This is a genomic window from Teichococcus wenyumeiae (assembly GCF_003696345.1).
GTDB lineage: Bacteria > Pseudomonadota > Alphaproteobacteria > Acetobacterales > Acetobacteraceae > Pseudoroseomonas > Pseudoroseomonas wenyumeiae.
Map to the genome: position 1 here is coordinate 1 of NZ_RFLX01000009.1, position 53649 is coordinate 53649.

Annotated in this window: 59 protein-coding genes (1 of these 59 only partly in view); 29 read left to right on the top strand and 30 right to left on the bottom strand. The window is 70.8% G+C overall.

Features of this window, described 5'->3' with window-relative positions:
• The 3 genes from EBE87_RS29385 to EBE87_RS13330 all read left to right on the top strand — a co-directional run.
• On the top strand, window positions 1–338 hold a 338-nt coding region (locus tag EBE87_RS29385), incomplete at its 5' end, for a hypothetical protein (protein WP_199726499.1).
• Between the two features lie 52 nt (window positions 339–390).
• Window positions 391–1260, top strand: a complete 870-nt coding sequence (locus EBE87_RS13325; RefSeq protein ID WP_122140031.1) for a DUF4214 domain-containing protein — start codon at window positions 391–393, stop codon at window positions 1258–1260.
• A gap of 97 nt (window positions 1261–1357) precedes the next feature.
• Window positions 1358–1795, top strand: a complete 438-nt coding sequence (locus EBE87_RS13330) for a hypothetical protein (protein ID WP_120640106.1) — start codon at window positions 1358–1360, stop codon at window positions 1793–1795.
• A gap of 39 nt (window positions 1796–1834) precedes the next feature.
• Here EBE87_RS13330 and EBE87_RS13335 read toward each other — a convergent pair whose 3' ends face one another.
• Genes EBE87_RS13335 through hemC form a run of 4 tightly spaced genes read right to left on the bottom strand, consistent with a single transcriptional unit; the run spans window position 1835 to window position 6354 of the window.
• On the bottom strand, window positions 1835–3106 hold the full coding sequence (locus EBE87_RS13335) for a heme biosynthesis HemY N-terminal domain-containing protein (protein ID WP_122140032.1): 1272 nt from the start codon (window positions 3104–3106) through the stop codon (window positions 1835–1837).
• Window positions 3106–4509, bottom strand: coding sequence for a hypothetical protein (locus EBE87_RS13340; RefSeq protein ID WP_122140033.1), 1404 nt, complete (start codon window positions 4507–4509; stop codon window positions 3106–3108). Before EBE87_RS13340 ends, EBE87_RS13335 begins: the two co-directional genes overlap by 1 nt.
• A gap of 20 nt (window positions 4510–4529) precedes the next feature.
• The gene (locus tag EBE87_RS13345; RefSeq protein ID WP_158611649.1) at window positions 4530–5276 is read right to left on the bottom strand and encodes a uroporphyrinogen-III synthase; all 747 of its coding nucleotides are present in this window, start codon (window positions 5274–5276) and stop codon (window positions 4530–4532) included.
• A 4-nt stretch (window positions 5277–5280) separates the two neighbouring features.
• Entirely contained in the window at window positions 5281–6354 is a 1074-nt protein-coding gene (gene hemC / locus EBE87_RS13350) for a hydroxymethylbilane synthase (RefSeq protein ID WP_120638466.1), read from the bottom strand.
• Between the two features lie 57 nt (window positions 6355–6411).
• On the opposite strand from hemC, the gene tsaD reads away from it, so the two are divergent.
• The 3 genes from tsaD to EBE87_RS13365 are packed head-to-tail and all read left to right on the top strand — an operon-like array spanning window position 6412 to window position 9262.
• Window positions 6412–7443 (top strand): tRNA (adenosine(37)-N6)-threonylcarbamoyltransferase complex transferase subunit TsaD, encoded by a 1032-nt coding sequence (tsaD, locus tag EBE87_RS13355; RefSeq protein ID WP_233553216.1) that lies wholly within the window; start codon window positions 6412–6414, stop codon window positions 7441–7443.
• A complete protein-coding gene (locus EBE87_RS13360) occupies window positions 7440–8267 on the top strand; it encodes a 23S rRNA (adenine(2030)-N(6))-methyltransferase RlmJ (RefSeq protein ID WP_120638446.1) in 828 nt (275 codons plus the stop codon). Before tsaD ends, EBE87_RS13360 begins: the two co-directional genes overlap by 4 nt.
• Window positions 8264–9262 carry an NAD(P)H-dependent glycerol-3-phosphate dehydrogenase gene (locus tag EBE87_RS13365; RefSeq protein ID WP_120638447.1) on the top strand — a complete coding sequence of 333 codons (999 nt, stop codon included), beginning with the start codon at window positions 8264–8266 and terminating at the stop codon, window positions 9260–9262. Before EBE87_RS13360 ends, EBE87_RS13365 begins: the two co-directional genes overlap by 4 nt.
• Window positions 9263–9267: 5 nt before the next feature.
• Here EBE87_RS13365 and ccmB read toward each other — a convergent pair whose 3' ends face one another.
• Together ccmB and ccmA are read right to left on the bottom strand one after the other, a co-directional pair.
• Window positions 9268–9918, bottom strand: coding sequence for a heme exporter protein CcmB (gene ccmB / locus EBE87_RS13370; RefSeq protein ID WP_120638448.1), 651 nt, complete (start codon window positions 9916–9918; stop codon window positions 9268–9270).
• Window positions 9915–10511 carry a heme ABC exporter ATP-binding protein CcmA gene (gene ccmA, locus EBE87_RS13375; protein WP_408887714.1) on the bottom strand — a complete coding sequence of 199 codons (597 nt, stop codon included), beginning with the start codon at window positions 10509–10511 and terminating at the stop codon, window positions 9915–9917. Before ccmA ends, ccmB begins: the two co-directional genes overlap by 4 nt.
• A gap of 109 nt (window positions 10512–10620) precedes the next feature.
• On the opposite strand from ccmA, the gene acnA reads away from it, so the two are divergent.
• Complete coding sequence (acnA, locus tag EBE87_RS13380; RefSeq protein ID WP_120638450.1) at window positions 10621–13326, top strand: aconitate hydratase AcnA; 2706 nt, start codon at window positions 10621–10623, stop codon at window positions 13324–13326.
• A 96-nt stretch (window positions 13327–13422) separates the two neighbouring features.
• Here the strand turns inward: acnA and EBE87_RS30315 are convergent, their stop codons facing one another.
• Complete coding sequence (locus EBE87_RS30315; protein ID WP_267898254.1) at window positions 13423–13545, bottom strand: hypothetical protein; 123 nt, start codon at window positions 13543–13545, stop codon at window positions 13423–13425.
• A 243-nt stretch (window positions 13546–13788) separates the two neighbouring features.
• Here EBE87_RS30315 and EBE87_RS13385 point away from each other — a divergent pair, with 243 nt between their 5' ends.
• Both EBE87_RS13385 and EBE87_RS13390 read left to right on the top strand, forming a co-directional pair.
• Window positions 13789–14730 carry a diacylglycerol/lipid kinase family protein gene (locus EBE87_RS13385; protein WP_120638451.1) on the top strand — a complete coding sequence of 314 codons (942 nt, stop codon included), beginning with the start codon at window positions 13789–13791 and terminating at the stop codon, window positions 14728–14730.
• A complete protein-coding gene (locus EBE87_RS13390; RefSeq protein WP_120638452.1) occupies window positions 14721–15587 on the top strand; it encodes a metallophosphoesterase family protein in 867 nt (288 codons plus the stop codon). Before EBE87_RS13385 ends, EBE87_RS13390 begins: the two co-directional genes overlap by 10 nt.
• Here EBE87_RS13390 and EBE87_RS13395 read toward each other — a convergent pair.
• Complete coding sequence (locus tag EBE87_RS13395) at window positions 15575–17200, bottom strand: Na+/H+ antiporter (protein WP_120638453.1); 1626 nt, start codon at window positions 17198–17200, stop codon at window positions 15575–15577. The two genes, EBE87_RS13390 and EBE87_RS13395, sit on opposite strands and share 13 nt — an antisense overlap.
• A 205-nt stretch (window positions 17201–17405) precedes the next feature.
• Here EBE87_RS13395 and EBE87_RS13400 point away from each other — a divergent pair, with 205 nt between their 5' ends.
• The 4 genes from EBE87_RS13400 to EBE87_RS13415 all read left to right on the top strand — a co-directional run bounded on the left by EBE87_RS13400 (window position 17406) and on the right by EBE87_RS13415 (window position 21398).
• Window positions 17406–18293 (top strand): DMT family transporter, encoded by an 888-nt coding sequence (locus tag EBE87_RS13400; RefSeq protein WP_233553217.1) that lies wholly within the window; start codon window positions 17406–17408, stop codon window positions 18291–18293.
• Window positions 18294–18647: 354 nt separating this feature from the next.
• Complete coding sequence (locus EBE87_RS13405; protein ID WP_120638454.1) at window positions 18648–19358, top strand: EthD family reductase; 711 nt, start codon at window positions 18648–18650, stop codon at window positions 19356–19358.
• 124 nt (window positions 19359–19482) lie between these two features.
• Window positions 19483–20409, top strand: coding sequence for a Bug family tripartite tricarboxylate transporter substrate binding protein (locus EBE87_RS13410; RefSeq protein WP_158600882.1), 927 nt, complete (start codon window positions 19483–19485; stop codon window positions 20407–20409).
• Window positions 20410–20435: 26 nt separating this feature from the next.
• Window positions 20436–21398: a tripartite tricarboxylate transporter substrate binding protein gene (locus EBE87_RS13415; RefSeq protein ID WP_158600883.1), complete on the top strand. Its 963-nt coding sequence runs from the start codon at window positions 20436–20438 to the stop codon at window positions 21396–21398.
• Window positions 21399–21431: 33 nt separating this feature from the next.
• On the opposite strand, the gene EBE87_RS13420 is transcribed toward EBE87_RS13415, so the two are convergent.
• The gene (locus EBE87_RS13420) at window positions 21432–23030 is read right to left on the bottom strand and encodes a peptide chain release factor 3 (RefSeq protein WP_120638468.1); all 1599 of its coding nucleotides are present in this window, start codon (window positions 23028–23030) and stop codon (window positions 21432–21434) included.
• A gap of 240 nt (window positions 23031–23270) precedes the next feature.
• Between EBE87_RS13420 and EBE87_RS28995 the strand changes: the two genes are divergently transcribed.
• Window positions 23271–23675 carry a PRC-barrel domain-containing protein gene (locus tag EBE87_RS28995; RefSeq protein WP_158600884.1) on the top strand — a complete coding sequence of 135 codons (405 nt, stop codon included), beginning with the start codon at window positions 23271–23273 and terminating at the stop codon, window positions 23673–23675.
• Between the two features lie 13 nt (window positions 23676–23688).
• Here the strand turns inward: EBE87_RS28995 and EBE87_RS13430 are convergent, their stop codons facing one another.
• Window positions 23689–24270 (bottom strand): deoxycytidylate deaminase, encoded by a 582-nt coding sequence (locus EBE87_RS13430; RefSeq protein ID WP_120638457.1) that lies wholly within the window; start codon window positions 24268–24270, stop codon window positions 23689–23691.
• A 168-nt stretch (window positions 24271–24438) separates the two neighbouring features.
• Here EBE87_RS13430 and EBE87_RS13435 point away from each other — a divergent pair, with 168 nt between their 5' ends.
• Window positions 24439–26043, top strand: a complete 1605-nt coding sequence (locus EBE87_RS13435; RefSeq protein ID WP_120638458.1) for an ABC transporter substrate-binding protein — start codon at window positions 24439–24441, stop codon at window positions 26041–26043.
• Window positions 26044–26077: 34 nt separating this feature from the next.
• On the opposite strand, the gene EBE87_RS13440 is transcribed toward EBE87_RS13435, so the two are convergent.
• The 5 genes from EBE87_RS13440 to EBE87_RS13460 all read right to left on the bottom strand — a co-directional run bounded on the left by EBE87_RS13440 (window position 26078) and on the right by EBE87_RS13460 (window position 30506).
• Complete coding sequence (locus EBE87_RS13440; protein ID WP_120638459.1) at window positions 26078–26866, bottom strand: amino acid ABC transporter ATP-binding protein; 789 nt, start codon at window positions 26864–26866, stop codon at window positions 26078–26080.
• An 11-nt stretch (window positions 26867–26877) separates the two neighbouring features.
• Window positions 26878–27549: an amino acid ABC transporter permease gene (locus tag EBE87_RS13445; RefSeq protein ID WP_120638460.1), complete on the bottom strand. Its 672-nt coding sequence runs from the start codon at window positions 27547–27549 to the stop codon at window positions 26878–26880.
• Between the two features lie 12 nt (window positions 27550–27561).
• The gene (locus tag EBE87_RS13450; protein ID WP_199707391.1) at window positions 27562–28230 is read right to left on the bottom strand and encodes an amino acid ABC transporter permease; all 669 of its coding nucleotides are present in this window, start codon (window positions 28228–28230) and stop codon (window positions 27562–27564) included.
• Window positions 28231–28294: 64 nt separating this feature from the next.
• Window positions 28295–29191, bottom strand: a complete 897-nt coding sequence (locus tag EBE87_RS13455) for a transporter substrate-binding domain-containing protein (RefSeq protein ID WP_120638461.1) — start codon at window positions 29189–29191, stop codon at window positions 28295–28297.
• Window positions 29192–29261: 70 nt separating this feature from the next.
• Window positions 29262–30506 carry a D-amino acid dehydrogenase gene (locus tag EBE87_RS13460; RefSeq protein ID WP_120638462.1) on the bottom strand — a complete coding sequence of 415 codons (1245 nt, stop codon included), beginning with the start codon at window positions 30504–30506 and terminating at the stop codon, window positions 29262–29264.
• An 88-nt stretch (window positions 30507–30594) separates the two neighbouring features.
• On the opposite strand from EBE87_RS13460, the gene EBE87_RS13465 reads away from it, so the two are divergent.
• From EBE87_RS13465 to EBE87_RS13485, 5 genes are all read left to right on the top strand, one after another.
• The gene (locus EBE87_RS13465) at window positions 30595–31737 is read left to right on the top strand and encodes an NAD(P)/FAD-dependent oxidoreductase (RefSeq protein ID WP_120638463.1); all 1143 of its coding nucleotides are present in this window, start codon (window positions 30595–30597) and stop codon (window positions 31735–31737) included.
• Window positions 31718–32020, top strand: coding sequence for a (2Fe-2S)-binding protein (locus EBE87_RS13470; RefSeq protein ID WP_120638464.1), 303 nt, complete (start codon window positions 31718–31720; stop codon window positions 32018–32020). Before EBE87_RS13465 ends, EBE87_RS13470 begins: the two co-directional genes overlap by 20 nt.
• Entirely contained in the window at window positions 32017–33396 is a 1380-nt protein-coding gene (locus EBE87_RS13475) for an NAD(P)/FAD-dependent oxidoreductase (RefSeq protein WP_122140035.1), read from the top strand. Before EBE87_RS13470 ends, EBE87_RS13475 begins: the two co-directional genes overlap by 4 nt.
• A 78-nt stretch (window positions 33397–33474) precedes the next feature.
• Window positions 33475–33807: a ferredoxin FdxA gene (gene fdxA / locus EBE87_RS13480; RefSeq protein ID WP_120640445.1), complete on the top strand. Its 333-nt coding sequence runs from the start codon at window positions 33475–33477 to the stop codon at window positions 33805–33807.
• Between the two features lie 182 nt (window positions 33808–33989).
• Window positions 33990–34631: a CarD family transcriptional regulator gene (locus EBE87_RS13485; RefSeq protein ID WP_120640446.1), complete on the top strand. Its 642-nt coding sequence runs from the start codon at window positions 33990–33992 to the stop codon at window positions 34629–34631.
• Window positions 34632–34749: 118 nt separating this feature from the next.
• On the opposite strand, the gene EBE87_RS13490 is transcribed toward EBE87_RS13485, so the two are convergent.
• The 3 genes from EBE87_RS13490 to EBE87_RS13500 all read right to left on the bottom strand — a co-directional run bounded on the left by EBE87_RS13490 (window position 34750) and on the right by EBE87_RS13500 (window position 38956).
• Entirely contained in the window at window positions 34750–35532 is a 783-nt protein-coding gene (locus EBE87_RS13490) for a Bax inhibitor-1/YccA family protein (RefSeq protein ID WP_120640447.1), read from the bottom strand.
• Window positions 35533–35711: 179 nt separating this feature from the next.
• A complete protein-coding gene (locus EBE87_RS13495) occupies window positions 35712–38231 on the bottom strand; it encodes an ABC transporter permease (RefSeq protein WP_120640448.1) in 2520 nt (839 codons plus the stop codon).
• The gene (locus tag EBE87_RS13500; protein WP_233553411.1) at window positions 38228–38956 is read right to left on the bottom strand and encodes an ABC transporter ATP-binding protein; all 729 of its coding nucleotides are present in this window, start codon (window positions 38954–38956) and stop codon (window positions 38228–38230) included. Before EBE87_RS13500 ends, EBE87_RS13495 begins: the two co-directional genes overlap by 4 nt.
• Here EBE87_RS13500 and EBE87_RS13505 point away from each other — a divergent pair.
• The 5 genes from EBE87_RS13505 to EBE87_RS13525 are packed head-to-tail and all read left to right on the top strand — an operon-like array spanning window position 38955 to window position 41808.
• Window positions 38955–39659 (top strand): arylesterase, encoded by a 705-nt coding sequence (locus EBE87_RS13505; RefSeq protein WP_120640452.1) that lies wholly within the window; start codon window positions 38955–38957, stop codon window positions 39657–39659. The genes EBE87_RS13500 and EBE87_RS13505 overlap by 2 nt on opposite strands.
• A gap of 4 nt (window positions 39660–39663) precedes the next feature.
• Entirely contained in the window at window positions 39664–40233 is a 570-nt protein-coding gene (gene thpR / locus EBE87_RS13510; RefSeq protein WP_120640450.1) for an RNA 2',3'-cyclic phosphodiesterase, read from the top strand.
• 45 nt (window positions 40234–40278) lie between these two features.
• A complete protein-coding gene (locus tag EBE87_RS13515; protein WP_120640451.1) occupies window positions 40279–40632 on the top strand; it encodes a hypothetical protein in 354 nt (117 codons plus the stop codon).
• Between the two features lie 53 nt (window positions 40633–40685).
• Entirely contained in the window at window positions 40686–41168 is a 483-nt protein-coding gene (locus tag EBE87_RS13520) for a copper chaperone PCu(A)C (protein WP_233553412.1), read from the top strand.
• A gap of 22 nt (window positions 41169–41190) precedes the next feature.
• On the top strand, window positions 41191–41808 hold the full coding sequence (locus EBE87_RS13525; protein WP_233553413.1) for a uracil-DNA glycosylase family protein: 618 nt from the start codon (window positions 41191–41193) through the stop codon (window positions 41806–41808).
• On the opposite strand, the gene EBE87_RS13530 is transcribed toward EBE87_RS13525, so the two are convergent.
• The 8 genes from EBE87_RS13530 to EBE87_RS13565 all read right to left on the bottom strand — a co-directional run bounded on the left by EBE87_RS13530 (window position 41786) and on the right by EBE87_RS13565 (window position 47527).
• Complete coding sequence (locus EBE87_RS13530) at window positions 41786–42508, bottom strand: lysophospholipid acyltransferase family protein (protein ID WP_122140036.1); 723 nt, start codon at window positions 42506–42508, stop codon at window positions 41786–41788. The two genes, EBE87_RS13525 and EBE87_RS13530, sit on opposite strands and share 23 nt — an antisense overlap.
• Window positions 42509–42519: 11 nt before the next feature.
• A complete protein-coding gene (locus EBE87_RS13535; RefSeq protein ID WP_120641104.1) occupies window positions 42520–43503 on the bottom strand; it encodes a phosphatidate cytidylyltransferase in 984 nt (327 codons plus the stop codon).
• Complete coding sequence (locus EBE87_RS13540; protein ID WP_120641103.1) at window positions 43500–44153, bottom strand: CDP-alcohol phosphatidyltransferase family protein; 654 nt, start codon at window positions 44151–44153, stop codon at window positions 43500–43502. Before EBE87_RS13540 ends, EBE87_RS13535 begins: the two co-directional genes overlap by 4 nt.
• Window positions 44150–44542 (bottom strand): metallopeptidase family protein, encoded by a 393-nt coding sequence (locus tag EBE87_RS13545; protein WP_120641102.1) that lies wholly within the window; start codon window positions 44540–44542, stop codon window positions 44150–44152. Before EBE87_RS13545 ends, EBE87_RS13540 begins: the two co-directional genes overlap by 4 nt.
• A 56-nt stretch (window positions 44543–44598) precedes the next feature.
• Entirely contained in the window at window positions 44599–45108 is a 510-nt protein-coding gene (gene mscL / locus EBE87_RS13550) for a large conductance mechanosensitive channel protein MscL (protein ID WP_120641101.1), read from the bottom strand.
• A 50-nt stretch (window positions 45109–45158) separates the two neighbouring features.
• Window positions 45159–46142: a TRAP transporter substrate-binding protein DctP gene (gene dctP, locus EBE87_RS13555; protein ID WP_122140037.1), complete on the bottom strand. Its 984-nt coding sequence runs from the start codon at window positions 46140–46142 to the stop codon at window positions 45159–45161.
• A gap of 62 nt (window positions 46143–46204) precedes the next feature.
• Window positions 46205–46642, bottom strand: a complete 438-nt coding sequence (locus EBE87_RS13560; protein WP_233553565.1) for a CBS domain-containing protein — start codon at window positions 46640–46642, stop codon at window positions 46205–46207.
• 135 nt (window positions 46643–46777) lie between these two features.
• On the bottom strand, window positions 46778–47527 hold the full coding sequence (locus tag EBE87_RS13565) for a S1 family peptidase (RefSeq protein ID WP_122140038.1): 750 nt from the start codon (window positions 47525–47527) through the stop codon (window positions 46778–46780).
• A 195-nt stretch (window positions 47528–47722) separates the two neighbouring features.
• On the opposite strand from EBE87_RS13565, the gene EBE87_RS13570 reads away from it, so the two are divergent.
• Complete coding sequence (locus tag EBE87_RS13570) at window positions 47723–48127, top strand: hypothetical protein (protein ID WP_120640846.1); 405 nt, start codon at window positions 47723–47725, stop codon at window positions 48125–48127.
• Between the two features lies 1 nt (window position 48128).
• Here the strand turns inward: EBE87_RS13570 and EBE87_RS13575 are convergent, their stop codons facing one another.
• The gene (locus tag EBE87_RS13575) at window positions 48129–48959 is read right to left on the bottom strand and encodes an aldo/keto reductase (protein WP_120640845.1); all 831 of its coding nucleotides are present in this window, start codon (window positions 48957–48959) and stop codon (window positions 48129–48131) included.
• A 35-nt stretch (window positions 48960–48994) separates the two neighbouring features.
• Between EBE87_RS13575 and EBE87_RS13580 the strand changes: the two genes are divergently transcribed.
• Window positions 48995–49648: a hypothetical protein gene (locus tag EBE87_RS13580; protein ID WP_120640844.1), complete on the top strand. Its 654-nt coding sequence runs from the start codon at window positions 48995–48997 to the stop codon at window positions 49646–49648.
• A 3-nt stretch (window positions 49649–49651) separates the two neighbouring features.
• Here the strand turns inward: EBE87_RS13580 and EBE87_RS13585 are convergent, their stop codons facing one another.
• Window positions 49652–50392, bottom strand: coding sequence for an SDR family oxidoreductase (locus EBE87_RS13585; RefSeq protein WP_120640843.1), 741 nt, complete (start codon window positions 50390–50392; stop codon window positions 49652–49654).
• A 102-nt stretch (window positions 50393–50494) separates the two neighbouring features.
• Between EBE87_RS13585 and EBE87_RS13590 the strand changes: the two genes are divergently transcribed.
• Window positions 50495–51091 (top strand): TetR/AcrR family transcriptional regulator, encoded by a 597-nt coding sequence (locus EBE87_RS13590; RefSeq protein ID WP_120640842.1) that lies wholly within the window; start codon window positions 50495–50497, stop codon window positions 51089–51091.
• Between the two features lie 103 nt (window positions 51092–51194).
• The gene (locus EBE87_RS29000) at window positions 51195–51371 is read left to right on the top strand and encodes a hypothetical protein (protein ID WP_158601053.1); all 177 of its coding nucleotides are present in this window, start codon (window positions 51195–51197) and stop codon (window positions 51369–51371) included.
• Here EBE87_RS29000 and EBE87_RS13595 read toward each other — a convergent pair.
• The gene (locus EBE87_RS13595) at window positions 51368–52534 is read right to left on the bottom strand and encodes a pyridoxal phosphate-dependent aminotransferase (protein WP_120640841.1); all 1167 of its coding nucleotides are present in this window, start codon (window positions 52532–52534) and stop codon (window positions 51368–51370) included. The genes EBE87_RS29000 and EBE87_RS13595 overlap by 4 nt on opposite strands.
• 1 nt (window position 52535) lies before the next feature.
• Window positions 52536–53649, bottom strand: partial view of a gamma-glutamyltransferase gene (locus EBE87_RS13600; RefSeq protein WP_122140039.1) — the 3' portion only. It continues 329 nt past the right edge of the window; the window shows 1114 of its 1443 coding nt (coding positions 330–1443); the start codon falls outside the window, past its right edge; it ends in the stop codon at window positions 52536–52538.

Consider the following 53649-nt stretch of genomic DNA (forward strand, 5'->3'; position numbering starts at 1 on the left):
CCACCGGTGTCCCCGCCACCTCCTGTCTCTCCGCCGCCACCGGTGTCCCCGCCACCGCCCGTCTTGCCGCCGCCACCGGTGTCTCCGCCACCGCCCGTCTTGCCGCCGCCACCGGTGTCCCCGCCACCTCCTGTCTCTCCGCCGCCACCGGTATCCCCGCCACCGCCCGTCTCTCCGCCGCCACCGGTATCCCCGCCACCGCCCGTCTCGCCTCCGCCGCCGCCCCCCGTCTCGCCACCACCACCGCTGCCCCCGCCGCCGCCGCCTGTCTCGCCACCACCACCGCTGCCCCCGCCGCCGCCTCCCGTTCCCACTCCACATCCCCTCGCCATTGGTGAGACGCTGCATGGCTTCACGCGCATCTCAACCGACGTAGTCACGTCCCTGCACATGGTCTGGGATGCCGAGCGCATCGTCACCGGCCCCGACCACCTGACGCAGATCGCCCTGACCTCAGGCGAGATGGTCTGGATGGGGCCGGTGACACGCATCGCCTTCGCCAATGGCGCCATCGAGTTCTCCGGCTCGTCGGATGCGGCCGAGATCGTGCGCCTGTACCAGACCATCCTGGGCCGGGCGCCTGACCCGGAAGGGCTGTTCAACTGGGTGGAGCACATGCAACACGGCATGAGCTTGGCGCACGCCGCCGAGGGCTTCTTCGGCAGCCAGGAATTCATCAGCCGCTTCGGCGGGCTGACCAACGAGCAGCTGGTCGTGAACCTTTACCGGGAGGCGCTGGGCCGCCAGCCTGACCCGCCGGGCCTGGCCTTCCAGGTCGCTGCGCTGAATGGCGGCATGAGCCGCGCGCAGCTCATCGCCAATTTCGTGGACAGCCCCGAGGCCGCCGGGAAGTTCGAGGGCAGTCACCCCGGCGGCGTCTGGGTCCGCGACAGCGAGGCCACCTTTGTCGGCATGGCCTATGACGCGGTGTTTGACCGGGCGCCGGATGCCACGGGCCTGCCCTTCTGGAGCCAGAAATTGGCCAGTGGAGAGATGTCGATCCGCCAGATGGTGGAGGCCATCGCCACCAGCAACGAGTTCCAGGCCCGCCACGCGCATGAGGATAACGCGGCTTACGTCGCCTCCATCTACCGCAGCGCGCTGGAGCGGGAGCCGGACCCAACCGGCCTGGCCTTCTGGGTGGACCATCTCGCCAGCCACCGCATGGACCGGGTGGACGTGGTGATGCTGATCGGCATCTCAGACGAGCAGAAGGCGCAGTTCTCTCACCATCCGCATGGCGATGCCTTCCTGGGGTGAGGCTCGGCCACGAAACCTCACGCCGGAAAGACTTGCGACCCGTTCGCAAGTCCGGCAGCCTGGGCACTCCCTTTTCCAGCAGGGAGCATCTGCTGCCATGGCAACACACGGCCTTCCTACCTGGCCCTGGACCGATGTGGAGATCGAAAGCCTGCCGCCGCCCGAGGCGCTGCTGCTGGAAGCCATGCGGCGCTGGGCCTGGGCAATGCAGTGCGGCCTGGCCCCGGCCCAGGCCTGCCAGCCTCCCCTGGTCACCGAGGATGCCGGGGATGCCGCCTGGCCGCTGGATGCGCTGCTGCGGGCCAAGGGGGAGCCCTTCCTCATCGGCTCTCCGCTGGAGCCGCGCCTGCAAGGCGAGGAACCTGCCCTGTTGCTGGCCCTCTCGCTCTCCCAACGCGGGCCGCGGCGGGAGGCATTGGCGGCTTTCCTGCGCCTGCTGCCCCAGCCCCGCGCCTATGCCGCCATGAGCCATGCCCTGGTGGTCGGGCAGATGTTCCGCCGTGCAGGGCTGCTGCTGTCACAGCCGCTGCGCTGAACCGGCGGGCATGAAAAAGGGGGCCGAAGCCCCCTTCCGTCAGACCCTCTGCACCAACTGGGCCGGTCCAGGCTGCCAGCTCACCTCGCCGGCGGTGCCGCAGCCATCGCAGACCGGCACCCATTGCGCATGCAGCTTGCCGCAATGGCCGCAACGCCAGCGCGGCTCGGAAGGCGCGGCGGTGGCGGCGCGCAGCCAGCGGGCCTCGGCGGCGCGGGCCACGGCGCTTTCGCCATGCTCCACCTGCTCCAGCTCCACCAGCAGCAGATAGGCGCGGGCATCGGCCGTGCCGTCCTGCACCAGCGCCTCCAGCTCCTGCCGCGCGCGGCCGGTCAGGCCGGCGGCCAGGGCGGTGCGGGCCAGCAGCAGCCGGCTTTCCGGATGGTTGCGGTTGGCCTGCACCAGGGTCTCGGCCATCTTCACCCGCTCCAGCGGATCGGCCTCGTCCTTCAGGTAGGCCTCGGCGAGATCAGGGTGCGGCGCGGCGGCCCAGCCCTGTTCCAGCACGCCACGCGCCTTGCGCTGGCTGCCGGCGCTCGCCAACCGCTTCGCATAGGCGATCACGGCGGGGGAGAAGGCATGGTCGGCCTCGAAGGCCTGCCGCTCCAGCTCGGCGGCCTGGGCGATGTCGCTTTCCTGCCGCGCGGCGGCCAGGGCCAACTGAGCCTTCGGCGCCTTGGGCGCGGCCAGCGCCAGGGCCTCGCGCCAGTCCTGCGTGCGCAGCGCCAGGGCGGCACGCTCCTCGCGCACCCAGGCGGCGCCGGGCTGGGCGGCCTCGGCCTCCCGCGCCAGCTGCTGCGCGGCGGGCCAGTCCTGCCGCTGGATCGCCTGCCGCAGCAGCCCGCGCAGGCCAAGGAACTTGGCATCGTCGCGGGCGGCCAGGGTGCGGAAGGCCTCGGCGGCGCCTTCCTCGCTACCGCTGAGGCGCTCGGCCTCGGCGGAAAGCAGCAGCACCTGCGGCTTGTCGCCCAGCAACTGGCGGGCGCGGCGCACCTCCAGCCGGGCGGTATCGGCGGTGCCGGCGGCGAGCGCCACCAGGGCGCGGGTCAGCGCGGCATCGCCCTTCTCGCGGTCGCGGGCCTCACGCTTGGCGCGCATGCGGGCCGGCAGGCGGCGCAAGGCGCGCCAGCCGGTCAGCAGCCCGTGCAGCACCAGGAACAGGATGCCCAGGGCCAGCAGCAGGATGGGCAGATCGACATAGATCTCGGCATCGTTGACGCGCACCTGCACGGTGCCGCCCATCCGCATCAGCACCCATGCGACGCCAACCGTGACGACGCAGAGGAACAGCAGCCAAAGCGCGCGCGCCATCAGCCCTGACCCTTCGGCGAGACCATCTCATTCAGCGCGGCGCGGGCAGCCAGCAGGCCTTGCGCCTGCCGCAGCCAGCCGGCCATCGGCGCCCGGGTCTTCTCCGGCAGCGCCTCCACCTTCTGCACGGCACCGGCGATGTCGCCGGCATCCAGCGCCTGGCGGGCGCCTTCCAGCTCTCCGCTCACCGCGTCGCCCCAGACGGTCTGGTCGCCGCGGCGGACGGTGACGAGGTTGGACAGCCGGGTGGCGGCCGCCTCCAGCACGCCCTGGCCCTCGGTCGCGGGCTGGGAGGCCGCGCGGGCGGCGCGGGCCGCCTCGTCGAAGGACAGGCGCAGGGAAGCGGCGGTCGGCGGCGCGGCATTGGCATAGGCGGCCAGAGCCGGCGGCGGCGTGCCGGGCAGCCCGGCCAGCGCGGCGCCCAGCGGCTGCCCGGCCTCCAGCGCCGAGGTCAGCGCGGTGGAAGCCACCAGCCGGTTCAGCCGCTGCTCGGCGGCGGTGATGCGGGCCTCGCGCTGCTCCAGGGCCGTGAAGCGGGCATTCATCTGCTGCTCGCGCTCGGCGGCGGCACGCTTGGCCGCTTCGTCGGCGGCGGAAAGCTGCTGCGTCACCTTGCCTTCCAGCGTGGTGAGGCGCTGCTGCTGTGCTGCCTCCAGCGCGGCAAGGCGCTGCTGCTGCGCCTCATCCAGCGCGGCCAGCTTCGGCGCCAGCGCCGCCTCGGCGGCGGCGACGCGTTGCGCCAGCTGCGCCTCGGCCCCGGTGATGCGCTGGGAGAAAGCGTTCTGCGCCTCGCCGATCCGCTGTTCCACCTGGGCCTGCTGCGCCGCCACGGCGGATTTCTGCTGCTCCAGCGCCTCCCGCAGCGCGGCCAGCGCCTGGTTGGCAGCGGCCTCACGCTCGCGCAGCGTTGTCTCCAGCGCGCCAAGACGCTGGTTGGCCTGCTGCAGCGCCGGGCCCTGGCCGGCGGCCTGGGCCTCGGCCTGCCGCAGGCGGTTGTCCAGCGCGTCGATCCGGGCGGGGTCGATGGCGGGCTGGTCCGGCCGGCCAGCCAGCACCAGCCAGGCCAGCAGCAGCACCACCACGCCGGTACCGGCGGCGATCGGCAGCATCAGCGAATCGCGGCGCCGCGCCGGCTCGGGCGGCGGGGCGGGTGGCGGCGTTGCGGGCCGGCTGGGTGGCAGCGGCGGTTCCGGCGGCGCGGCGGCGGCCACGGGCTCCGGCTCGGCCACCGGGCCGGTTACCGGCTCGGCCACAGGCTCCGGCGCCGGGCCGGGCTTGGCGGCTTCCGGCGGCAGCGGCGCCCCGGCGGCGGGCGGCGGTGGCGCGTTGCGCCCCTTGTCCCGCCGTGAGTCGCCGCCCTTCGATGGGGAACGGGCGGGGCTGTCCTTCGGCGTATCGATCATCTTTCTCCTGCCCCTCGCTGTCAGGCCCTCGCGGCCGAGTGGGGCGCCGGGCCCAGCAGGGCCAACAGCGCCGATGGTTCGGGCGTGGGGGTAGCACGGATCTCCTGCCAGGACAGTCCCGCCAGTGCCGTCGCAATCCGCGCTGAGAGCGCCAACGCGGCCACCTGATCCACAGTTTCGGCCACTCCCGCCTGCCGCAGCAACGCCATGATTACGCTAGCGGAACGCGGCGAAAAGAACAGTGCCGCCCGTATCTCCCCCGCCCGCAGTGCCGCCAGCGCCGGGCCGGGCAACGAATCGGCGGGGTGGGCGGCGTAGACGACGCGGCGGCGCACGCTGAAGCCATGGCCGCGCAGGGCCTTGGCCAGCGCGGCGCTGTAGCCCCGCCCCACCGCCAGTAGCAGCGGCCCGGCACGCGGGTCCAGCGTGGCGGCGGCCTGGGCCGCCAGGGAAGCAGCATCGCCCTCGGCCGCGGTGACATGGCGGAAGCCAGCGGCAGCGGCCTCAGCGGCGGTGCCGCTGCCCACCGCCAGCACCGGCATGTCGCGCGGCACGCCCGGCAGGGCGCGGGCGGCGGCACGGCTGGGCAGCAGCAGCGCCTGGGCCGGGGCGGCGAGGCCGGCCGGCGGCGGCAGCGGCGCCAGCACCAGCGCGGGCGCCAGCACGGGGCGCCAGCCCAGCGCCGCCACGGCGGCGGCGGTTTCGGCCGCGCCGGGCTCCGGGCGGGTGATCAGCACGGCATCGCGGAAGGCGCCGGGCGGCGCCACCCTCTCAGCCAAAGAAGATATCGGCGGGGCTGTCGGCGCGCAGGCTGTCGCCGAGTTCCAGCCCGATCCGCTCGGCATCCGCCACGGCGCCATGCAGGCTGCGCTTCAGCAGGAAGGTGCCGTCGGGCCGCGCCACCAGCCCGGTCAGGTGCAGCTGGCCATCCGGCAGCAGCCGGGCATGGCCGCCGATCGGAGTGCGGCAGGAGCCATCCAGCGCCGCCAGCAGCGCCCGCTCGGCGCGGGACACGGCGCGGGCCTCGCGGTCCTCGATGCCGGAGAGCAATTCCAGCAATTCCAAGTCGGCGGCGCGCACGGTGACGCCGACGATGCCCTGGCCGGCGGCCGGCACCATCGATTCGGCATCAATGATGACGGAGGCGCGGTCCGCCATCTCCAGCCGCTTCAGCCCGGCCAGCGCCAGCAGGGTGGCATCGGCCTCCCCGGCGGCGAGCTTGGCGAGGCGGGAGCCGACATTGCCGCGGATCATGCCCACCTTCAGGTCCGGCCGCGCATGCAGCAGCTGCGCCTGGCGCCGCAGGCTGGCGGTGCCGATGCGCGCCCCGGCCGGCAGGGCGCCGAAGGGGTCTGCCGGGTCCGGCGTGCCGCAGGACGGGCCGAGGATCAGCGAATCGCGCGCGTCTTCCCGCCGCAGGGTGCAGGCCAGCACGATGCCGGGGGGCAGCTCGGTCTCCAGGTCCTTCAGGCTGTGGACGGCGAAGTCGATCCGCCCATCCAGCAGCGCCTCATGGATCTCCTTGGCAAAGAGGCCCTTGCCGCCAATATCCGCCAGCCGCTTGTCCTGGATGCGATCGCCGGAGGTGGCGATGACATGTTCCTCGAAGGCGTTGACATTGCGCAGCACGGGGCAGAAGCGCGTCACGAGGTCGAGGAAGGTGCGGGTCTGCCATAGCGCCAGCGGCGACCCGCGCGTACCCACGCGCAGCGGCAGCGCGCGCCGCGTATGCGGCCTCACGGCTGTGTCGGACCCGGTGCGAAGGTCGGCGGGGGCGGCGCAGACCTGCGGATAAACGAAATCGCCCGCCGCGGCAGACGGCGATGCGGGGTGGGCAAGGGACATGGCGCGCGTCATAGAACCGCCACACCCAATGGGGAAGGCAGAATAAGGATGCAGGGCGTGCTGATCAGGGGTCCGGTTCTGGGTTTGGAGGCGAGTTGCGACGAAACCGCCGCCGCCGTGCTGGCGCCGGATGGCACCGTGCTGGCCGAGGCGGTGCGCAGCCAGCTGGCGGAACACACGCCTTTCGGCGGCGTGGTGCCGGAAATCGCGGCCCGCGCTCATCTGGCCCACCTGCCCGCGCTGACGGCCGATGTGCTCGCCCGCGCCGGGGTGAAGGCCGCGGATCTCGGCGGCATCGCCGCGACTTCCGGTCCCGGGCTGATCGGCGGGTTGATCGTCTGCGCCACCTTCGGCAAGGGCATGGCCCTCGCGCATGACCTGCCCTTCGTGGCCGTGAACCATCTGGAAGGGCATGCGCTGACGGCGCGGCTGCCGGGCTTGGTGGAAGGCGGCGCGAAGTTCCCCTACCTGCTGCTGCTGCTCTCCGGCGGGCATTGCCAGTGCGTGGCGGTGGAAGGGCTGGGGCAGTACCGCCGCCTCGGCTCCACGCTGGATGACGCGGTGGGCGAGGCCTTCGACAAATCCGCCAAGCTGATGGGCCTGCCCTGGCCCGGCGGCCCGGCGCTGGAAAAGCTGGCGCAAACCGGCGACCCGAAGCGCTTCCCCCTGCCCCGCCCGATGCTGGGGCGGCCGGGCTGCGATTTCTCTTTCAGCGGGCTCAAGACCGCCGTGGCCCAGACCATCCCGAAATTGCAGACCGAGCAGGACCGCGCTGACCTCGCGGCCGCCTTCCAACGCGTGGTGGCCGCCGTGCTGGCGGACCGGGCGAAGAACGCGCTCGGCATGATGGACGGCGCCACCGCCATGGTGGTGGCCGGCGGCGTCGCGGCCAACCAGGCGGTGCGCACCGCCCTGGCCGGGGTGGCGGAGAAGCACGGGCTGCCGCTGGTGGCGCCGCCCATCCGCCTGTGCACCGACAATGCCGTGATGATCGCCTGGGCCGGCATCGAGCGCCTGCGCGCCGGGCTGACCGACCCGCTGGACCATGCCCCCAGGCCACGCTGGCCGCTCGCGGAGCTTGCTGCATGAACTACCGCCACGCCTTCCACGCCGGCAATTTCGCCGATTGCGTCAAGCACGCTCTGCTGCTGCGCCTGCTGCGGCGGCTGGAGGTGAAGGAAACCCCCTTCCGCGTGCTGGATACCCATGCCGGCATCGGCACCTACGACCTGACCGGCAGCGAGGCCGAGCGTACCGGCGAATGGCAGCGCGGCGTCGGCCGGCTGATGGACATCACCGAGGGGCCGCTGGCCGAATGGCTGTCCCTGCTGAAGCTGGCCGGCTTCCCGCCCATCTATCCCGGCAGCCCGACCCTGGCCCGCATGGTGCTGCGGCCCAACGACCGGCTGGTGCTCTGTGAATTGCATGAGCAGGACCACGCCACGCTGCGCACCCTGTTCCGCGGCGACCCGCAGGTGGCGGTGCACAAGCGCGACGGCTGGGAGGCGCTGACCGCCCTCACCCCCTTCCAGGAAAAGCGCGGCCTCATCCTGATCGACCCGCCCTTCGAGCAGGAAGGCGAGTTCGAGCGCATGGCCGAGGGCATGGCCGCCGTGGCGCACCGCTTCCGCGCCGGGGTGCAGGCCGCCTGGTACCCCATCAAGCACCGCACCCCGGTGCGGGCCTTCCATACCGCCCTGGCCGAGAGCGGCATCCGCGACATCATCACCTGCGAGCTGTGGCTGCGGGAACCCACCGACCCGCAGCGGCTGAACGGCTGCGGCGTGGCGGTGGTCAACCCACCCTGGAAGTTCGAGGAAGAGGCCGGCGCCATCCTGGAGGCGCTGCTGGAGCGCCTGGGCGAAGGCGAGCCCGGCCAGGGCTTCGCCGTCACCCGGCTGGCGGAGGAATGAGCCCCTTCCACGGCATCGGCCGCGTTGCCGTGATCGGCGCCGGGGCCTGGGGCACGGCGCTGGCGCTGCAGGCCCTGCGGGCGGGCGCGGCCACGGCGCTCTGGGCGCGTGACCCGGACCGTGCCCTGGCCATGCGGGCGGCGCGGGAGAATGCCGCGCACCTGCCCGGCCAGCTCCTGCCCGCCGAACTGCGCATCACCGCCGATGCCGAGGAAGCGCTGGAGGGTGCTGACCTCGCGCTGCTGGTGGTGCCCTGCCAGCACCTGGCCGGGATGCTGCCCCGGCTGCCGGCCCTGCCGCCCAGCTTGGTGGCGGCCAAGGGCGTCGAGCACGGCACGCTGCGCCTGCCGCTGGAAATTCTGGCCGATGCCCGGCCGGGCCTGCCGGCGGGCGTGCTGTCCGGTCCCAATTTCGCGCGGGAGGTGGCGCAGGGCCTGCCCGCCGCCGCCGTGGTGGCGAGCCTGGATGAGGCGCTGCGGCAGGGTGCGGCGGCCAGCCTCTCCAGCGGCGGCTTCCGGCTTTACGACCATGACGACCCGGTGGGTGCCGAGGTCGGCGGCGCGGCCAAGAACGTGATCGCCATCGCTGCCGGGGCGGTGATCGGCGCCGGGCTGGGCGAGAATGCCCGCGCTGCCCTGGTGACGCGCGGGCTGGCCGAGATCGCCCGGCTGGCCGTGGCGCTGGGCGGGCGGGCGGAGACGGTGGCGGGCCTCTCCGGCCTGGGCGACCTGCTGCTGACCTGCACCGGCGGCAGCAGCCGCAATTTCTCGCTGGGACTGGCGCTGGGCCAGGGACGTCACCTGGCCGCCATCCTGGCCGAGCGCAACAGCGTCACGGAAGGCGTCGCCACCGCCCCCGCCCTGCTGGCCCGCGCCGCTGCCGTGGGGGTGGAGATGCCCATCACCGCCGCCGTGGCCGATGTGCTGGAAGGCCGGATGGACGTGGTCGGGGCGGTGGAGCAGTTGATGAACCGCCCGCTGCGCCAGGAAGTCTGACGGCGCTATTCCGCCCGCAGCGCCGCCCCGGCGGCCAACGGCGCCAGCGGCAGGGCCGCCGCCGTCAGCGCCGCCAGCAGCAGCACGAAGGGGTGCCAGGCGACGCCGGAGGCCGCGGCCTCGATGCCCGCCGCGCCGAAGATCATGGCCGGGATGGCCAGCGGCAGCACCAGCAGCGGCAGCAGCACGCCGCCGCGCCGGGCGCCCAGCGTCAGCGCCGCCCCCGCCGTGCCCAGCAGGGAGAGAAACAGCGTTGCCAGCCCCAGCACCAGCGCCGCCACGCCCCAGGCGGCGGTGGGCAGGTTCAGCATGGCGGCGGCCACGGGGCTGGCCAGCAGCAGCGGCCCGCCGGTGGTCAGCCAATGCGCCAGCGCCTTCACCGCCGCCAGTTGCGCGGGCGCGAGGCCGGAGAGCAGGAGCTGGTCCAGCGAGCCGTCCTCGGCCTCCAGCGCGAAGAGGCGGTCCAGCGGCAGGAGCGCCGCCAGCAGCGCGGACGCCAGCAGCGCGCCGGGGGCGAGGCGCGCCAGGGTTTCCGGCGCCGGGCCGACGCCGAAGGGAAACAGCGCCGTCACCAGCAGGAAGAACAGCATCGCCGCCAACGTGTCGCCGGGGTGGCGGGCGGCCAGCAACCATTCGCGGCGCAGCAGCGCGATCATGCGGGCGTCAGCGCCAGGGTGCCGCTGCCGGGCAGCGGCAGCGGCACATGCGTGGCCGCCACCACGGCGCCGCCCGCCGCGCGATGCGCCGCCAGCATCTCTCCGAACAATCCGATGGAGGCGGTATCCAGCCCGACGCTGGGTTCATCCAGCAGCCAGAGCGGCACGCGGGCCAGCGCCAGCCGCGCCAGCGCCGCCCGCCGCTTCTGCCCGGCGGAGAGCATGCGCGCCGGCAGGTGTTCCAGCCCTTCCAGCCCCACCGCCGCCAGGGCCGCCGCGACATCCCCGCCCCAGAGCCGGGCCCAGAAGGCCAGGTTCTCCTCCAGCGTCAGGCCAGGCTTCAGCGCATCGGCATGGGCCAGGTAGCGCAGGCGGGCGGCATGGCCAGGGCCATCGGCCAGGGCATCGCTGCCATGCCACAGCAGGGAACCTTCCGCCGGCGGCACCAGCCCGGCCAGCAGGCGCAGCAGCGTGGATTTTCCGGCGCCGTTCGGGCCTGTCAGCAACAGGGCTTCTCCCGGCGCGCAGCGGAAGGAAACTCCGGCGAAGACCACACGCTCCCCCCGCACCGCCGCCAGTTCCACCGCTTCCAGCATCGTCCCTCAACAGTTCCAGACCGCGCCCCGCCGCCGATGGACCGGGGCGGATAGGCGTGTAATAAGCGGCAGCGTTCGCAGCAATATGACGTGGGAAGCTCCAACCATGCGCTTGATCGGGCAGGACAGCCTCAAGACACGCCGCACCCTGGCGGTTGATGGCAAGACCTACCATTATTTCAGCCTGCCCGAAGCGGCCAAGAGCATCGGCGATATCACCCGCCTGCCCTACAGCCTCAAGGTGCTGCTGGAGAACGTCCTCCGCTTCGAGGACGGCCGTTCCTACTTCACCAAGGACGCGCAGGCCATCGCCGACTGGGTGAAGGAAGGCCGCAGCGACAAGGAAGTTCCCTTCCGCCCGGCGCGCATCCTGATGCAGGACTTCACCGGCGTCCCCGCCGTGGTGGACTTGGCCGCCATGCGCGACGGCATCCTGACACTGGGCGGCGACCCGCGCCGCGTGAACCCGCTGGTGCCCGTTGACCTCGTCATCGACCACTCTGTCATGGTCGATGTCTCCGGCACCGCCTCCTCGCTGCAGAAGAACGTCGACATCGAGTTCGAGCGCAACGGCGAGCGCTATGAGTTCCTGCGCTGGGGCCAGGAAGCCTTCAACAACTTCCGCGTCGTGCCCCCCGGCACCGGCATCTGCCACCAGGTGAACCTGGAATACCTGGCGCAGGGCGTCTGGACCTCCACCGACGCCGGCGAGACCTTCGCGTACCCCGACAGCTGCTACGGCACCGACAGCCACACCACCATGGTGAACGGCCTGGGCGTGCTGGGCTGGGGCGTCGGCGGCATCGAGGCCGAGGCCGCCATGCTCGGCCAGCCGATCGCCATGCTGATCCCCGATGTCATCGGCTTCAAGATCACCGGCAAGCTGCGCGAGGGCGTGACCGCCACCGACATGGTGCTGACGGTGACGCAGATGCTGCGCAAGAAGGGCGTGGTCGGCAAGTTCGTCGAGTTCTACGGCGCCGGCCTGGCCGAGATGCCGCTGGCCGACCGTGCCACCATCGGCAACATGGCCCCGGAATACGGCGCCACCTGCGGCATCTTCCCGGTGGACGAGATCACGCTGGGCTACCTGCGCCTCTCCGGCCGCGACGAGCACCGCATCAACCTGGTGCGCGAATACTACAAGGCCCAGGGCATGTTCCGCGACGAGAACACGCCCGACCCGGTCTTCACCGACATGCTGGAGCTGGACCTCTCGACGGTGGTGCCGTCCATGGCCGGCCCGAAGCGCCCGCAGGACCGCGTGGCGCTGGACAATGCCGGCCCGGCCTTCGCCAAGGAGCTGGCTTCCGGCAACCTCGGCGTGCCCGGCGACAAGGCCGACCTGCGCGTGCCGGTGGCCGGCGCCAACTACGACCTCGGCCATGGCGACGTGGTGATCGCCGCCATCACCTCCTGCACCAACACGTCCAACCCCTACGTGATGGTCGCCGCCGGCCTCGTGGCCAAGAAGGCCAATGAGAAGGGCCTGACCGCCAAGCCCTGGGTGAAGACCTCGCTGGCCCCTGGTTCCCAGGTGGTGACCGAGTACCTGAACAAGGCCGGCCTGACGCCGCACCTGGACGCGCTGGGCTTCCAGACCGTCGGCTATGGCTGCACCACCTGCATCGGCAATTCCGGCCCGCTGGCCGAGCCGATCGTGGACGCCATCGAGGACAACAAGCTGGTCGCGGTCTCGGTGCTCTCGGGCAACCGCAACTTCGAGGGCCGCGTCCACCAGAACGTGCGCGCCAACTACCTGGCCTCGCCGCCGCTGGTGGTGCTCTACGCCCTGGCCGGCAGCATCAACCTGGACGTCACCAAGGAGCCGATCGGCACCGGCAAGGACGGCCAGCCGGTCTATCTGAAGGACATCTGGCCGACCACGAAGGAGGTCAACGACACCGTCGAGGCCGTCGTGACGCGCGAGATGTTCCAGGAGCGCTATTCCGACGTGTTCAAGGGCCCGCAGCAGTGGCAGGCCATCCGCGTCGATGCCGGCAGCGACACCTACAAGTGGAACGGCGGCTCCACCTACGTGCAGAACCCGCCCTATTTCGAGGGCATCGAGCCGGAGCCGAAGCCGATCGCGGCCGTCACGGGCGCGCGCGTGCTGGCGGTGCTGGGCGACAGCATCACCACCGACCACATCTCGCCCGCCGGCAACATCAAGAAGTCCTCGCCGGCCGGTGAGTACCTGGTCGAGCACCAGGTGCGGCAGGCGGACTTCAACAGCTACGGCGCCCGCCGCGGCAACCACGAAGTCATGATGCGCGGCACCTTCGCCAATATCCGCATCAAGAACCAGATGGTCCCCGGTATCGAGGGCGGCATCACGAAGTACCAGCCCTCGGGCGAGGTAATGCCGATCTACGACGCCGCCATGAAGTACAAGGAAGAAGGCCGCCCGCTGGTCATCTTCGGCGGCAAGGAATACGGCACCGGCTCGTCCCGCGACTGGGCGGCCAAGGGCACCTTCCTGCTGGGCGTCAAGGCCGTGATCGTCGAGAGCTTCGAGCGCATCCACCGCTCCAACCTCGTCGGCATGGGCGTGCTGCCGCTGGTCTTCAAGCCGGGCGAGAACCGCGAGACGCTGGGCATCACCGGTGAGGAGATCATCGACATCGAGGGTCTGGAGGACCTGAAAGCCCGCATGGTGCTGGGCCTGGTGATCCACCGCCCCGATGGCAGCGTGACGCGCACCGAGGTGCAGTGCCGCGTCGATACGGCCGATGAGGTCGAGTACTACAAGAACGGCGGCATCCTGCACTACGTGCTGCGCTCCATGGCCGGCACCAAGTCCGCCGCCTGAGGCATCCAGGCACCGGCCCCCTCACCGGGGCCGGGCGCCACACGAAAAGGGCGCGGTCCGGTTCTGGACCGCGCCCTTTTTCGTATCCGCCGCGCTTCAGTGCTGCGGCGTTACCGGACCCGGGGCCGCGCCGAAGAGCGTGGCGCCCCAGGGCAAGGCCATCAGGCCGTTGATGACGGTGGTGGCATTGATGGGGGCTGGCTTGGTGTTGTTGCGCATCGGGGACCTCCTCGGTTTTCTGTCCTCGTGCATGACTATGGTCACCAATGGTGAACGGGTCCTGAAGCGTCGCTAACAAGCGGGACACCCCGGAACACGCTTCCGGCATGGGCCGTGCTCCCGCCCGCCGCATCCGCCATGCCGCAGCAGCGCAACCTGTGCCTCAACCCCCGCGTTGCCGGGCTGAAGGCGAGGACGCATTCGCGCGCGCCGCCAAGGCGAGAACGCCTGGATGGGAGTCTCATGCGTGCTGCCCTGCTGCTGAACCCGCGTGCCGGCACCTTGCTCGCCCGGCCGGAACTGCTGGCGGAGATCCCGGCCGCCCTGCGCGCCGCCGGGCTGGAAGTGCTGGAAATCGGCGAGGATGCCGGCCCCGACCTGGAGGCGCGGCTGGAGGCGGCGCTGGCGCTGCGGCCGGAGGTGGTGGTGGTGGGTGGTGGCGATGGCAGCATCCGCACCGCCGCCGCGCGGCTGGCCGGCGGGCCGGTGGCGCTGGCCATCCTGCCGCTGGGCACGCTGAACCTGCTGGCCCGTGACATGGGCGTGCCGCTGGAGCCGGGGGAAGCCGCCGCCGCCCTTGGCCAGGCAACCTTGCGCCAGATCGATATCGGGTTGGTGAATGGCGAGGTTTTTCTTTGCCAATCCGTCATCGGCCTTCCCAACCGCGTGGGCCTGCACCGGGAGCGCGTGCGGGGCCGGGATGGATTGGCGGCGCGCTGGCGGGTGGCGCTGGGCTTTCTTCGCGCGCTCTGGCGCCATCCGCCGATGCGGCTGGGGCTGCGGCCGGATGGGCAGCCGATGCGCCGCGTCTGGACCGGTGCTGTCTCTGTGGTGAACAACGCCTATGACGAGGCGCCGGGCCATTTCTTCCACCGTCCACGGCTGGATGCGGGGGTGCTCACCTGGCTGGTGGCGCGGGATTTCGACCTCTGGTGGGCAGCCAAGCTGATCGCCTCCATGGCCCTCGGCCGCTGGCGCGGGGGGGCCGGGCTGATTGCCGGCGAGGCCGCCAGCCTGGACATCTTCAGCCGCCGCAGCCACCTGCGGGTCATGAACGACGGAGAGGCGATGCTGCTGCGAACTCCCCTGCGCTATTCCATCCGCCCGCGCGCCCTGCGCGTACTGGCCCCGCTGCCGGCCGAGGCGCCGCCCCAACGGGCGGCGGAGGGTGCCGCATGCGGGTGATCGACCATATCTCCGACCTGCATTTCAACCGCATCGACACCGCGGCGGCGGCGGGGCTGCTGGAGGCACTGAATGCCGACCCGGCGGACCTGGTGGCCGTCAGCGGCGACCTGACGATGCGCGCCCGCAGCCGGGAGTTCCGCGCGGCCGCCGAATTCCTGAGCAAGCTGAAGGCGCCCTGGATCGCGGTGCCCGGCAACCACGACATCACGGCCTTCTACCCTTGGGAAAGGTTCTTCGACCCCTTCGGCCGCTGGCACAAATACGTCTCGCCCCAGACCGAGCCGCTGTGGCGGGACGACGAGGTGGCGGTGATCGGGCTGAACACCGTCATCCGCGCCGACTGGAACCTGAAATGGGAAGGCGGCCGGGTGCCGCGCCATGGGCTGAAGAACCTGCTGGAGCGGCTGGACGCGCTGCCGAAGAACCTGTTCCGCATCGTGGTCGCGCACCATCCCTTCCTGGCGCCGGAGGAGCGGCCGGACACCCCGCTGGCCCGCCATGCCGCCCCGGCGCTGGAGCGGCTGGCCAAGGCGGGCGTGCGGTTGATCCTGTCCGGCCATCTGCACCGGGACTATGTGCGGCTGCACCGTGGCGCGGCGGGGGAGCGCACCGGGCTGCTGCGGCGGCAGCAGCAGGATCTGCTGGTGGTGCAGGCGGGCTCGGCCATCTCCACCCGGCTGCGCGGCGACCCCAATGCCTATAACCGCATCGTGGTGGAGAAGAATGCCGCCCGCATCGAGCCGCGCCGCTGGAATGGCGAGGGCTGGGTGCCCGCCCCCGCCCCCGCCTGGCCCAAGCAGCGCCTGACGGATATCGCGGCGGCCGAGGCCGCCGCCGAGCCTCAGGTGCCGTAGCTCGCTTCCGCCAGGTCGATCTCCCGCAGCAGGCGGGAGAAGGTGCCGTCCTCGATCTGCCGGATTCGGCGCAGATGGAACAGGGTTTCGCGCTCGGCCTTGAGGCCGGCAAGGCGCAGCTCCCGCTCGGCACCGGCGATGCGGCGGTGGCGCTCCGCCTCCTCCTCGGACAACTGGGCGCCGTCCAGGCGGTGGCGATAGGGCTCCATGCTCAGGGTCGCGGCCTCAGCGTAAAGCTCGGCATCGGCATGGCCGGCGGCCATCTGATGCTGCATGCGCTGGATGGCCTTCAGGGCCGCCTCCGTGGCGGCGCGGCGGGCCTCGTTCTCCTCCCGCTCCTGCGCGTCCTCGGGCAGCAGTTGCAGTCCGCGCAACACTGGCGGCAGCAGCACGCTGGCCACCACCAGCGAGACCAGGATGACGCCCATGGCCAGGAAGATGGCGAGGTCCCGCGCCGGGAAGGGCGAGCCGTCCTCCATCACCAGCGGCAGGGTCAGCACGCCGGCCAGCGTGACGGCGCCCCGCACCCCGGCCAGGGAGGTGGCCACCAGCACGCGCCAGCCCACCCGGGGGCGCGGCCCTCCCTTCAACAGGGCGCGGTAGAGCGTGAACTGCAGCGAGGTCCAGACCCAGCCCAGCCGCAGCAGCGCCAGCACCACCACGATGGCGAGGACATAGACCGCCAGCATCCAGGCGCTGCCATCCTTCGGCCCGGCGACGCCGGCGAGGATGCGGGGAAGCTGCTCGCCCAGCAGCACGAAGATGATGCCGCTGGCGGCGAACTGCACCATGTCCCAGACCGCGTTGCGGCGGATGCGGGTGGCGGCCTGGGGCTGCCCGAAGATCTCCGCATAGTTCATGATGATGCCGGCGGCGACGGCGGCCAGGATGCCAGAAAAGTTGAAATGCTCGGCGGCCAGATAGGCACCGAAGGGGATCAGCAGGCTGACCAGGGTCTGCAGCGCCGGGTCCTCGCCGACGTGGCGCACCAGCCGCCCCAGCACCCGCATCACCGCCCAGGTGAGGGCCATGCCGATGGCGATGCCGCCCGCCGCCAGTTGCAGGAAGGTCAGCGCGGCGTCGGACATGGAGAAGCTGCCCGTCAGCGCCGCCGCCACCGCGAAGCGCAGGCAGACCAGGCCGGAGGCATCGTTCAGCAGGCTCTCGCCTTCCAAGATACGCATCAGCCGGTGCGGGATCGGCACCCGCGCCGCCACCGCCGAGACGGCGATGGGATCGGTGGGCGAGAGCACCGCCGCCAAGGCGAAGGCCACCGCCAGCGGCATTTCCGGGATCATCCAATGGATGAAGAAGCCGACGCCGAGCACGGTGAAGAGCACCAGCCCCAACGCCAGCTCCGCGATGGTCCAGCCATCCCGGAACAACCCGCGCTTGGGGATGCGCCAGCCGTCCAGGAACAGCAGCGGCGGCAGGAAGACCAGGAAGAAGACCTGCGGATGCAGTTCCACCTGGAAGCCGCCGGCATAGGAGAGCAGCGCGCCAAGGCCGATCTGCAGGATGGGCAGGGGCAATGGAACAGGCGAAAGGCGATCCACGAAGCCGCTGGCGGCCACTGCCAGCAGCAAGGCCAGCACCATTTCGACGACTTCCATGCGCGCGTCCTTTCATGCCCCGGGCCATTGGCCTAACCGTTCAACGCGCGGCGGCGCAACCAGCAGGCCTGTGAGGTCGCCGCCCCGTCCCTTGCCGCCGCCGCCCCCGGGCGCCACCCTGGCCGGCACGATTGCCGGACCTGGAAGCCGCCATGCCTTGCCCCCTGCCGCCTGTCTTCCACCGCCTGGCAAGGGCCTGCGGGGCATGAGCAGCGACCAGGCGCGGGGCAATCTGCGCGGCGCCCTGCTGATGGCGGTGGTGGCCGTGCTGTTCTGCGGCGAGGCGCTCTTCGTGCGCTGGTTCACCGCCCGCGGCGTGCCAGTGACGACGCAGCTGCTGTTCCGCGCCGGCGGGCAGCTTGTCTGGGTGCTGCCGATGCTGCTGTCGGGCGGCGGCGCCCTGCTGCGCAGCGGCCATGTGCCGCTGCATGTGCTGCGCGGCTCCTGCTCCCTGGCCACCTGGGCGCTCTACTACATCTCGCTGACCAAGCTGGATCTGGCGACGGCCACGGTGCTCTCCTTCACCAATGTCATGGTGACGACGCTGCTGGCCGGGCCGCTGCTGCGGGAGAAGGTGGGGGCGGCGCGCTGGGCCGGGGTGCTGGCGGGCTTCGCCGGCGTCTGCCTGATGCTGCGGCCCTGGGAAGGCGCGGGGCTGATGATGGCGGCGCCGCTGGGCGTGGCGGCGGCGCTGGCGGCCTCCCTCACCTGGTGCGGGCTGACGGTCACGACGCGGATGCTGACCCGCACCGAGAGCACCGGCACCATCATGGGCTGGGTCGGGCTGGTCACCTTCATCGGCATCCTGCCGGCGGCGGCCTGGGGCTGGCAACCGATCGGCTGGCTGGATCTGGCGATGCTGGCGGCCTTCGCCGCCTTCACCCCCGCCATCATCCTGCTGATCACTGAAGCATTCCGCTTCGGCGAGGCCTCGGCGGTCGGGCCATTCCAGTATCTGCGGCTGCCGATCGCCGCCCTGTTCGGCTGGGTGCTTTACGCCGAGGCGCCGGATACCTGGGGCTGGGCGGGTTCCATCGTCATCCTGGCGGGCGCCGCCGTGGTGTCCACCGCCGAGGCGCGGGCGCGGAAATAGCGACTTCCCCGAAAGCGATGCCCGCTCCCGCCACCCTCATGGCCGGTCTGGCGTTGAGCGGACGATGGATCTGGCAGGTGCCGCAGCCACTGTCCTGCTGACGCAGGGCTTGAGCGACCCGTCGCCATGACGATGCCTCGGGCTGCCACGGATGGGGCGGATGCGCCTACGGCCACCGTGTGGACGCTCCTGTTCCGCTGCCGGCCAGCAGGCCCTTGGAACGGCTCTGCTTCACCCGCGTCTTCGTATCCACGCCAAACCCGGCCGAAAGCGCGTTGACCGACCCCGAAAAGTCTATAACCTGACCTAACGAATTATTAATGCGAACCCCTCCTCCAACGGAGGAAGGGGGGCATGGGGGAAATCGTGATCAAGTCCATCTCATTCCTGGCACGGAAGCCAGGCATGACGCGTGAAGCGTTTCTGGACCACTGGCTGAATGTGCACGCGCCGATGTGGCCGACCATCCCTGGGCTGCGCGGCTATGTCGTCAACACCATCGCCCAGGACCATTCGCGCGCCGATGTCGCGGGCCTAGGGATGGCGCCTTTCGATGGCGTCGCCCAGCTCTGGTACGACGACCTGGAGGCCCGCGCCCATGCCGGTGCTTCCGCCGAAGGGCGCGCCTGGCATGCCGATGGCGGCACCATCATCGGCGGCATCCGCACCTTCGTGACCGAGGAGCAGCACGTGCTGCCGCTCGCCGGCCCACGCCCGCCGATCAAGGCGCTGTCCATCATCCAGCGCCGGCCCGACCACAGCAGCGAGCAGTTCCAGCGCTACTGGCGCGACGTGCACGGCCCCATGGCGAAGGAAGTGCCGGAGGTGCGCGGCTTCACCCTCTCCGGCATTGTCGAGGAACAGTTCCGCCACGACATCGAGCCCCTGCCGATGGATGGCCCGGTCGACGGCTTCGCGGAAAGCTGGGTGGACAGCCTGGACGCCAGGGCCCGCATGGTCGCCTCGCCCGAGTCCAGGACCTGGTTCGCCGATGGCGCAACCTTTCTGGGCAAGGTCAAGACCGTGGTGCTGGCGGAGCGGGTGCTGCTGCCACCGCCGAGGTAAGACCGTCCCACTTCGTTAAAAAAACCGGCACGGGAGCCAATCCCGGCCCTTCCAGGAAGCGTCCGTTATGTTCCGCAGGATTTCCCTGCGCAGGCTTTTCTGCGCATTGCCTTTGGCTGCCTTGATGGCCGCGCCCGCCCTCGCGCAGGGCGACACGGCCGCCTGGCCCTCCCGCCCCATCCGCTACATCGTGCCCTTCCCGCCAGGCGGGCCCACGGATGTCATCAGTCGCCAGATCGCCGAGGCGATGCGCGAGGACCTGGGGCAGCCCGTCGTCATCGAGAATGTCGGCGGTGCCAATGGCACCCTCGGCGAAGGGCGCATCACCCGCGCGGCACCGGATGGCTACACGATCGGGCTGGGCAATACCGGCACCCATACCATCAACCCCAGCCTCTACCCGGATCTGCCTTACGATGCCGTGGCCGGCTTCACGCCTATCTCGCTCATCACCGAATACGCCAATATCCTGCTGGTGAACGCGGACCTGCCGGTGCGCGACCTGAAGGAGCTGCTCGCCCTCTCCCGCGCCCGGCCGCTGAACTATGCCTCTGCCGGCATCGGCTCCAGCAATCATCTCTCGACCGAGCTGCTGCGCTCCCGCACCGGCCTCGTCGCCGAGCATATCCCCTACAAGGGCAGCGCCGCCGCCCTGCTGGACCTGACCTCCGGCCGCATCGCCATGATGTTCGACGTGCTCTCCACCGCCCTGCCGGCCATCGACGGCAAGAAGGCCCGGGCCATCGCGACCTCCGGCGCGCAGCGGCACCCGCTGCTGCCGGATGTGCCCGCCATCGGCGAAACGGTGCCGGGCTTCGAGTTCAAGGGCTGGATGGCGGTCTTCGGCCCCGCCGGGCTGCCGCAGCCGATCCGGGACCGGCTGAACCAGTCCATCGCCCACGCGCTGAAGCTGCCGGCCGTGGCGGCACGGCTGACCCAGCAGGGCTACGAGCCGCGCTCCAGCACCCCCGCCGAACTCGCGCGGCGGATCGAGGCGGATGGCAGGCTCTGGGGCGAAGTGATCCGCAATGCCGGAATCCGGCCGGAATGACCCGCGCACCAGAGAGGGAGGCTACCATGCTGAACAGGCGCAACATCCTGGCCATGCTCGGCGCCCTGGCCCTGGCCCGGCCCGCGCTGGCGCAGGGGCTGCCCGGCCGCACCATCCGCCTCGTCGTGCCCTTCGCGCCCGGCGGCAACAGCGACATCGTCGCGCGCAAGATCGCGGAACGGCTGGGCGCGCATCTCGGCACCGGCGTGGTGGTGGAGAACAAATCCGGCGGCGGCGGCACGGTGGGCACCGAGGAGGTGACGCGCGCCACGCCCGACGGCACCACCCTGCTCTTCCACACGGCGGCCGTGGCCATCGAGGCATCGCTGCGCCGAGGCCTCAGCTACGACGTGCGGCGGGACCTGGTGCCGGTGACGCAGATCGCCGAGACGCCCTTCGCCTTCATGGTCAACCCGGGCCTGCCCGTCACCACGATCCCGGAGCTGATCGCCTATGCCAAGGCCAATCCGGGCAGGCTGAACTACGGCTCCTCCGGCACGGGCAGCTCGGTGCATCTCTCGCTGGAATATTTCCGCGTGAAGACCGGCATCGAGATGACGCATGTGCCCTACCGTGGCGCCGCGCCATCGCTGGTGGCACTGGCCAGCAACGAGGTGCAGCTGGTGCTCGACACCCTCTCCACCTCGAAGCCGCTGGCGGAGACAGGGCGGGCACGCGGCATCGGCGTGGCCTCGGCCGAGCGGTCGCCGATCTGGCCGGAGCTGCCCACGGTGAACGAAAGCGTGCCGGGCTATTCCGTCAGCATCTGGCACGGCATCTTCGCGCCGCGCGGCACCCCGCCCGCCACGGTCGCCGCGCTGAACCAAGCCCTGCGGACGGTGATGGGTGCCGGGGATATGCAGGACTGGTCCCGGCAACTCGGCTTCCGCATCGTGACCTCGGAGCCCGAGGCCTTCAGTGGCTTCTTCCAGCGGCAGATCGCGCTCTGGGCTGACGTGGTGGCGAAAAGCGGTGTGACGGTGGACTGAGGCGCCGCCCCAGGGGCCCGGGGCGGCCGGCCGTCAGGCAGCTTCCACCCCGTGCTGCTCGCGCAGCGCCAGGAAGCGCAGCATCGGCCATTCGTCCTCGGACCGCTTGCGGCCCCAGTCGGAAGTAAAGAAGGCCACCGGCTGGTTGTCGTGGTCCTCGGCCATCTGGCTTGGGGCGGTGCGCAGGAAGCGGTCCAGCGCCGCGCGGTCCTGCGGCCCGTCCTCCTTCGGCGCCACCCAGCGCATGGTGGACCAGGAGGTGTTCTCGAAGGTGATCTGCACGCCGTATTCCGCCTGGATGCGGCTGCTCAGCACGTCGAGCTGAAGCTGCCCCACCACGCCCACCACGGGCTGGGAGCCGTCCAGCGGGCGGAAGACCTGCACCACGCCCTCATCGGCCAACTGGTCCAGCGCCTTGCGCAGCTTCTTGGCCAGCATCGGGTCGTCGAGCCGCACGCGGCGCAGAATTTCGGGCGCGAAGCTCGGCACGCCGCGGAAGTTCAGTTCCTCGCCATCCGTCAGCGTATCGCCGATGCGCAGCACGCCATGGTTGGCGATGCCCACCACGTCCCCCGGCCAGGCTTCCTCGGCCACCTGCCGTTCCTTCGCGAAGAAGAAGAGCGGGGCGTTCACCGGGATGGACTTGCCCGTCCGCACCTGCTTCAGCCGCGCGCCCTTGCGGAGGCGCCCCGAGCAGATGCGCAGGAAGGCCACGCGGTCCCGGTGGTTCAGGTCGGTATTGGCCTGGATCTTGAAGACGAAGCCGGAGAGCTTCTCCTCCTCCGGCTCCACCGTGCGGGTATCGGCCCGGCGGGAGGAAGGCGGCGGCGCGAAATTCGCCAAGCCATCCAGCAGGTGCTTCACGCCGAAGCCGCGCAGCGCCGAGCCGAAATAGATCGGCGTCAGGTGGCCTTCCCGGAACGAGCCCAGCTCGAACTCGGGGTAGACGGCGGCGATCTCGGCGCTTTCCCGCAGCACATCGGCCTGCTCGCCCAGCAGGCTGTCGATGCGGGGGTCGTCGAGGCCGGAGACCGGCTCGTCCCGCTCGCCCCCCTCGCCCAGCAGGCGCAGGGTGGAATGGGCCATGTCATAGACCCCGGCGAACTGGCGTCCGGAGCCGATCGGCCAGGTGGCGGGCGTCACGTCGAGGGCGAGAGTCTTCTCGATCTCGTCCAGCAGCTCCAGCGGCTCCCGCGCCTCGCGGTCCATCTTGTTGATGAAGGTGACGATGGGGATGTCGCGCATCCGGCAGACCTCGAAGAGCTTTCGGGTCTGCGCCTCGATGCCCTTGGCGGCGTCGATCACCATCACCGCCGCGTCCACGGCGGAGAGGGTGCGGTAGGTATCCTCGGAGAAGTCCTCGTGGCCCGGCGTGTCCAGCAGGTTGAAGACCTGCCCGGCATATTCGAAGGTCATGACCGAGGTCGCGACGGAAATACCGCGGTCCTGCTCGATCTTCATCCAGTCCGAGCGTGTGCGGCGGCGCTCGCCCTTGGCGCGCACGGCGCCGGCGATCTGGATGGCGCCGCCCAGCAGCAGCAACTGCTCCGTCAGCGTCGTCTTGCCGGCGTCGGGATGGGCGATGATGGCGAAGGTGCGGCGGCGGCGCGCCTCGGTGGCGGTCTCGCTCAGCGGCGGCTGGTTGTGGCCCGCAGCAGGGGCATCGGGCGTCTCAAGGTTCTGCAAGGCTGGTGCTCCGCGCGCGCGTCGTCCGAGGGTTGGGCGGCATATAGCGTGGCACCGGCCCGAAACCTACCCGGGCAAGGCTGCCACGCGGGGGGCGCGGGGGCGGCGGCAACCCTGGCCGCCCAGCCGGGTTTCCCGCGCAGGCCGCCGGATCGGGCGGCAGGCTGCGGGAAAGGGTCCAAGGGCATGGTGTCGCGCGTCTCACTCAGTCTGCTGGCCTTGCTGGCTGCCACCCCTGCCCTGGCGCAGAATGCCCCCGCCGATGGCGGCAGGCAGAGCCCGCCCGGCACCGCCGCCTCCTCCGCCCCCGATGCCACCACCCGGACGCTGGACAGCCACCGCTGGCGGGCCAGCGAGCTGATGGAGGCCAAGCTCTATGCCTCCACCAATGAGACTATCGGCGAGATCGAGGACCTGATCTTCACACCGGAGGGCGGGCTGACCGTCATCGTCTCCATCGACGGCTTCCTGGGCTCGACCAAGAAGCGGGTGGCGGTGCCCTACAACCAGTTGCAGCACAGCGAGCGCTGGCTGCTGCCCGGCGCCACCAAGGAGTCGGTCGGGCAGATGCCGGAATTCAAGTTCGACTGACGCCCGGCGCCCTTCAAGGGCCGAAGTCGAATTCGTGCTGGTGTTCCCGGTAAGGGTCGAGCGGGTCCTCAGCCCGCCGGGCCTCGTCCCGGTTCAGGCCCAGGGCATCCAGTTGCTCCCCGGTGATGGCGGAGAATTCCACCCCCGCCTCCCGCAGCATGTCGATGGCCAGCAGGCCGACCTTGTCCCAGTAAGAATCGGTGCTGGCGCGCGGTGCCGCCGCCACCACCCGGCGCACGCCGGACTGGATCAGCAGCGTGGCGCACACGTTGCACACCGGCTTGCCCACCACATAGGCGTCGCAGCCGCGCGCGGCATGGCCGGCATTCAGCAGGGCGTTCTGCTCGGCATGCAGGATCATCTGCAGCTTGCGGGCCTTGTTCTCCAGCCGCTCCACGCTGTCCTCGACATTGGCGGGGAAGCCGTTGAAGCCGGTGGCGACGATGCGGGCATGCGGCTGGTTCACCAGCACCGCCCCCACCTTGGCGCGCGGATCCTTGGACCACTGGGCGATGTGGTTCGCCAGGCCGATATAGCGGCTGTCCCACCTGTCCCGCTTACCGGGCTGGTTGTCGAAGCTGTTCGGGTTGCTCATGCCCCACCCTGTGCCACACCTGCATCCATAGGTTGAGGACACCCCGGCACGAAGGCAAGCGACAGACCGTTGACCCTGCGCCCGCGCCGTGCAGCAATCTCGTTTCGCGAAACGCTTGGAACAAAGGCGACGCGAGGGATGCCTTCACGCATTGCGGAGACACGACCAATGGACCACTCGCCGGCTTTCCTGCGCCGCCGTGCTTTTTTCGCCCTGCCCGCCGCCGCGCTTCTGGCTGGCAGCCTGCCCGTGGCCCCGGCGCGCGCCCAGGGCCAGAGCCAGAGCCTGACCCTGGCCGTCGCGGCCCCACCGACGTCGCTGGACCCGCACTATCACACGCTCTCCCCCAACAACATGGTGGCGGAGCACTTCTTCGATAAGCTGGTGGACCGCGACAACGCCTCCAAGATCCAGCCGGGCCTGGCGGAATCCTGGAAGCTGCTGGACGACACCACCTGGGAATTCAAGCTGCGCAAGGGCGTCAAGTTCTCCAACGGCGACGAGTTCAACGCCGAGGACGTGGTGGCGACGCTGAAGCGCATCCCCTCCGTGACCAACAGCCCGGGGCCCTTCACCATCTATTCCCGGGCGGTGATCGGCCACGAGATCGTGGACCCCCACACCATCCGCCTCAAGACGGCCGAGATCTACCCCCTGCTGCCGCAGGACCTGAGCTGGATCTACGTCATCCACCGCTCGATGGTGAACGCCGCGACGGGGGACTTCAACAACGGCAAGGCGATGATCGGCACCGGGCCGTTCCGCCTGCAGTCCTTCACGCCCGACGACCGCGTGGTGATGACGCGGAACGACAACTACTGGGGCGAGAAGCCGGACTGGGCCACCGTCACCTACCGCTTCGTGCCCAATGACGGCGTGCGGGTGGCGGCGCTGCTCTCCGGCGACGTGCAGATGATCGACGTGGTGCCGCCGGCCGATACGCCGCGCCTGAAGACCACGCAGGGCATCTCCTTCTCCGAGATTCCCAGCCTGCGCTGCATCTACCTGAAGCTGGACGAGGCGCACGACAGCTCCCCCTTCATCACGGACAATGCCGGCAAGAAGCTGGACAAGAACCCGCTGCGGGACCTGCGGGTGCGCAAGGCCCTGAGCATGGCGATCAACCGCCAGGCCGTCGTGGACCGGGTGATGCAGGGCGCGGCCCTGCCCGCCGGGCAGATGATGCCGCCGGGCGCCAATGGCTTCGACGAGAGCATCCCCGTCCAGAAGTTCGACGCGGATGGCGCCAAGAAGCTGCTGGCCGAGGCGGGCTATCCGCAGGGCTTCAAGATCTCGCTGCTCGGCCCCAACAACCGCTACGTCAATGACGCGCAGATCATCCAGGCCGTCGCGCAGATGTGGCAGCGCATCGGCGTGCAGACGACTGTGGACGCCGTCCCCTTCTCCGTGCTGGCGCAGCGGCAGGCGCGCAACGACCTTTCCGCCATGCTGATCGGCTGGGCGACGGGTGGCGAGCCCTCCACCGCGCTGAAGAGCGTGCTGATGACGCGCAACAACGAGAAGGGCTTCGGCAGCACCAACTTCTCCGGCTATTCCAACACGGAAGTGGACAAGCTGGTGATCGAGGGCCTGCGCACGGCCGATGACGAGAAGCGCGAGAGCGTCTTCAAGCAGGCCATGAAGCTGGCCATGGACGATGTGGGCGTGATCCCGCTGCACATGCAGAAGAACATCTGGGCGTTGCGCGGTGCGCTGAAGTACGAGCCGCGGGCGGATGAATATACCGTGGCGATGAATGTGAAGCGGGGCTGATGCCGCTGGGGCGGCGCCGGTGGCGCCGCCCCGCTCAGGCAATCTGCCCAAAGATTCCATGCATGCGGCCCAGGAAGCTCCTGAGCCGCTCGCTTTCCGGGTTGCCGAACACCTCCTTCGGTGGCCCCGCCTGCGCCACTTGCCCGCCATCCAGGAACACCACGCGGTCGGACACGTCGCGCACAAACAGCATCTCGTGGCTCACTAGCAGCATGGTCATGCCGCTCTCGGCCAGCTTCTGCATCACGCCCAGCACCTCGGCCACCAGTTCCGGGTCCAGGGCACTGGTCACCTCGTCGAACAACAGCAGGCGCGGCTGCATCGCCACCGCGCGGGCGATCGCCACCCGCTGCTGCTGTCCGCCGGAAAGCTGGTAAGGATAGTACCCACGCCGCTCCGCCAGCCCCACGCGCTCCAGCCAATGGCCAGCGATGTCGCGTGCCTCGGCCGCGCCCTTCCCCAGCACCTTTGTCAGCCCCAGCATGATGTTGCCTTCGGCCGTCAGGTGCGGAAACAGGTTGAACTGCTGGAACACCATGCCGATGCGCGCCCGCTGGGCGGAGACTTTTGCTTCACTCAGCCGCCGGCGCTTCCCGCCCTCCATGCGATAGCCGATGGGGTCGCCATCCAGCAGGATCTCGCCGCCGTCATGCTCCTCCAGCAGGTTCACGCAGCGCAGGAAGGTCGTCTTGCCGGAGCCGGAGGCGCCGATCAGCGACACCACCTGCCCCTGGCGCACATCCAGGTCAATGCCCTTCAGCACTTCCACATTGCCGAAGCTCTTGCGGACGCCGCGTGCCCGCAGCAGCACTTCCTCGCCCATGCGTCCTCCGCTCAATACCGGATATAGGAAAATCGCCGCTCCAGCGCCGCGCCGATCTGCGCGATGCAGAAGTTGACGACGAGATAGATGCCGCAGGCCAGCAGATAGAAATCGATCACCATGTAGTTGCGGGCGATCACCTGCTGAGTGGCCAATAGCAGTTCCACCACGCCGATGACGGAGAGCAGCGTGGTGCCCTTCACGATCTCCAGGCAGGTATTCACCCAGGGCGGCAGCATGCGGCGGATGGCCTGCGGCACGATCACGTACCACAGCCGCTTGGGGAAGCTCAGCCCGATGGCCTTGGCCGCCTCCATCTGCCCGGCGGGCACGGATTGCACGGCGCCGCGCAGGTTTTCCGCCACATGCGCCGTGGCGAAGCCAGCCAGCGCGAAGACCCCGGCCCAGTAGGGCGCCACATTCACCTGGAACAGCGCCAGCCCGTAATAGGTGAACAGGATCAGCACCAGCACGGGCATGCCGCGCATGAAGTCCACGTAAAGCCGCACCAGCAGCCGCAGCGGCCACCAGCCATAGGTCAGCGCCACGCCGAAGATCAGCCCCGCCAGCGTGGCGAAGACAATGGAGAAGGAGGAGGTGGTGATGGTGGCCCAGAGCCCGCGCCACAGCGCGTAGCGGGCGGTCCATGCCTCGAAGGCGAAGGTGCCGGGTTGCAGGTCCATGGCCTTCCCCTCTCAGCGGATGGCGGCGTAGCGGCGTTCCAGCCGCCGCAAAGCGCTCGCGATGACGTAGCAGGTGACGAGGTAAAGCGCGCTGGCCGCCAGCCAGGATTCCATGACGCGGAAGGTATTGGCGTTGATCTGCCGCGCTACGAAGGTCAGTTCCGGGATGGCGATGGCCGCCGCCAGGGACGTGTCCTTGAACAGCGAGATCAGGTTGTTGCTGAAGGCCGGCAGCGTGATGCGGAACATCACCGGCAGCACCACGTACCGCTGCCGCTGCCAGGGCCGCAGCCCGATGGCCTTGGCAGCCTCCGTATAGGATTTCGGGATGGAGGCGAGGCCGGCGCGGAAGACCTCGGTCATATAGGCGCCGGCATAGAGCGAGAGCGTCAGGATGAAGCTCTGCGTCTTATCCAGATAGGAAATGTCGAGTTCCGGCAAACCGAAATACACAAAGAAGACCAGCAGCAGCAGCGGCGTGTTGCGGATGAACTCGACATAGAGCCAGACCGGCCAGGACAGCCAGCGCGCCCCATAGACCCGCGCCATGGCGCAGGCGATGCCAATGACGCTGCCGATGAAGAGCGAGATCACCGCCAGCGAAAGGCCCAGGCCCAGCGCATAAGCAAAGCGGTCCGCATTCCGCCAGATCACGGACCAGTCGAAATAGTATTGGATCATCGAACCTGCCTGTGGCGCGGGAGGAATCCGGCGCCCCAGCGCGGGGCGCCGGCGGCAGGCCTGGTCAGGCGAATTCGGTCGGGAAGCCCACCTTGGGCGTCGGCAATTCGATGCCGAACCACTTCTTGTAGGATGCGGCGAAATAGTCGAAATCGACGCCCATCATCGCTTCCTTGTAGACGGTGTTCACCCAGTTCAGCCACACCGGGTCGCCCGGCTTGACGGCGGAAGCATAGGAATTGGGCATCCAGCCATAGCCGGAGTCGATGAAGCGGCCCGGCGTCTGCTGCATCAGCCAGCGGGCGGCGGACTGGTCGGCCAGGTAGGCATCGACGCGGCGCGCATTCAGCGCCTGCAAGGTGGCATCGGGGCTTTCGAAGGCATCCACCTTGGCCTGTGGCAGCGCCTTGCGCACCCATTCCTCCAGGAAGACGTTCTGCATGCCGCCGATGGTGACGGTGTTGCCGGCCGACTTCAGCTCATCGAAGCTCTTGTACTTGCCGCCGCGTGCCAGCAGCAGCAGGGAAACGCCCTCGCGGTAATAGGGGATGGTGAATTCCACCTGCTGCGCGCGGCCGGCGGTCACCGTCATCCACTGCACCACGATATCGACCTTGTCCGTGATCAGGCTGGGGATGCGCGCATCCGAGCCCTGCAACACGAACTCCACCTTGGTGGGATCATCGAAGAGGTTCTTGGCCAGCAGCCGCGCCAGATCGATATCCATGCCCTGAAGCTGGCCATTGGCATCCTCGAAATGCCAGGGCGGGTTGGTGGAGCCGGTGCCGACCAGCAGCCGCCCGCGCTCCTTGATCATTTGCAGGCGGCTTTTGCCCAGCGTCTGGGCAGTGGCGCCGGCCGGGGCCATCAGGCCCAGCCCGGCGCCGGCGGCGGCGCCCACGGCCGATAGCCCGAAGAAGCCGCGCCGGACCAGGCCGGCTTCATCCTTACGCTCGTCCATCGGGAGCCCCCTCTGTTTCGAACCCCAGGGAAGCTCAGCAAGATTCCGGCCAGACGTCACCAGGGAAAGATCAGGCGGCCTGTTCCTCGTTCCGCCCCGTCATCGCCGCCGCCAGGCGGCGGCCGGAGCCCGCGGCCATGGTCCAGCCGGTATGGCCGTGGCCGGTATTGGTCCAGAGGCCGGGGATGCGCGTCGGCCCGGTGCGCGGCTGCGCATCCGGCACCATCGGCCGCAGCCCGGCCCAGGAGATCGCGCCCGGCATGGCCTCGCAGTTCGCCAGTTGCGGAAAGAGGCTCGCCACGCCGCGCGTCAGCATGCCGATGCGGCGGGGCGACGGCGTGGTGTCGTCATCCCCCACTTCCGCCAGCCCGACCATGCGGTAGCGATCCCCCAGCGGGGTCAGCGCGAACTTGCGGGCATCGTCCAGGATGGCGTTGCGCGGCCCTTCCGGCCAGGCGCTGCGCGGCAGGGTCACGGAAACGCCCTTCACCGGGTAGATCGGCATGGCGATGCCCAGCCGCTTCAGCAGCGGCACGCTGTGGCTGGCCATCGCCACCACCACGGCATCGGCCGGCAGCTCGGCGGCGCCGCCATCGGCCTCCACCCGCACGGCGGCAACGCGGCCGCCCTTCAGCACCACATCCTGCACGGTGGTGTTCCAGTGGAAGCGCACGCCGCGCGCTTCCAGCCAGGCCGCCAGCGCCTGGGAGAACTTGTTGCAGTCGCCGATCTCGTCCTGCGGAAAGGTCAGGCCGCCGGCGATCTTTTCCGCCACCGGGCCCAGCGCGGGCTCCTGCGCCACGCATTGCTCGCGCGTCAGCACCTCGGTCTGCAGCCCGTGCGGGGCCAGGGCGAGGTGCGCCGCCGCCGCCACATCCAGGCTGCCCTGGTCCGCGAAGGTCTTGATGACGCCGGTGGCGTAGTCGTACTGCACGCCGGTGGCGGCGCGGATCTCGGCCATCGCCGCCGCCGATTCCATGGCCAGCACCAGATTGGCCAGGCTGCCCTTCTCATAGGCCGCCGGGCGCGCCGCCATCAGGAAGCCCAGGCCCCAGCGCCACATCTTCGGCACGGCGGAAGGGCGCAGCAGCATCGGCGCATCCTCCTGCCCCAGCCATTTCAGCACCTTCAGCGGGATGCCCGGCGCCGCCCAGGGCTGCACGGAGGAGACATGGATCATCGCCCCGTTGCCCCAGCTCGTCTCCAGCCCGGCGCCTTCACGGCGTTCCACCACCTCCACCTGATGGCCCGCCTGGTGCAGCCAATAGGCACTGGCGACGCCGATGACGCCGGCGCCGAGGATGGTGATACGCATATCCGGAAGCCCTCGAGAGAAAGCCGGATGGCAGCGCGGCAGCGCCCGGATTGCAAGCCCCGCCCGCGTCGTTCTATCGAGGGAAGCCATGCAGACCTCATCCCCCAGTGCCCGCACCGCCTTCGACGCCATCGTGATCGGCGGCGGGCTGGTCGGCGCCGCCATCGGCTATGGCTTGCAGCGCCAGGGCCTGGACACGCTGCTGCTGGACGAGGGCGACATCGCCCACCGCGCCAGCCGCGGCAATTTCGGGCTGATCTGGGTGCAGTCCAAGGGCCTGGGCGCGCCGCATTACCAGCGCTGGACGCGCGGTTCGGCCAGCGAATGGCCGGCGCTGGCGGAGGATCTGCAGGCCCGCACCGGCATCGATACCCGCCGCCAGCAGCCCGGCGGCGTCACCTTCTGCCTGGGTGAGGAGGAATTCGAGCGCCGGTCCGAATACATGGCGCAGATGCAGGCCGAGGCCGGCAATTTCGGCTTCGAGTACCGCATGATCCGCGCCGCCGAGGCGCGCGACATGCTGCCGGGCATCGGGCCGGAGGTCACCGGCATCTCCTGGACGCCCTATGATGGCCATGCCAGCCCGCTGCACCTGCTGCGGGCGCTGCACGAGGGCTTCACCGGGCTGGGCGGCAGCTACCTGCCCAATGCCGGCGTGGCGGACAGCACCGCCGCGCCGAACGATTTTTCCGTCCATGCCGCCGGCCGCCGCTTCACCGCGCCGCGCGTGGTGCTGGCGGCGGGGCTGGGCAACGCGGCGCTGGCGCCGCGCTTCGGCCTTTCCTCGCCGGTGGTGCCGGAACGCGGGCAGATCCTGGTGACGGAACGCGCCCAAACCCTCCTGCCCATGCCCACCGTCAGCCTGCGCCAGACCGCCGAGGGCAGCCTGATGATCGGCGACAGCAAGGAGAACGCGGGCTTAGACACCGTGACCCAGTCGCCCGAGATCATGCGCAGCATGGCCCGCCGCGCCGTGCGCTGCTTTCCCTGGATCGCCGATCTCAACGTCGTCCGCGCCTGGTCGGCGCTGCGCGTCATGGCGCCGGACGGGCTGCCGATCTACGACCAGTCCGAGCAGTTCCCCGGCGCCTTCACCGCCAATTGCCATTCCGGCGTCACGCTGGCCGGCACCCATGCCAACCGCCTGGCGCCGATGATCGCCGCCGGCGCCCTGGACCCCGAACTCTCCCTTTTCAGCGCGAGGCGCTTCGATGTTCCTGCCACGGCCTGAGCCGCGCCCCGCCACGGTGGAAGTCTTTGTGGGCGATGCGCCCGTGCGGGTGCCGGAAGGCGCCACCGCCGCCGCCGCCGTGCTGCTGGCCGGGATCCCCGCCATCCGGGAAACGCCGGTGACCGGTGCGCCCCGCCTGCCCTATTGCATGATGGGCATCTGCTTCGACTGCCTGGCCGAGATCGACGGCGTGCCCAACCGGCAGGCCTGCATGGTGGAAGTGAAGCCGGGCATGCGCATCGCGCCCCAGCATGGCGCCCGCGTGGCGAAGGTGGAAGCATGACGACCGACCTCGCCATCATCGGCGCCGGCCCCGCCGGGCTTTCGGCCGCCATCGAGGCCGCCGCGCTGGGCCTTTCCGTCACCGTGATCGACGAGCAGCCGGCGCCCGGCGGCCAGATCTTCCGCGGTGTGGAGCGCGCCGCCACCGACCCCGCCCTGGCCGGCGAATACGGCACGGAGGGCGCGAATCTGGTGCGCCGCTTCCGGGGCGCCATCCGCTATCCCGGCGGCATCGACTACCGCCCCTCCACCACGCTCTGGCACCTGGATACCGAGGCCGGGCTGCTCTCCCTGCGTGGCGAGGGCGGCAGCACCACCCTGGCCGCCCGCCGCGTGCTGCTGGCGACCGGCGCGCAGGAACGGCCGGTGCCGGTCCCCGGCTGGACCCTGCCCAATGTCATGACCGCCGGCGCGGCGCAGATCCTGCTGAAGCAGGCGGGCGCCGTGCCGCGCGGCCGCACCGTGCTGGCCGGCCAGGGGCCGCTGCTCTGGCTTCTGGCGGGGCAGCTGGCCCGCGCCGGCGCCGCGCCTTCCCTGCTGCTGGAAACCACGCCGCGCGGCGCGCTGCGGGCGGCGCTGCCGGCGGGCGGCTTCTGGCGCGGCCGCGCCATGCTGGCCAAGGGCGCCGGGCTGATGCTGGCCGCCCGCCGTGCCGGCATGAAGGTCGTCTCCCATGTCACCGGCCTGCGGGCTGAAGGCGACGGCATCCTGCGCCGCGTGGTGTGGGACGGCGGCAGCACCGAGGCCGAGACCCTGCTGCTGCATGAGGGCGTGATCCCTTCCACCCATGTCTCCCGCGCGCTGGGCCTGCCGCATGTCTGGGACGAGCCGCAGCGCTGCTGGCGGCCGGAGGTGGATGCCTGGGGCGCCACGCCGCACCCGCTGCTGGCGGTGGCCGGGGACGGCGCCGGCATCGGCGGCTGGCAGGCGGCGGTGGCCGCTGGCGCCCTGGCGGCACTGGATGCGGCGCGCCGGCTGGGCCGGCTGGCGGAACACGGGCGGGACAGCCGCGCCGTGCCGCACCGTGCCACCCTGGGCCGCGTGCTGGCGCTGCGGCCTTTCCTGGACAGGCTCTATGCCCCCGGCCCCGCCGTGCTGGCGCCGCTGGAGGACGCCACGGTGGTCTGCCGTTGCGAGGAAATCACCGCCGGCCAGGTGCGCGCGGCAGCGAAGCTGGGCGCCACCGGGCCGAATCAGGCCAAGGCCTATCTCCGCACCGGCATGGGCCCCTGCCAGGGGCGGATGTGCGGCACCACCGTCGCGGCCCTGCTGGCCGAGGCGCAGGGCCTTCCCATCCCGGAGGCAGGCGCGCTGCGCCCCCGCGCGCCCTTCAAGCCCATCACGGTGGGGGAACTCGCCGACCTGCCCGGCGGTTAGGCCAGATCAGCGTATTGGCGGCTTGCTTCGCGCGGCGGGCCGGTCCATCTCTCGGCCCGCGCGAAAGGAACTTTGGCCGTGACTTACGTCGTCACCGAGAACTGCATCCGCTGCAAGTACATGGACTGCGTGGAAGTCTGCCCCGTGGACTGCTTCTACGTGGGCGAGAACTTCCTGGTCATCCATCCGGACGAATGCATCGATTGCGGCGTCTGTGAGCCGGAATGCCCGGCCGAGGCCATCGTGCCGGACAGCGACGACAAGGCGACCGCCTGGGCCGAGATCAACCGCACCTATTCCCAGCAATGGCCCAACATCACCCGCAAGGGCGAGGCCCCGGCCGATGCCGAGGAATGGAACGGCAAGCCTGACAAGGCGAAGCTGTTGAGCCCCGAGCCTGGTAAGCCCTGAGACGCTGTTGCCCTGCGCGTGACGCGGGGTGAATTTTGTGATACCATTCTGGTCTTTCGGGGTGCAGGGACGGCTTCTGGCCGCCCTTCGCCCCTGTTCGCCATGGGATGGTGGCATCCGCGGCCCTTCAGCCGCGTTGAACCGCTGCGCACCCCATGTGCCCGCAGGAGACCTGAGAACGGATGAAGCCACCGGCCGGCGCGAAATCCACCTCCCCGCAACCTGACACGCAGCGCCCCGGCATGGCCGAGGAGCAGGCCGCCGCACCCGCGGAAAGCTCCGTCCCCGCCGGCCCGTCCCGCCCGGCGCCGCCGCCCAAGCCGCTCGGCAACAAGGGCAGCGACTTCAAGGCGGGCGATTACGTGGTCTACCCGACCCATGGCGTCGGCCAGGTGCAGGGCATCGAGACCATGTCGGCCGCCGGCCATGACCTGAAGGTGATCGTCGTCACCTTCGAGGAAAACCGCATGACCCTGCGGGTTCCGCTGGGCAAGGCGGCTACCGCCGGCCTGCGGATGCTGGCCAACAAGGACATGATGGGCGAGGCGCTGGACACGCTGAAGGGCCGCGCGCGCATCAAGCGCACCATGTGGTCCCGCCGCGCGCAGGAATACGAGCAGAAGATCAACAGCGGCGACCCGGTGCAGATCGCCGAGGTGGTGCGCGACCTGCACCGCAATGCCGGCCAGCCCGACCAGTCCTTCTCCGAGCGCCAGATCTACGAGCTGGCCATGGACCGGCTGGCGGCCGAGGTGGCGGCGCTGGACCGCACCGACAAGACGGCGGCCATGAACAAGCTGCTGGACTACCTGAAGCAGGGCTGAACAGAGCCCTGCCGGAAGGCCCGGGTGCCGCGAGGCGCCCGGGCCTTTTTTGTGCCTGCCATAATAAAAAAAGCCCCGGGGATCGCTCCCCGGGGCCTTCGCCGTCAGCCTGGCAGGATCAGTCCTGCTGGCGGACGCCCATGAACTGCAGCAGCAGCTGGAACAGGTTGATGAAGTTCAGGTAGAGGCCCAGCGCGTCGAAGACGCTGCGCTTGGCGGCGAGCTCGGTGCCCTCGGCATAGGCGTACTCGATGTAGTCCGCCTTGATGCGCTGGGTGTCGTAGGCGGTCAGGCCCACGAAGACCACGACGCCGATGACGCTGATGGCGAACTGCAGCGCGCTGGAGCCCACGAACATGTTCACCACGCCGGCGATGATGATGCCGATCAGGCCCATCATCATGAAGCTGCCCATGCGGGTCAGGTCGGCCTTCGTGGTGTAGCCGTAGAGGCTGACGGCGGCGAACATGCCGGCCGTGATCACGAAGGTGCTGGCGATCGAGGTGCCGACATAGATCGCGAAGATATTCGCCATGCTGGCGCCCATCGTGGCGCAGAAGGCCCAGAACAGCGCCTGCACCGAGCTTTTGCTCATGCGGTTGACGCCGAACGAGAGCACCAGGACGAAGGCAAGCGGCGCGAACATGGCCGCGAAGCCCAGAATGGTCGGCTGCGTCGCCAGGCCGCGCGGGGTGCGCACGACGGTGTAGAACAGCTCGGCCGCGGCGGTATTCGCGATGACATAGGAGACGATCGCGGTCAGCAGCAGGCCGGAAGCCATCCAGTTATAGACGCGCAGCATGTAGGCCCGCAGGCCAGCGTCCAGGGCGGCGGCGTCGGTGGTCGCGGCGCGGCCCCATCCAGGCGCGCCCGTGGTGCGATAATCGTGACCAAAGGCCATGGTGGCGAGAACTCCTCCGAACGCGGGATGATCCCGCATCATGATCAGGTATATGGACTATCGGTAATGTTGTTCAATCGGATTCGGTCGTCCATACGCTTCTTTCAGTGCCGTCATACTCCGGCAACCCTGGCAAGGGCGGGCACCTTCATCTTTCAGGCATAACACGGGCCACCGCGTCATTCATTGCGCAGCAGCGGCGCCGGGCGCGCGCGCAGCGCCAGGGCGGTGCCAGCATAGCCCAGCACGAGGGTCAGCAGCGTGCAACCCAACACCGTGACAGCGAGCGTGACCGGCAGGAAGACCCAGTCGGTCTTCATGACGTAGCGCGCCACGCCCCAGCTGGCGGCGGTGCCGATGGCAGCCGCCAGCACACCGGCGGTGAAGCCCAGCAGGCCGAATTCCACCATCCAGGCGCGGCGCACCTGGGCGCGGGTGGCGCCGATCACCTTCAGCACCACGGCATCCCGCACCCGCCGCCGCTGCCCGGCCGCCATGGCGCCGGCCAGCACCAGCCCGCCAGCCAGCAGCGTCACCGCCGCCACCGCCGAGATGGCGGTGCCGAGCTTCTGCATGATCGTCCCCACCGCATCCAGCGCGTCCCGCACCCGGATGCCGGAGACATTGGGGAAGGCATCCGTCACCGCGCGCAGCACGGCGGCATCCTGGGCGGCATCGCCGCGCAGGGTGGCGATATGCGTGTGCGGCGCCGCCTCCAGCAGCCCGGGCGAGGCGATGAGGGTGAAGTTCAGCCCCAGTCCCTGCCATTCGATCTGCCGCAGGCTGGCCACCTTCAGCGGCACGTCGCGGCCCAGCACGTTCACCACGATCTCGTCGCCCAGCGCCACGTTCCAGCCGCGCGCCAGATTGGCATCCAGCGAAACCAGCGGCGCGCCCTTGTAGTCCGGTGCCCACCACCGCCCCTCGGTGATGCGGGTGCCCTCGGGCGGCGTGGCGGCATAGGTCAGGCCACGATCGCCGCTCAGCGCCCAGCGGGTATCCTCGGTGGCCTGCACCTGGTCCGCCGGCACGCCCTTCACGGACACGATGCGGGCGCGGAGGGATGGCACGCGCTTCACCTCCTGCACCCCCTGCAGGCCGGCGGTGAGCTGGTCGAAGCGCTGCGTCTGGTCGGACTGGATGTCGATGAAGAAGAAGTTGGGCGCCTGGGCCGGGATCTGCCCCTCGATCTGCCGGCGCAGGTTGCCTTCGATCAGCGCGAGGGCCGAGAGCGTGGTCAGGCCGATGCCCAGCGCCACCAGCAGCAGCGCGGTGGGCGCGCCGGGGCGGTGCAGATTGGCCAGGCCCAGTCGCAGCGTCGGGCGCTGCCCGGCGCGAATCCGCTTGGCCAGCAGCATCAGCAGGCTGGCGCCGAGGCGGAAGAGCAGCAGCGTGGCCCCGGCGGCGGCGCAGAAGGCCAGGGCAAAGCCCGGCTGCGCCGCCGTGCCCACCACCAGCCCGACCAGCGCCAGCACCGCCAGCCCATTGGCCAGCAGCAGCGAGGCGCGCGGCCGCGCGGCACGGGGCGCCAGGGTGTCGCGGAACAGCGCGGCGCCGGGAATCTCCCGCGCCCGGCCCAGCGGCCAGAGGGAGAAGGAGAGCGCCGTCAGGATGCCGTAGAGCGCCGCCTGCACCAGCGGCCATGGGTAGAGCGCGATGCGCGGCGGCACCGGCAGCGCCGTTTCCAGCAGCTTGCCCGCCAGCACCGCCAGCCCCTGCCCCGCCGCCAATCCGATGACGATGCCCAGCACGGAGAGCGCCAGCACCTGGATCATGTAGGTGGCGAAGACCGCGCCCGGCGGCGCGCCCAGGCAGCGCAGGGTGGCGATGGTGCGTGCCCGCTGGTCCAGCCAGCTCCGCACGCCGGTGGCGACGCCGATGCCGCCCACCAGCAGCGCCGTGAGCCCCGCCAGGGTCAGGAAGGAGGCGACGCGGTCCAGCACCCGGTTGACCCCTGGCGCGGCCTGGGAGGCATCGCGGATGCGCCAGCCGCCATCGTCATGCGCCGCCTGGAAGTCCTTGGCGAAGGCCTGGGGAGAGACATTGGGGCCCAGCGCCACGCGGTACTCGTATTGCACCAGGCTGCCGGGCTGCACGAGCTTGGTGCCCTCCAGCGCCGCCAGCGGGATCAGCGCGCGCGGACCCAGCAGGGCGGGCGAGGCCACCTTGTCCGGCTCCGTGCGGATCAGGGCGGCGAGCACAAAACTTTCCTCGCCCAGCCGCAGCCGGTCGCCGGGCTTCAGGCCCAGGCGGTCGGCCACCAGCGGCTCCAGCGCCACGCCGGCGGGGGCGCCGGGGGCCTCGGGCGTCAGGGCGGCATGGGGCGGGTCCAGTTCCAGCGCGCCATAGAGCGGATAGGCGGCATCGGCCGCCTTCAGCTCCACCAGGGTGCGCTGGCCATTGGGCGCGATGGCCATGGCGCGCATTTCGATCGTCTCGGACAGCCGGCCGCCGCGCGAGGTGATCCAGTCCCGCGCATCCTGCGGCAGCGGGCGGTAGGAGACGCGGATGGAGAGGTCGCCGCCCAGGATGCGGGCGCCGTCCTCGGCCAGCCCGGCTTCGGTGGCGGCGCGCAGCACCCCCACGGCGGCAATGGCCGCGACACCCAGCGCCAGGCAGGCCAGCACGATGCGCAGGCCCTTGATGCCGCCGCGCAATTCCCGCCGCGCGAAGCGCAGGCCCAGCGCCAGGTTGCTCATGCCGCGGCGGCCCGGGCGTGGCTGTCGCCGGTGACAAGGCCGTCGCCCATGCTGATCTGCCGCTCGCAACGGTCGGCCAGCCCCTGGTCGTGGGTGATGAGCAGCAGCGTGGTGCCGAGCTGGGCGCGGATCTCGAAGAGCAGGTCCATCACCATCAGGCCGGTGGCGCGGTCCAGGTTGCCGGTGGGTTCATCGGCCAGCAGCAGGGCGGGCTCGGCCACCACGGCGCGGGCGAGCGCCACGCGCTGCTGCTCGCCGCCCGAAAGCTGGCCGGGGTAATGGTCCAGCCGGTGGCCGAGGCCGACGCGGGCCAGGGCCTTGCCCGCGCGGGCGAAGGCATCGGGGGCGCCGGCGAATTCCAGCGGCACCGCCACATTCTCCAGCGCCGTCATGGTGGGGATCAGGTGGAAGGCCTGGAAGACGATGCCGAGGTTGTCGCGCCGGAAGCGGGCCAGCGAATCCTCGTCCAGCTTCGGCAGTTCCTGCCCGGCGACGGCCAGCGTGCCGCCTGTCGGCCGTTCCAGGCCCGCCAGCAGCATCAGCAGCGAGGTCTTGCCGGAGCCGGAAGGACCGACGATGCCCACCGCCTCCCCTCGCCCGACATCCAGGTCGATGCCCCGCAGGATGTTGACCTCCCCCCCGGCGGCGACCACCTTGAGCGACAGGTCCCGCGCCCGGATCAGCGGCGCGGCGGCCTCAGGTTGCGGAATGGAGGAGGTTCGCATGGGGTTCGTGGCGTCGGGCATGAACCACAAGGTGGGCCGGCGTGCCGCAGCGCGAAAGGCCGTGCTTGGTATCGGACTGTTTCTTGTCGCAGGCGTGAAGGCACCGCGGGCGCAGCCGAAAGGCCCGCTGAAGCTGATGATCCTGGGCGATTCGATCACCGCCGGCTATGGCCTGCCCGAGGCGGAAGCCTGGCCGGTGAAGCTGGAAGCCGCCCTGAAGGCCGCCGGGCAGGAGGTGCGCGTCATCGCCGCCGGCGTCTCCGGCGACACCACGGCGGGCGGCAAGTCGCGCCTGGACTGGGCCCTGGCGGACAAGCCGGACGCGGTGATCGTGGCGCTGGGCGGCAATGACGGGCTGCGCGGCCTGCCGCCGGCCGAAAGCCAGGCCAACCTGGAAGACATCCTGTCCCGCCTGAAGGCCAGGGGGCTGCCGGTGCTGCTGGCGGGCATGCTGGCGCCGCCCAACCTGGGCGCCGACTACGGGCGGGACTTCGCCGCGACCTTCAGCAACCTGGCGAAGGCGCATCCCGAGGCGGTGTTCTACCCCTTCCTGCTGGATGGCGTGGCCGGCGACCCGGCCCTGAACCAGCCCGACCGCATCCACCCCAACCCTCAGGGCGTTGCGGAGATGATCCGCCGCATGATGCCGGCGGTGCGGGAATTGCTCGCCAAGGCCCAGAGCAACACCAACCGGGGAGCCTGATGCCATGGTGCGACTCTTCGTGGCCCTGCCCATCGACGATGGGCTGCGGGACCAGCTCGCCGACCTCGCCGGCGGCATTCCCGGCGCCCGCTGGGTGCCGCCGGAAAACTACCACCTGACGCTCCGCTTCATCGGCGAGGTGGAGAATGTGCTGGCCGATGAGCTGGACGAGGCGCTGGCCACCATCCGCGCCCGGCCCTTCGACCTGACGCTGCGCGGCGTGGATGTCTTCGAGAAGGCCGGGCGCATCCATTCCCTCTACGCCGGGGTGGAGCGCTGCGAGCGGCTGCTGCATCTGCAGAGCAAGGTGGAAACGGCGCTGCAGCGTGCCGGCCTGCCGCCGGAGCGCAAGAGATTCGCCCCGCACGTGACGCTGGCGCGCACCGACAAGGCGGCGCCGGACAAGCTGATCTCCTTCGTGCAGGCGCATAACCTGTTCCGCGCCCCGCCGCAGCCGATCAGCCATTTCTGCTTGTATTCCTCCCGGCTGGGGAAGGAGCAGGCGCATTACGTGGCCGAGGTGGACTACCGGTTGGAAGGCGCCACGCAATCGGCCGGGGCCTCGGAAGAATAAGGCCGCTTGCGGGCGGCGCGCCGATCCCGCATCAGGGCCGTACCGATGACCCGCCTGCGCCCCTTCCTGCTGCGCCTGATCGTCGCCCTGCTGATCGTGCAGGGCGTGGCGGCGCCGGCGCATTGCCTGGAGCGGCTGGCGCAGGTGCTGTCCGTGCCGCTCTGCGGCGGCGGCACCGCCAGCCTCGGGCATGACGGCGACGCTCCGGCACCGCATCATGGCCAGGATGGCTGCGTTGTCTGCCATGCCCTGCCGCAGGGGCCGGCGCCGCAGGGGCCGCAGCTTTCGGCACCCGGCTCGGTGCCGGTGGCCCTGGCCCTGGCATGGCCGGAAGACCGCTTCCCGGTGCGGGGGCGGCAGGCGCAGCCTTATGCCGCCAGGGCACCGCCGCAGGCCTGAACGCCTCATTCCGTTCAAGCCTGTTCCGTGTCCTGAGATCTGGAGCCACATCCGTGCTCAACCGACGTTTCCTGCTCGCCGCCCTGGGCGCGCTGAGCCTGCCCGCCGCCGCCATGGCCCATAGCTACAAGGCCGGCGAGATCGATATCGGCCATCCCTGGAGCCGCGCCGCCCCCGCTGGCGTCACCGGCGCCGGCTACCTGACCCTGACCAACAAGGGCAGCACCGCCGACCGGCTGGTGGGCGCCCGCGCCGAGATCGCCCGCGCCGTAGAGATCCACAGCAGCGGCATGGAAGGCGGCGTGATGCGCATGCGCCCGGTGGAGGCCATCGAGGTCGCCCCCGGCGCCGAGGTGCAGCTGGCCCCCGGCGGCCTGCACATCATGCTGATCGGCCTGAAGCAGCCGCTGGTGAAGGGCGCGCGCGTGCCGCTGACGCTGGTCTTCGAGAAGGCCGGCGAGGTCGCGGTGGAACTGGCGGTGGAAGCCGCCGGGGCGCGCGGCGGCGACGAGCACCAGCACCAGCACGGCGGCTAAGGCCGCGCTTGAGACGGGGGGCATGGCGGCCTATCTGCCCGCCATGCCCCCCGAAACCCTGGAGGAAGCGGCCGCCGCCGCCCGCGCCTGCACGCGCTGCGGCCCGGCCCTGCCGCTCGGCCCCCGCCCCGTCTTTCGCGTCAGTCCCACCGCCCGGCTGCTGATCATCGGCCAGGCGCCGGGCACCAAGGTGCATGCCAGCGGCATTCCCTGGAACGACCCTTCGGGGGACCGCCTCCGCTCCTGGCTCGAACTGGGGCGAGAGGATTTTTATGACACCAGCCGCATCGCCATCGTGCCGGCGGGGCTCTGCTACCCCGGGCGGATGCCGCGCGGCGGCGATGCGCCGCCCCGGCCGGAATGCGCGCCGCTCTGGCACCCACGGCTGATCAACCCGATGCGGGAGATCCGGCTGCGGCTGCTGGTCGGCACCTATGCCATCCGCTCCGTGCTGGGCCGCCCGGCCGCCGCCGCGCTGGGGCAGACGGTGCAGGGCTTCGCGGAACCGCTGTCGCGCGGGTTGTTTCCCCTGCCGCATCCTTCCTGGCGCACCCGCAGTTGGGCGGCGCAGCGGCCCTGGTTCGAAGCCGAGGTGCTGCCCGCGCTGCGGGATGCCGTCAGGGTGGCGCTGGCGGGCTGAGGGCGCGCACCGCGTCCTCGCAGCGGCGGGCGACCTCCATCCAGCCGGCCTTGTCATCGCTGGTGGCGGAGAAATCCAGCGGCGGGCCGATCCGCAGCCGCAGCGGGCCCGGGCGCGGCCAGCGGCGGCCGGCGGGCCAGGCGGCATGGGCGCCTTCCAGGTAGCAGGGCACCACCGGCACCGCGCCCCCCGCCACCAGCGCGCCGATGCCAGGCAGGAAGCGCCCCATGGCGCCGCTGCGGCTGCGCGTGCCCTCAGGGAAGAGGATGAAGACCAGTTCGTCCTCGGCCAGCCTTTGCCGCAGCCCGTTCAGGTCCTTGGCGCTGGTGCGGCGGCGCCAGACCGGCAGCGCGTTCACCGCCCAGGCCGCGAAGGCCGAGGAACCGACCGAGGTGAAGAAGGTATCCCCCGCCGCCAGCGCGAAGGCGCGGCGGGAGGCCGGGCCGCGCAGCATGGCGGCAAGACTCAGCGCATCCAGGTGGCTGCTGTGGTTGGCGATCAGCACATAAGGCGGCGTGGCGGGCAGGTTCTCCCGCCCCACTACCTCCAGCCGGTGGAAGAGGCGCAGATAGGCCCGCACCCCGCGCCGCCAGGCCCCCTGCATCACCAGCCCGGACAGGCCGACCTCCCGCGCATGGCTGCGCAGGCGGGCGACGGGGGACATCTCGGTGTCACGGGCCGGGCGGAATTGCCATTCCATGCCGCGCCGCCTCAGCCGGTGATGAGGCGCGTGGGCTGCCCCTCGCCAATGCCCACCACGTAGTTGATCAGGTGGAAGACGGCGGGGGCCACCAGCAGCAGGCTGTTGAAGCGGTCCATGATGCCGCCATGGCCCGGCAGCGCTGCCCCCATGTCCTTGATGCCGATGTCGCGCTTGATGGAGGAGAGCATCAGGTCCCCGCACTGCCCCGCCACGCTGACCAGCACGCCCAGGAACAGCAGCAGCGCCGGATGCGCCATGGGCGTGCCGGCGAAGATCAGCGAGCCGAGGTAGGCCACCAGCGCCGTGGTGGTGCAGAGCGCGCCCAGCGCCCCCGCCACGGTCTTGTTGGGGCTGGTGTTGGGTACCAGCTTGCGGCCGCCGAAGAGCCGGGCGCCCAGCAGCTTGCCGAAGGTGAAGGCCGCCACGTCGTTCAGCGCCACCGCCGCCAGCAGCATCAGCACCAGGGGCCGGTAGCCGGGGTCATTGGCCATGTAGCCCAGGTGCCCCAGCCCCACGCCCAGCAGCATGAAGGCGAAGATCGCCAGGGCATTGCGCTGGATGTAGCCAGCCGGCCGGTCCAGCGGGATGGTGGCCACCAGGATCACCACCGTGGTCAGCGGCCAGAGCGCGACAAACAACCGGTACCAGTTGTCCAGCGCCGCGAAGCCGACCGCGACAATGCCCAGCGCCACCACGGCGGTGGTCAGGTATTCCCGGAACAGGCCGGTGGCGCGGGCGAATTCACCGAGGCAGAGCAGCCCCAGCAGCGTCACCGCGCCGATGGTCCAGACGCGGCCCAGCAGCACAGGGCCGAACATCAGCGGCAGCAGCACCAGCCAGGAGCCGTAGCGCAGCCACAGCTCCCGCCGGAAGGCCGGCGTGCCGCGCCCCAGCAGCGTCATGGCGCCGATGGCCAGCGCCGCCAGCAGCAGCACCGCCCCGGTGGCCAGCACAATGCCCTGGGTGACGGGATGCGCGAAGGCGGTGCTCATCGTTTCAGGGCCTTCGCCACATGGGACAACCGCCGCCAGGCGGTGAAAGTCGCCAGCAGCGTGATGGCCACCAGCACCCAGCCCGCCAGCGGCCAGCCCGCCAGCATGCGCCAGGAGACCGGCACCACGCCGCACCAGAGGCCCAGCGCGGTGGCCAGCGCCATGCGCTGCTGCTTGGCCATGGGGCCGGAAAAGTCGCTCGGCGCCCCGGCCGCCTTGCCCACCGTGCGGATATAGGCCGTGGCCATGGCCGCCAGTGCCGCCGCCAGCCCCAGCCCCCAGTTGCCCCCGGCGGCGAAGCCGAGGCCGAGCAGGATGGCGGTGTCGGAGACGCGGTCCGGCACCTCGTTGAACAATTCGCCTAAGGGAGAGGCGATGTTGCGCCCGATGGCCACCATGCCGTCGAAGAGATTGGCCAGCAGCCGCAGCTGCACCAGCGCCGCGCCCAGCAGCCAGAAGATGCGCGCACCATCCGGCCACCACCAGGTGGCGGCGAAGCACAGGCCGGCCAGCAGCCCCGCCAGCATCCCTGCCAGCGAAATGCCGTCCGGCGAGGCACGGCAACGGATCAGCCAGGCGGCGACCCTTCCGGTCAGCGCCAGGTCCCGCGCCGCGATCGGGCGGCGGTCGCCCGCTTCAGGTTTGGTCATCCCTCGCCTTCCAGCCGGGCGATGTCGTCGTCGGAAAAGCCGAAATGGTGGCCGATCTCATGGATCAGCACATTGCGGACGAGGCGGTAGAGGTCCTCCCCCGTCTCGATCCATTCCACCAGGATCGGCTCGCGGTAGAGCAGGATGGTGTCCGGCTCCGCCGGCACGTCCAGCACGGATTTCTGCGTCAGCGGCGTGCCGCGGTACAGGCCGGTGAGTTCCCAGGGATGCTCCAGGCCCAGGGCCTGGAGGGTCTCCTCGTCCGGCAGGTCCTCCACCAGCAGGGCGGTGCCGCGCACCGCTTCCCGCAAGGCGTCCGGGATGGCGGCGAAGGCCGCTTCGGCCATCTCCAGCAGGTCTTCGGCCGAGGGGGGGCGGTGGAATCGCATGGCTGCAGCCTAGCAGGGCGGCAAGGGCGCGCTAGCCCCCCCGCCAGAGGCCGGATTCAGCCGTCGTCCCCCTCGCCGGCGGGGGCAGCGCGCACCGGCAGCGGGGCGGTATCGCCCTGGCGCAGCGCCTTCAGCTCGTCGCGGATATCCATCAGCAGCTTCTCCTCGGCGCTGGGGCCGGAAGGTGCCTTGTTCTCGTGCCGCAGATGCAGCCTCTTCAGCAGATGCAGCAGCCAGAAGATCGCCAATGCCACGATCAGGAACTTGATGATGGCATTGATGAAGACGCCGACCGCCAGCACCGCCGCGCCGGATTGCCGCGTCGCTTCCAGCGAAGGCCCCCGCTCCCCGCTCAGCACGAAGAAGACATTGGAGAAATCGACACCGCCGATCAGCAGGCCGATCAGCGGGTTGATCAGGTCCTGCACCAGCGAGTTGACGATGCCGGTGAAGGCCGCGCCGATCACGATGCCGACCGCGAGGTCGACAACATTGCCGCGCATGATGAAGGCCTTGAACTCGCGCAGCCACGCGGGTTCGTGCAGGGGAATATTCGGTTTCTTCATTGGGATCCTTCCGTTCCTCGTGCGGCCGGGCGGCGAAGCGATGCCACTGGTCAGCCGGGGCGGAGTTCGCCCAGAACGCGGGCGCCGGCCTCACCGGCGCGGGCGCGCCATTCGGCCAGCATGGTCTGGCCAAGCTGCTCCAGCTCGGCCAGCAACCTTGGGGATGGGGCGTGCAGCGTGATGCCATGGCTGGCCAGCACGGCCTGCGCCGCCGGCCGCTCGCTGCTGGCCAGGGCCCAGGCGCGCTCCTCGGCCGCGGCGGCCGCCTGCAGCATCGCCGCGCGGTGCTGCGCCGGCAGCGCCTCCCAGGCGCGGCTTTGCGCGCAAACGGCGTCCTTAGGAAAGGCGATGTCGAGCGGCATGTAGAAGCGGGCGAAGCTCCAGGCCCGCACATCCACGCCGATGGAGGCCGAGGCGAACATGGTGGTGGCCAGCGGCCCGGCGGAGGAAGGCGGCCCTTCCTCCGGCTCGACGCTGGCCGAAAGGGCCCCGGCCAGATTGGCCAGCCGTGCCGCGGTGGGCGTCATGGTGCGCATGCGGGTGCCGCGCAGATCCTCCAGGGCATTCACCGCGAAGCCGCTGAACAGCCCGGGCGGCGGCCAGGGCGCCATGTAGAGCAGGGTGAGCCCTTCCCGCCGCAGCCGCTGCTCGATCAGCGGCCGGGTGACGGCGGCCAGGCGCCGCGCCTCCTCCAGGCTGCGCGCCACAAAGGGCAGCGAATCCAGCTCCAGCATCGGGTCCAGCGCCGCCTCCACCGCCAGCAGCAACTCGCCGAGCTGCACCTGGCCGGTTTGCAGCCCCTGCAGCATCTCGCCGCTGGTCAGCAGGGCGCCGGCGGCATGCAGGCGGATGTCCAGCCCCTCTCCGCCGGCCAGGCGCGCCTCGTCGATGAACTGGCGCAGGTTGCGCGTCTGGCTATTCCCATCCACCCAGGGCGTCGCGGCCTGCCATCGTGCCTGTGCCCGGGCGGGAAGTGCCGCGCCAAGCCAGATAGCGGTGCCAGCCGTCACGATCCCGCGGCGAGTGGCTGCCATTGTGCGCCCCTCTCGTCAAAATCCATCCTCTTCGCAACGCAGCAGGGGAGCGAAAGGATACCTCAGCCGGCGGAGGAGACGTAATTTCGCAACTCGTTTGTCTCCAGCTCGGCCTCGGCGATGCGGGCCTTCACCAGGTCGCCAATGGAGACCATGCCGACGAGCTTGCCATCCTCCAACACCGGCAGGTGGCGCACGCGGCGGTCGGTCACCAGCGCCAGGGCCTCGATGACCAGGGTGCGCGGGGTGACGGTATGCAGCACCTGCGTCATCAGCGCCGTGGCCGGCTGCGATGCCACGGAGCCGGCCGAGGCCGCCATGGCGCGCACGATGTCGCGCTCGCTGACGATGCCCAGCACCTCATCATTCGCATCGCGCACCAGCACGGCACCGATGCGGTGCCGCGACAGGGTCTGCGCGATCTCAGCCGCGGTGTCACCGGGGCGGACGGCGATGACCTCGCTGCCCTTGCCCCGCAGGATGTTCGCGATGACCATCATGCTCTCCCTTTCGGCGCGCTGTCCCGGAGCGGTTTGCCCGCCGTATGTTCTTTCTTGGCAGCGGGAACGATGGCGAGGGGCGGCGCTTTACGTCCAGCGAAAACCGCGGCGCGCGCGGCTTCGTGCGCACCGGCTTCAGGCGAGCAGTTGCCGGGCCTCGGCGCTGGCGCGCTGGATGGAGAGAACGAAGACCTGGCGGTCCCGCCGTGCCAGCCCATCCAGGTCCGCGCCGGTGAGGAATGCGAGAACCCCGGCGCCGCCGCCGCCCGGCAGGGCCGAGGTCAGGCCCATCAGCGCGCCCTCGGCATCCACCACCGGGCCGCCGGAATAGCCCATCAGCGCCGGCATCCGGGCGGTGAAGCCGCGGCCGAAGCCCGGCATCTCGGCATCCGGCGCCTCCACCACGCCCTGCGCCACCGCGCTGCCGAGGCCGGGCGCGCCGGCGGCCCAGACGGCTTCGCCGCTGCGCGGGGCATCGGTGGCGCGGGGCGGCGCCTGCAGGAAGCCGGCCGGCACCCGCAGCACCGCCAGGTCCATGCGGCGGCTGCGGCGGATGGCCTCGGCGCGGATCTCGGCACCGTCCAGGCCACGGCGCAGCACCACCTCGCAGCCCGCCGGCAGCACATGGGCGCAGGTCAGCACATGGCGGTCGTCGAAGGCCACGGCGGCGCCACGCGTCATGCCATCGGCATAGACGGAGGCGAAGCCGGTGGCGCTGACCTGGGCAACCGGGGTGCCACTGGCGTCCAGCACGGGCATGCGGCCGCAGGCGCCCAGGCCCATCGCCGCCGCCACGCCACCCATCCCCCGCAGGAATGCCCGCCGTCCCGCCATCCCGCTCTCGTCCTCCGTCTTTCCAGCCCAAATCGTTAACAAAACGCTCATATCTCAACCTGTCGTTGAGTTACACCCGCTATAATCCTCCAATTGCTCAGTTTTTCGTGTGCGGGCCTCATGCTGCGCGGCAAACATGAGCAGATAGTGAATCCGGTGCCGCCATGACGGCGGCGGGGGTGCCCTGGCCAAGGCACCGGCGATGCCTATGATCCGCGACATCGTCCCTACCCGAGGATCGCCGCCGTGCCGTCTTTCCGCGTCTTCCTGTTCCTGTCCGGCCTTTGCCTCGCCACCATGCCGGCGCTGGCGCAGGCACCGGGCAATCTGCCATCCGCCCAGGGCACGCCGGGCTCCACCGGGGATGCAGGATGCGATGAGGCCGTGGCGGCCTGGCGCGCCTGCATCGCCGCCTCCCCCAAGGCAGCGGCGGACAAGGCGCAGGCGAATACCGAGGTGGACAAGTTCGTGCGCGATGTTTTCGACGCGCGCGGGCCGGCGCGGAACTCCCTCGCCTCCTCCTGCCCCCGCACGGCGGAGGGCTACCGCGCCATGCTGCAGAACGGCACCTGCGCCGCCAACCTGACCGGGGCGCGGGACGACCAGATCTCCCGCGACCAGGGCGGCCGGCAGCCGGTGCGCATCCGCTAGGTCACAGCATTTCCAGCGACTGCTTGCGGCTGGGGGGCGCGAAGGCGGAATCCAGTTCCAGCAGGTCCTCCGGCGTCAGCACCATCATGCGGGCGCCCAGGTTCTCCCGCAGGTGCTTCTCATCGGCCGCCTTGGGGATGCTGACCACGTTCGGGTTCCGCAGCGTCCAGGCCAGGGCCACCTGCGCCGGCGTGGCGCCCTGGCGCCTAGCCACGCGCGCCAGCACCGGGTGGCGCAGCAGCGCGCCGCCCTGCCCCAGCGGCGAATAGGCCATCACCGGCATCATCTGGTTCTGGCAGAAGGCCAGCAGGTCGAATTCCACGCCGCGCGCTTCCAGGTTGTAGAGCACCTGGTTGGCGGCGCAGGTGTTGAGGTAGGGGCCAAGCTCCCGCAGGTCCGCGACATCGAGGTTGGAGACGCCCCAGTGGCGGATCTTGCCCTGCTTCTTCAGCGCCTCCATCGCCTCCGCCGTTTCCTGCAGCGGCACATTGCCGCGCCAGTGCAGCAGGTAGAGGTCCAGCACATCGGTCTTCAGCCGCCGCAGGCTGCGCTCGCAGGCCTCGGGCAGCCGGGTGCGGGAGGCGTTCTGCGGATAGGCCTTGCTGACCAGGAAGACCTCGTCGCGCCGGCCCGCGATGGCCTCGGCCACCACCTCCTCCGAGCCGCCGTCGCCATACATCTCCGCCGTGTCGATCAGCGTCAGCCCCAGGTCCAGGCCAAGGCGCAGCGTGGTGGCCTCCGCCTTGCGGTCGGCGCCGCGCTCGCCCAGGCGCCAGGTGCCCTGGCCCAGGGTGGGAATGGGGGTGCCGTCGGCCAGCGTGATGCTGTGCATGGTATCCTCCTCTGCTGCACCCTATCTTGGAGAGCATGGGCCTCCTCGCTACCGCCACTCCCTCGGTTTTCCTCCGCACGCTGCCGCTGGCGGCGCCGCTGCTGGCCGGGCTGGCCCTGCCGCAGCCGGCGCGGGCGGCCGATACCTACGGCCCCTGGCTGCTGACCTGCACCACCGACAGCATGACCGACCGGCAGCACTGCCGCATGACGCATGAGACTCCGGTGGAGCCTGCCACCGCCGGTCAGTCCGCCATGGCGCTGGAGATCGTGGCACGGGACGGCATGCTGGTGCCCGCCGTCACGGCGCGCGACCTGGGGCTGGAGAATGCCGGGCGCGGGCTGCTGGCCTTCACCGGCGTGGCGCAGATCCGCTTCCCGCCGCATCCGATGATGGAGATGCCCTGCCGGCTGCGGGGCCGCTCCGTGGTCTGTACCCCGAAGCCCGAGGATCTGGCCCGCGCCGCCGCCGAACTGGCGCGGGCCGAGCGCGTGCTGGTGCGGCTGACCGGCCTCGGCAGCGGCGGCAGCGAGGCGGAGCCGAAGGCGCTGCGGCTGGCCGATACCGGGGAGGCGCTGGCCGCCCTGCGGGCCAGGCTGCCGCAGGGCCCGGCGGAGCCGGAGGCCGATTCAGGCTTCGACCTGCGCGACCTGTTCCAGCGCCTGCAGCAGTTCTTCTTCCCGCAATAGTTTTCAGGCGTTCAGCCCGCCATCGACGGTGATGCCGGCGCCGTTGATCTGCCGGCCGCCCGGCCCGGCCAGGAAGACCACAGCCGCCGCGATATCCTCCGGCTGCCCGTAATGGCCGACGGAGACCAGTTGCCGCTGCCCCTCCGCCTGCGGCCCGTCGGCGGGGTTCATGTCGGTATCGGTCGGGCCGGGATGGACGATGTTCACCGTGATGCCGCGCGGCCCCAGCTCCCGCGACAGGCCCTTGGTCAGCGAGATCAGCGCCGACTTGCTCATGGAATAGACGGTGATGCCGGGCATGGCCACACGCTCCGCCAGGCAACTGCCGATATTCACGATGCGCCCGCCCTGCCCCAGATGCGGAATGGCGGCCTGCGAGGCCAGCACCACGGAGCGGATGTTCACGTCGATGATGGCATCGATATCCTCCAGCCGCATCGTCTCCAGCGGGCCGCCGCGCGCGATGCCGGCATTGTTCACCAGGATATCCAGCCCGCCCAGCGCGCCCACCGCTTCCTCCACCGAGCGGCGGATAGCGGCGGGGTCGGCGCTGTCGGCCTGGATGGCGGTGCCGCGGCGGCCCAGCGCCTCGATGCCGCGCACCACCTCCGCCGCGCGGTCGGGGGAGGCCGAATAGGTGATGGCAACATCGGCGCCGGCCTTGGCCAGCGCCAGGGCGATGGCGGCGCCGATGCCCCTGCTGGCGCCGGTCACCAGGGCACGCTTGCCGGTCAGGTCACTCATGGGTCGGAACTTTCTGTGTTGATCGACACATATATACCGCCGTGCTTGCCCTGGCCCTGTCAACCCAATTATATGTCGATCAGCACAGAAATGAGGGATGTCATGAGCGCGCGTGGACGCCCCCGCGGCTTCGACCGCGATGCCGCGCTGGATGCCGCGACCCTGCTCTTCTGGCTCCAGGGCTATGCCGCCACTTCCATGGCCGAGCTGTGCCAGGCGATGGGCATCGCCTCCCCCAGCCTTTACGCCGCCTTCGGCAGCAAGGAGGCGCTCTATGCCGAGGCCATCGCGCGCTATGCCGAAACCTATGGCCCGCTGATCTGGGGTCCGCTGGAAGCCGGCGAGTCGGCGCGGGCCGGGGTGGAAGGACTGCTGATGGCCTCCGCCGCCCTGCTGCCGGCGGGGGAGCGGCCGGGCGGCTGCATGATCACCCTGTCCCTGGGCGGCGACTGCCAGCCCGAGCTGCGCGCCCTGCTGCGCCAGGGGCGCGAGAAGGGTTTGCGGCGCATTGAGGCGCGGCTGGAGCGGGGCCGCGAGGCCGGAGACCTGCCGCCGGGCGCCGATATCCCCGCCATGGCCCGCTTCTACCTGGGGGTGCAGCAGGGCATGTCCGTGCAGGCGCGGGACGGCGCCAGCCGGGAGGAGTTGGAACAGATCGCCCGCAACGCCCTGCGAGCCTGGGATACACTGGCGGGCTGAACGCCTTGTCGCTGGCGGCCGTCGCGCCATTCACCGGCAGTCGGCCTACTCGACATGACCAAGGGCCAAGGTCATGGTGGATCCGCAACAAAGGAGCTCTTGCATGCTGATCCGCACAGGGCTGGTCCTGGCACTGGCGATGGTTGTCCTGACCGGATGCGGCGCCGGATGGCCACAACTGACGCAGGGGCCGAGCCTCTATACCGAACCGCGCTATGGCGGCGGCCTGCATGTCGATCCCGACAGTGCCGCCATGCGGAAGGCCGACGGCTGGCGCTAGCGCCGCAGCCAGTCCCGCAGCCGTCCCGGCGCCTCGGCCATCGCCGCTTCCGCCCCGCAATAGGAGAAGCGCAGGAAGCGCCCGCCCCTTGCCGGGTCGAAATCCACGCCCGGCGTGGCGGCAATGCCGGCCTCGGCCAGCATGCGGGCGGCGAAGCCGACGCTGTCATTGGTCAGGTGGCCGATATCGGCCCAGAGGTAGAAGGCGCCGTCGGCCTCGGCCAGCTTGTCGAAGCCCGCTTCCGGCAGGCCGCGCAGCAGCAGGGCGCGGTTGCGGGCATAGACGGCCTTGTTGGCCTCCAGTTCCTCGGCGCAGCCGAAGGCCGCCTCCGCCGCCACCTGGGCGATATGCGGGGCCGAGATGAACATGTTCTGCGCCAGGCATTCCACCGGGCGCACCAGGTCCTCCGGCAGCACCATCCAGCCGATGCGCCAGCCGGTCATGGAGAAATACTTGGAAAAGCTGTTCACCACGATGGCGCTGTCGCTGCAGCCGGCGGCGGTGCTTTCCTCCATGCCGTAGGACAGGCCGTGGTAGATCTCGTCCGAGACCAGCCGCACGCCGTTGCGCTCGCACCAATCGGCGATGGCGGCCAGTTCGTCCCGCGACAGCATGGTGCCGGCGGGGTTGCAGGGGGAGGCGACGATCAGCCCGGCCGGGCGCGGGTCTAGAGCCTCCAGCATCGCGACGGTAGGCTGGAAGCGGGTGGAGGCATCGCAGGGCAGCACCTGCGGCACCATGCCCAACGCGGTCAGGATATTGGCATAGGGCGGGTAGAAGGGCGCGGCCATGGCCACGCGGTCGCCCACGTCGAAGGCGGCCAGGAAGGCCAGCGGAAAGGCGCCCGAGGCCCCGACCGTCACCGCCACGCGGGAGGGCGGTACCGCCACCCCGTATTTCTCGCGGTAATGGCCGGCGATGCGTTCGCGCAGCGGCCGCAGGCCGAAGGCCTCCGTATAGCCCAGCGGCGCGCCGCCCTGCAGCGCGCGGATGGCGGCCTCGGCGGCGCCGCGCGGCGCGCCGGTGGAAGGCTGGCCCACCTCCATCCGCAGCACGCCGGGGGCACCGGGCGGCAGCGCCGCTTCCCGCGCATTGGCGGCGGCAATCACGTCCATCACCAGGAAGGGCGGCGCCTCGGCCCCCTTCCCCACCTTCAGCGCCATGTTACTGCAGGCCGCCGACGGCCAGGCCGGCGCCGCGCGTATCGGTCGCGGCCACGCACTGGCGGGCATCGCCCGGCAGGTAGCGGTCGCAGGCGATGGCATTGCCGCGCCCGGGCTCTGGCACCTCGGCCACCGCCTGGGCCACCGGCGTGCGGTTCACCAGCTGCCGCACCGCCGGCAGGGCGGTGGCCAGCGGCGCCGCCGCCTGGCCGGAGGACGCGCCGGCATAGCGGAAGGCGGAGAGGTTGCGGCTGTGCACCATCACGGCCGAGAGCAGCGGCGGCTCCACCTGGCCCACGCCGGGGGCGGCGGCCAGGAAGAAGCCCATGCCCGGCACCACGCGGCCGGTGCCGAAGAGGTTGTTCATGCTGAAGGCACAGGACACGGCGCCGCCTTCCCGGTCCAGCACCACCAGGGAGGAGGAAGCCGGCAGCAGCCCGAAGCTCTCGCCCCCGGCCGGCGGATTGGCCAGCAGCGCGGCGGGGTCGCCGCCGTTGCGGCGCAGCGTGGCGGCGGCGGAAAGGCCGCTGGCCTCGCCGGCGGCGGGCGCCTGCCCGGCGGCCACGGCCTGTGCCGCCACCGCGGCCGCGAGCCCGCCGTCATTGGGCAGGAAGGAGAGCGTGTCGGAGACCAGCGTCACCTGCAGCGGCGGCACCACCTGCGCCACCGCCGGGCGCAGCGCCTCCACCGTCAGGGCACCGCCGACGCGGGGGGAGAGTTCCTCCAGCCGCCGCGCCTGGGCGCCCTGGTAGAGGTCGCCCACGCCGGAAACGCGCAGCGCCGCCAGGGTGGCGCCGAGGTCGGGCTGGGACAGCGTCTCGCCTTCCGTCAGCGGCTGGCCGCCGGGGCCGGTGAAGATGGCGCGCGCGGTGGGGTCGGCCAGCAGCGGCCCCGCCACGGCGGCGAGGTCGGTGGCCAGGGCGCGGGAGGTCAGGGCGCCGAAGCGGGCCAGTTGCTCAGCGGGGACGATCAATTCCTCGAAAGGCCGGCGCGGCTTGCGAGTATGCAGGGCGAAAAGGCCGCGCGCCATCATCGGCACCGCCGCCGGCCGGTCGCCGCTGGCATGGCCGGGATTGGCGGCGGGGAAGAGCACCGCCTCCGTGCTGTTGCGGGCG

Excerpts from the sequence above, each read along its gene's own strand:
- EBE87_RS13325 (WP_122140031.1), top strand. The coding sequence starts at position 391 with ATGGTCTGGGATGCCGAGCGCATCGTCACCGGCCCCGACCACCTGACG.
- EBE87_RS13330 (WP_120640106.1), top strand. The coding sequence starts at position 1,358 with ATGGCAACACACGGCCTTCCTACCTGGCCCTGGACCGATGTGGAGATC.
- EBE87_RS13335 (WP_122140032.1), bottom strand. The coding sequence starts at position 3,106 with ATGGCGCGCGCGCTTTGGCTGCTGTTCCTCTGCGTCGTCACGGTTGGC.
- EBE87_RS13340 (WP_122140033.1), bottom strand. The coding sequence starts at position 4,509 with ATGATCGATACGCCGAAGGACAGCCCCGCCCGTTCCCCATCGAAGGGC.
- hemC (WP_120638466.1), bottom strand. The coding sequence starts at position 6,354 with ATGTCCCTTGCCCACCCCGCATCGCCGTCTGCCGCGGCGGGCGATTTC.
- EBE87_RS13360 (WP_120638446.1), top strand. The coding sequence starts at position 7,440 with ATGAACTACCGCCACGCCTTCCACGCCGGCAATTTCGCCGATTGCGTC.
- EBE87_RS13365 (WP_120638447.1), top strand. The coding sequence starts at position 8,264 with ATGAGCCCCTTCCACGGCATCGGCCGCGTTGCCGTGATCGGCGCCGGG.
- ccmB (WP_120638448.1), bottom strand. The coding sequence starts at position 9,918 with ATGATCGCGCTGCTGCGCCGCGAATGGTTGCTGGCCGCCCGCCACCCC.
- acnA (WP_120638450.1), top strand. The coding sequence starts at position 10,621 with ATGCGCTTGATCGGGCAGGACAGCCTCAAGACACGCCGCACCCTGGCG.
- EBE87_RS30315 (WP_267898254.1), bottom strand. The coding sequence starts at position 13,545 with ATGCGCAACAACACCAAGCCAGCCCCCATCAATGCCACCACCGTCATC.
- EBE87_RS13385 (WP_120638451.1), top strand. The coding sequence starts at position 13,789 with ATGCGTGCTGCCCTGCTGCTGAACCCGCGTGCCGGCACCTTGCTCGCC.
- EBE87_RS13390 (WP_120638452.1), top strand. The coding sequence starts at position 14,721 with ATGCGGGTGATCGACCATATCTCCGACCTGCATTTCAACCGCATCGAC.
- EBE87_RS13395 (WP_120638453.1), bottom strand. The coding sequence starts at position 17,200 with ATGGAAGTCGTCGAAATGGTGCTGGCCTTGCTGCTGGCAGTGGCCGCC.
- EBE87_RS13400 (WP_233553217.1), top strand. The coding sequence starts at position 17,406 with ATGAGCAGCGACCAGGCGCGGGGCAATCTGCGCGGCGCCCTGCTGATG.
- EBE87_RS13405 (WP_120638454.1), top strand. The coding sequence starts at position 18,648 with ATGGGGGAAATCGTGATCAAGTCCATCTCATTCCTGGCACGGAAGCCA.
- EBE87_RS13410 (WP_158600882.1), top strand. The coding sequence starts at position 19,483 with ATGGCCGCGCCCGCCCTCGCGCAGGGCGACACGGCCGCCTGGCCCTCC.
- EBE87_RS13415 (WP_158600883.1), top strand. The coding sequence starts at position 20,436 with ATGCTGAACAGGCGCAACATCCTGGCCATGCTCGGCGCCCTGGCCCTG.
- EBE87_RS28995 (WP_158600884.1), top strand. The coding sequence starts at position 23,271 with ATGGTGTCGCGCGTCTCACTCAGTCTGCTGGCCTTGCTGGCTGCCACC.
- EBE87_RS13430 (WP_120638457.1), bottom strand. The coding sequence starts at position 24,270 with ATGAGCAACCCGAACAGCTTCGACAACCAGCCCGGTAAGCGGGACAGG.
- EBE87_RS13435 (WP_120638458.1), top strand. The coding sequence starts at position 24,439 with ATGGACCACTCGCCGGCTTTCCTGCGCCGCCGTGCTTTTTTCGCCCTG.
- EBE87_RS13440 (WP_120638459.1), bottom strand. The coding sequence starts at position 26,866 with ATGGGCGAGGAAGTGCTGCTGCGGGCACGCGGCGTCCGCAAGAGCTTC.
- EBE87_RS13445 (WP_120638460.1), bottom strand. The coding sequence starts at position 27,549 with ATGGACCTGCAACCCGGCACCTTCGCCTTCGAGGCATGGACCGCCCGC.
- EBE87_RS13450 (WP_199707391.1), bottom strand. The coding sequence starts at position 28,230 with ATGATCCAATACTATTTCGACTGGTCCGTGATCTGGCGGAATGCGGAC.
- EBE87_RS13455 (WP_120638461.1), bottom strand. The coding sequence starts at position 29,191 with ATGGACGAGCGTAAGGATGAAGCCGGCCTGGTCCGGCGCGGCTTCTTC.
- EBE87_RS13460 (WP_120638462.1), bottom strand. The coding sequence starts at position 30,506 with ATGCGTATCACCATCCTCGGCGCCGGCGTCATCGGCGTCGCCAGTGCC.
- EBE87_RS13465 (WP_120638463.1), top strand. The coding sequence starts at position 30,595 with ATGCAGACCTCATCCCCCAGTGCCCGCACCGCCTTCGACGCCATCGTG.
- EBE87_RS13470 (WP_120638464.1), top strand. The coding sequence starts at position 31,718 with ATGTTCCTGCCACGGCCTGAGCCGCGCCCCGCCACGGTGGAAGTCTTT.
- EBE87_RS13475 (WP_122140035.1), top strand. The coding sequence starts at position 32,017 with ATGACGACCGACCTCGCCATCATCGGCGCCGGCCCCGCCGGGCTTTCG.
- EBE87_RS13485 (WP_120640446.1), top strand. The coding sequence starts at position 33,990 with ATGAAGCCACCGGCCGGCGCGAAATCCACCTCCCCGCAACCTGACACG.
- EBE87_RS13490 (WP_120640447.1), bottom strand. The coding sequence starts at position 35,532 with ATGGCCTTTGGTCACGATTATCGCACCACGGGCGCGCCTGGATGGGGC.
- EBE87_RS13495 (WP_120640448.1), bottom strand. The coding sequence starts at position 38,231 with ATGAGCAACCTGGCGCTGGGCCTGCGCTTCGCGCGGCGGGAATTGCGC.
- EBE87_RS13505 (WP_120640452.1), top strand. The coding sequence starts at position 38,955 with ATGGGGTTCGTGGCGTCGGGCATGAACCACAAGGTGGGCCGGCGTGCC.
- EBE87_RS13500 (WP_233553411.1), bottom strand. The coding sequence starts at position 38,956 with ATGCGAACCTCCTCCATTCCGCAACCTGAGGCCGCCGCGCCGCTGATC.
- thpR (WP_120640450.1), top strand. The coding sequence starts at position 39,664 with ATGGTGCGACTCTTCGTGGCCCTGCCCATCGACGATGGGCTGCGGGAC.
- EBE87_RS13515 (WP_120640451.1), top strand. The coding sequence starts at position 40,279 with ATGACCCGCCTGCGCCCCTTCCTGCTGCGCCTGATCGTCGCCCTGCTG.
- EBE87_RS13525 (WP_233553413.1), top strand. The coding sequence starts at position 41,191 with ATGGCGGCCTATCTGCCCGCCATGCCCCCCGAAACCCTGGAGGAAGCG.
- EBE87_RS13530 (WP_122140036.1), bottom strand. The coding sequence starts at position 42,508 with ATGGAATGGCAATTCCGCCCGGCCCGTGACACCGAGATGTCCCCCGTC.
- EBE87_RS13535 (WP_120641104.1), bottom strand. The coding sequence starts at position 43,503 with ATGAGCACCGCCTTCGCGCATCCCGTCACCCAGGGCATTGTGCTGGCC.
- EBE87_RS13540 (WP_120641103.1), bottom strand. The coding sequence starts at position 44,153 with ATGACCAAACCTGAAGCGGGCGACCGCCGCCCGATCGCGGCGCGGGAC.
- EBE87_RS13545 (WP_120641102.1), bottom strand. The coding sequence starts at position 44,542 with ATGCGATTCCACCGCCCCCCCTCGGCCGAAGACCTGCTGGAGATGGCC.
- mscL (WP_120641101.1), bottom strand. The coding sequence starts at position 45,108 with ATGAAGAAACCGAATATTCCCCTGCACGAACCCGCGTGGCTGCGCGAG.
- dctP (WP_122140037.1), bottom strand. The coding sequence starts at position 46,142 with ATGGCAGCCACTCGCCGCGGGATCGTGACGGCTGGCACCGCTATCTGG.
- EBE87_RS13560 (WP_233553565.1), bottom strand. The coding sequence starts at position 46,642 with ATGATGGTCATCGCGAACATCCTGCGGGGCAAGGGCAGCGAGGTCATC.
- EBE87_RS13565 (WP_122140038.1), bottom strand. The coding sequence starts at position 47,527 with ATGAGCGTTTTGTTAACGATTTGGGCTGGAAAGACGGAGGACGAGAGC.
- EBE87_RS13575 (WP_120640845.1), bottom strand. The coding sequence starts at position 48,959 with ATGCACAGCATCACGCTGGCCGACGGCACCCCCATTCCCACCCTGGGC.
- EBE87_RS13580 (WP_120640844.1), top strand. The coding sequence starts at position 48,995 with ATGGGCCTCCTCGCTACCGCCACTCCCTCGGTTTTCCTCCGCACGCTG.
- EBE87_RS13585 (WP_120640843.1), bottom strand. The coding sequence starts at position 50,392 with ATGAGTGACCTGACCGGCAAGCGTGCCCTGGTGACCGGCGCCAGCAGG.
- EBE87_RS13590 (WP_120640842.1), top strand. The coding sequence starts at position 50,495 with ATGAGCGCGCGTGGACGCCCCCGCGGCTTCGACCGCGATGCCGCGCTG.
- EBE87_RS29000 (WP_158601053.1), top strand. The coding sequence starts at position 51,195 with ATGCTGATCCGCACAGGGCTGGTCCTGGCACTGGCGATGGTTGTCCTG.
- EBE87_RS13595 (WP_120640841.1), bottom strand. The coding sequence starts at position 52,534 with ATGGCGCTGAAGGTGGGGAAGGGGGCCGAGGCGCCGCCCTTCCTGGTG.